Annotated in this window: 52 protein-coding genes and 1 tRNA gene; 33 read left to right on the top strand and 20 right to left on the bottom strand. The window is 58.0% G+C overall.

Features of this window, described 5'->3' with window-relative positions; all coding sequences use genetic code 11:
• Positions 1–488: 488 nt before the first annotated feature.
• From QN399_RS22035 to QN399_RS22015, 5 genes are all read left to right on the top strand, one after another.
• On the top strand, positions 489–1,262 hold the full coding sequence (locus QN399_RS22035) for an ABC transporter ATP-binding protein (RefSeq protein ID WP_219063677.1): 774 nt from the start codon (positions 489–491) through the stop codon (positions 1,260–1,262).
• Between the two features lie 13 nt (positions 1,263–1,275).
• On the top strand, positions 1,276–2,040 hold the full coding sequence (locus tag QN399_RS22030) for an ABC transporter substrate-binding protein (RefSeq protein ID WP_322177319.1): 765 nt from the start codon (positions 1,276–1,278) through the stop codon (positions 2,038–2,040).
• Positions 2,041–2,113: 73 nt separating this feature from the next.
• A complete protein-coding gene (locus QN399_RS22025; RefSeq protein ID WP_330201633.1) occupies positions 2,114–2,809 on the top strand; it encodes an ABC transporter permease in 696 nt (231 codons plus the stop codon).
• Positions 2,806–3,495 (top strand): ABC transporter permease, encoded by a 690-nt coding sequence (locus QN399_RS22020; protein WP_330201632.1) that lies wholly within the window; start codon positions 2,806–2,808, stop codon positions 3,493–3,495. Before QN399_RS22025 ends, QN399_RS22020 begins: the two co-directional genes overlap by 4 nt.
• Positions 3,496–3,974: 479 nt before the next feature.
• Positions 3,975–4,050 (top strand) — tRNA-Thr (locus QN399_RS22015).
• A gap of 95 nt (positions 4,051–4,145) precedes the next feature.
• Here the strand turns inward: QN399_RS22015 and QN399_RS22010 are convergent.
• The 13 genes from QN399_RS22010 to QN399_RS21950 form a co-directional block, all read right to left on the bottom strand.
• Entirely contained in the window at positions 4,146–4,730 is a 585-nt protein-coding gene (locus QN399_RS22010) for an HD domain-containing protein (RefSeq protein WP_330201631.1), read from the bottom strand.
• A 116-nt stretch (positions 4,731–4,846) separates the two neighbouring features.
• On the bottom strand, positions 4,847–5,920 hold the full coding sequence (locus QN399_RS22005; RefSeq protein WP_330201630.1) for a hypothetical protein: 1,074 nt from the start codon (positions 5,918–5,920) through the stop codon (positions 4,847–4,849).
• Positions 5,920–7,335, bottom strand: a complete 1,416-nt coding sequence (locus tag QN399_RS22000) for a DUF2252 domain-containing protein (RefSeq protein WP_330201629.1) — start codon at positions 7,333–7,335, stop codon at positions 5,920–5,922. Before QN399_RS22000 ends, QN399_RS22005 begins: the two co-directional genes overlap by 1 nt.
• A 290-nt stretch (positions 7,336–7,625) precedes the next feature.
• The gene (gene yidD, locus QN399_RS21995) at positions 7,626–7,829 is read right to left on the bottom strand and encodes a membrane protein insertion efficiency factor YidD (RefSeq protein WP_330201628.1); all 204 of its coding nucleotides are present in this window, start codon (positions 7,827–7,829) and stop codon (positions 7,626–7,628) included.
• Complete coding sequence (locus QN399_RS21990) at positions 7,829–8,068, bottom strand: DUF4177 domain-containing protein (protein ID WP_322177314.1); 240 nt, start codon at positions 8,066–8,068, stop codon at positions 7,829–7,831. Before QN399_RS21990 ends, yidD begins: the two co-directional genes overlap by 1 nt.
• A 205-nt stretch (positions 8,069–8,273) precedes the next feature.
• Entirely contained in the window at positions 8,274–8,528 is a 255-nt protein-coding gene (locus QN399_RS21985; protein ID WP_322177313.1) for a DUF2790 domain-containing protein, read from the bottom strand.
• Positions 8,529–8,905: 377 nt separating this feature from the next.
• The gene (locus QN399_RS21980; RefSeq protein WP_322177312.1) at positions 8,906–9,160 is read right to left on the bottom strand and encodes a DUF2790 domain-containing protein; all 255 of its coding nucleotides are present in this window, start codon (positions 9,158–9,160) and stop codon (positions 8,906–8,908) included.
• 259 nt (positions 9,161–9,419) lie between these two features.
• Positions 9,420–10,379 carry a zinc-binding alcohol dehydrogenase family protein gene (locus tag QN399_RS21975; RefSeq protein WP_322177311.1) on the bottom strand — a complete coding sequence of 320 codons (960 nt, stop codon included), beginning with the start codon at positions 10,377–10,379 and terminating at the stop codon, positions 9,420–9,422.
• A 150-nt stretch (positions 10,380–10,529) separates the two neighbouring features.
• A complete protein-coding gene (locus QN399_RS21970; protein WP_330201636.1) occupies positions 10,530–11,312 on the bottom strand; it encodes a helix-turn-helix transcriptional regulator in 783 nt (260 codons plus the stop codon).
• Positions 11,313–11,494: 182 nt separating this feature from the next.
• Positions 11,495–12,766, bottom strand: a complete 1,272-nt coding sequence (locus QN399_RS21965) for an OprD family porin (protein ID WP_330201627.1) — start codon at positions 12,764–12,766, stop codon at positions 11,495–11,497.
• 547 nt (positions 12,767–13,313) lie between these two features.
• A complete protein-coding gene (aguA, locus tag QN399_RS21960) occupies positions 13,314–14,420 on the bottom strand; it encodes an agmatine deiminase (protein WP_330201626.1) in 1,107 nt (368 codons plus the stop codon).
• 5 nt (positions 14,421–14,425) lie between these two features.
• On the bottom strand, positions 14,426–15,304 hold the full coding sequence (gene aguB / locus QN399_RS21955; RefSeq protein ID WP_322177307.1) for an N-carbamoylputrescine amidase: 879 nt from the start codon (positions 15,302–15,304) through the stop codon (positions 14,426–14,428).
• Positions 15,305–15,504: 200 nt separating this feature from the next.
• Positions 15,505–18,417 carry an aminotransferase gene (locus QN399_RS21950; protein WP_322177306.1) on the bottom strand — a complete coding sequence of 971 codons (2,913 nt, stop codon included), beginning with the start codon at positions 18,415–18,417 and terminating at the stop codon, positions 15,505–15,507.
• 419 nt (positions 18,418–18,836) lie between these two features.
• Between QN399_RS21950 and rfbB the strand changes: the two genes are divergently transcribed.
• From rfbB to QN399_RS21915, 7 genes are all read left to right on the top strand, one after another.
• Positions 18,837–19,919 (top strand): dTDP-glucose 4,6-dehydratase, encoded by a 1,083-nt coding sequence (gene rfbB / locus QN399_RS21945; RefSeq protein WP_322177305.1) that lies wholly within the window; start codon positions 18,837–18,839, stop codon positions 19,917–19,919.
• Positions 19,916–20,791: a glucose-1-phosphate thymidylyltransferase RfbA gene (gene rfbA, locus QN399_RS21940; protein WP_219063769.1), complete on the top strand. Its 876-nt coding sequence runs from the start codon at positions 19,916–19,918 to the stop codon at positions 20,789–20,791. Before rfbB ends, rfbA begins: the two co-directional genes overlap by 4 nt.
• Positions 20,791–21,336, top strand: a complete 546-nt coding sequence (gene rfbC / locus QN399_RS21935; RefSeq protein WP_322177304.1) for a dTDP-4-dehydrorhamnose 3,5-epimerase — start codon at positions 20,791–20,793, stop codon at positions 21,334–21,336. The genes rfbA and rfbC overlap by 1 nt, the downstream gene beginning before the upstream one ends.
• A complete protein-coding gene (rfbD, locus tag QN399_RS21930; protein WP_322177303.1) occupies positions 21,333–22,226 on the top strand; it encodes a dTDP-4-dehydrorhamnose reductase in 894 nt (297 codons plus the stop codon). The genes rfbC and rfbD overlap by 4 nt, the downstream gene beginning before the upstream one ends.
• 151 nt (positions 22,227–22,377) lie before the next feature.
• Positions 22,378–24,192, top strand: a complete 1,815-nt coding sequence (locus QN399_RS21925) for an ATP-binding protein (protein WP_330201625.1) — start codon at positions 22,378–22,380, stop codon at positions 24,190–24,192.
• Positions 24,189–25,577, top strand: coding sequence for a sigma-54 dependent transcriptional regulator (locus QN399_RS21920; protein WP_322218908.1), 1,389 nt, complete (start codon positions 24,189–24,191; stop codon positions 25,575–25,577). The genes QN399_RS21925 and QN399_RS21920 overlap by 4 nt, the downstream gene beginning before the upstream one ends.
• A gap of 15 nt (positions 25,578–25,592) precedes the next feature.
• Entirely contained in the window at positions 25,593–26,048 is a 456-nt protein-coding gene (locus QN399_RS21915) for a thioesterase domain-containing protein (RefSeq protein WP_322177300.1), read from the top strand.
• A 3-nt stretch (positions 26,049–26,051) separates the two neighbouring features.
• On the opposite strand, the gene cysQ is transcribed toward QN399_RS21915, so the two are convergent.
• Both cysQ and nudE read right to left on the bottom strand, forming a co-directional pair.
• The gene (gene cysQ, locus QN399_RS21910) at positions 26,052–26,900 is read right to left on the bottom strand and encodes a 3'(2'),5'-bisphosphate nucleotidase CysQ (RefSeq protein WP_322177299.1); all 849 of its coding nucleotides are present in this window, start codon (positions 26,898–26,900) and stop codon (positions 26,052–26,054) included.
• Positions 26,897–27,463 (bottom strand): ADP compounds hydrolase NudE, encoded by a 567-nt coding sequence (gene nudE, locus QN399_RS21905; RefSeq protein WP_322177298.1) that lies wholly within the window; start codon positions 27,461–27,463, stop codon positions 26,897–26,899. The genes cysQ and nudE overlap by 4 nt, the downstream gene beginning before the upstream one ends.
• Positions 27,464–27,562: 99 nt before the next feature.
• On the opposite strand from nudE, the gene yrfG reads away from it, so the two are divergent.
• The 5 genes from yrfG (at position 27,563) to QN399_RS21880 (ending at position 33,172) form a co-directional block, all read left to right on the top strand.
• Positions 27,563–28,225: a GMP/IMP nucleotidase gene (gene yrfG, locus QN399_RS21900; protein ID WP_322218900.1), complete on the top strand. Its 663-nt coding sequence runs from the start codon at positions 27,563–27,565 to the stop codon at positions 28,223–28,225.
• A 122-nt stretch (positions 28,226–28,347) separates the two neighbouring features.
• Positions 28,348–29,235, top strand: coding sequence for a LysR family transcriptional regulator (locus tag QN399_RS21895; RefSeq protein ID WP_322218898.1), 888 nt, complete (start codon positions 28,348–28,350; stop codon positions 29,233–29,235).
• Between the two features lie 93 nt (positions 29,236–29,328).
• The gene (gene fdhD / locus QN399_RS21890) at positions 29,329–30,153 is read left to right on the top strand and encodes a formate dehydrogenase accessory sulfurtransferase FdhD (RefSeq protein ID WP_322177295.1); all 825 of its coding nucleotides are present in this window, start codon (positions 29,329–29,331) and stop codon (positions 30,151–30,153) included.
• Positions 30,150–32,486, top strand: a complete 2,337-nt coding sequence (locus QN399_RS21885; RefSeq protein WP_322177294.1) for an FdhF/YdeP family oxidoreductase — start codon at positions 30,150–30,152, stop codon at positions 32,484–32,486. The genes fdhD and QN399_RS21885 overlap by 4 nt, the downstream gene beginning before the upstream one ends.
• 197 nt (positions 32,487–32,683) lie before the next feature.
• Positions 32,684–33,172 (top strand): glycine zipper domain-containing protein, encoded by a 489-nt coding sequence (locus tag QN399_RS21880; RefSeq protein ID WP_322177293.1) that lies wholly within the window; start codon positions 32,684–32,686, stop codon positions 33,170–33,172.
• Between the two features lie 271 nt (positions 33,173–33,443).
• Here QN399_RS21880 and typA read toward each other — a convergent pair whose 3' ends face one another.
• Positions 33,444–35,264, bottom strand: coding sequence for a translational GTPase TypA (gene typA / locus QN399_RS21875; RefSeq protein WP_322177292.1), 1,821 nt, complete (start codon positions 35,262–35,264; stop codon positions 33,444–33,446).
• A 140-nt stretch (positions 35,265–35,404) separates the two neighbouring features.
• Complete coding sequence (thiI, locus tag QN399_RS21870; protein ID WP_322177291.1) at positions 35,405–36,859, bottom strand: tRNA uracil 4-sulfurtransferase ThiI; 1,455 nt, start codon at positions 36,857–36,859, stop codon at positions 35,405–35,407.
• A 332-nt stretch (positions 36,860–37,191) separates the two neighbouring features.
• On the opposite strand from thiI, the gene glnA reads away from it, so the two are divergent.
• From glnA to QN399_RS21825, 9 genes are all read left to right on the top strand, one after another.
• Complete coding sequence (gene glnA / locus QN399_RS21865) at positions 37,192–38,598, top strand: glutamate--ammonia ligase (RefSeq protein WP_322177290.1); 1,407 nt, start codon at positions 37,192–37,194, stop codon at positions 38,596–38,598.
• A 157-nt stretch (positions 38,599–38,755) separates the two neighbouring features.
• On the top strand, positions 38,756–39,340 hold the full coding sequence (locus QN399_RS21860) for a chorismate mutase (protein WP_322177289.1): 585 nt from the start codon (positions 38,756–38,758) through the stop codon (positions 39,338–39,340).
• A gap of 195 nt (positions 39,341–39,535) precedes the next feature.
• Positions 39,536–39,958 (top strand): cupin domain-containing protein, encoded by a 423-nt coding sequence (locus QN399_RS21855; protein WP_322177288.1) that lies wholly within the window; start codon positions 39,536–39,538, stop codon positions 39,956–39,958.
• Positions 39,959–39,987: 29 nt separating this feature from the next.
• The gene (locus QN399_RS21850) at positions 39,988–40,512 is read left to right on the top strand and encodes a DUF4124 domain-containing protein (protein ID WP_322177287.1); all 525 of its coding nucleotides are present in this window, start codon (positions 39,988–39,990) and stop codon (positions 40,510–40,512) included.
• Positions 40,513–40,534: 22 nt separating this feature from the next.
• Positions 40,535–41,155, top strand: a complete 621-nt coding sequence (locus tag QN399_RS21845; RefSeq protein WP_322278485.1) for a DUF4124 domain-containing protein — start codon at positions 40,535–40,537, stop codon at positions 41,153–41,155.
• 293 nt (positions 41,156–41,448) lie between these two features.
• Entirely contained in the window at positions 41,449–42,534 is a 1,086-nt protein-coding gene (glnL, locus tag QN399_RS21840) for a nitrogen regulation protein NR(II) (RefSeq protein ID WP_322177286.1), read from the top strand.
• Complete coding sequence (ntrC, locus tag QN399_RS21835) at positions 42,531–43,964, top strand: nitrogen regulation protein NR(I) (protein WP_322177285.1); 1,434 nt, start codon at positions 42,531–42,533, stop codon at positions 43,962–43,964. The genes glnL and ntrC overlap by 4 nt, the downstream gene beginning before the upstream one ends.
• Before the next feature lie 195 nt (positions 43,965–44,159).
• Positions 44,160–45,923 carry an amidase gene (locus QN399_RS21830; RefSeq protein WP_330201624.1) on the top strand — a complete coding sequence of 588 codons (1,764 nt, stop codon included), beginning with the start codon at positions 44,160–44,162 and terminating at the stop codon, positions 45,921–45,923.
• On the top strand, positions 45,920–46,099 hold the full coding sequence (locus QN399_RS21825; RefSeq protein WP_323568077.1) for a hypothetical protein: 180 nt from the start codon (positions 45,920–45,922) through the stop codon (positions 46,097–46,099). Before QN399_RS21830 ends, QN399_RS21825 begins: the two co-directional genes overlap by 4 nt.
• Positions 46,100–46,476: 377 nt before the next feature.
• Here the strand turns inward: QN399_RS21825 and mgrA are convergent, their stop codons facing one another.
• Positions 46,477–47,514 (bottom strand): L-glyceraldehyde 3-phosphate reductase, encoded by a 1,038-nt coding sequence (gene mgrA / locus QN399_RS21820; protein ID WP_330201623.1) that lies wholly within the window; start codon positions 47,512–47,514, stop codon positions 46,477–46,479.
• A gap of 270 nt (positions 47,515–47,784) precedes the next feature.
• Between mgrA and QN399_RS21815 the strand changes: the two genes are divergently transcribed.
• On the top strand, positions 47,785–48,552 hold the full coding sequence (locus tag QN399_RS21815) for an SDR family oxidoreductase (RefSeq protein ID WP_322177282.1): 768 nt from the start codon (positions 47,785–47,787) through the stop codon (positions 48,550–48,552).
• A gap of 38 nt (positions 48,553–48,590) precedes the next feature.
• Here QN399_RS21815 and betT read toward each other — a convergent pair whose 3' ends face one another.
• On the bottom strand, positions 48,591–50,591 hold the full coding sequence (gene betT / locus QN399_RS21810) for a choline transporter BetT (RefSeq protein WP_322218883.1): 2,001 nt from the start codon (positions 50,589–50,591) through the stop codon (positions 48,591–48,593).
• Positions 50,592–50,864: 273 nt separating this feature from the next.
• On the bottom strand, positions 50,865–51,818 hold the full coding sequence (gene epsC, locus QN399_RS21805; protein WP_322177281.1) for a serine O-acetyltransferase EpsC: 954 nt from the start codon (positions 51,816–51,818) through the stop codon (positions 50,865–50,867).
• 215 nt (positions 51,819–52,033) lie between these two features.
• Here epsC and QN399_RS21800 point away from each other — a divergent pair, with 215 nt between their 5' ends.
• The 6 genes from QN399_RS21800 to QN399_RS21775 form a co-directional block, all read left to right on the top strand.
• Positions 52,034–53,032, top strand: a complete 999-nt coding sequence (locus tag QN399_RS21800; RefSeq protein WP_322177280.1) for a D-cysteine desulfhydrase — start codon at positions 52,034–52,036, stop codon at positions 53,030–53,032.
• Positions 53,033–53,264: 232 nt separating this feature from the next.
• Positions 53,265–54,062, top strand: coding sequence for a cystine ABC transporter substrate-binding protein (tcyJ, locus tag QN399_RS21795; RefSeq protein ID WP_219063744.1), 798 nt, complete (start codon positions 53,265–53,267; stop codon positions 54,060–54,062).
• Positions 54,062–54,727 carry a cystine ABC transporter permease gene (tcyL, locus tag QN399_RS21790; protein WP_219063783.1) on the top strand — a complete coding sequence of 222 codons (666 nt, stop codon included), beginning with the start codon at positions 54,062–54,064 and terminating at the stop codon, positions 54,725–54,727. The genes tcyJ and tcyL overlap by 1 nt, the downstream gene beginning before the upstream one ends.
• A 3-nt stretch (positions 54,728–54,730) precedes the next feature.
• Positions 54,731–55,474 (top strand): L-cystine ABC transporter ATP-binding protein TcyN, encoded by a 744-nt coding sequence (tcyN, locus tag QN399_RS21785; protein ID WP_322177279.1) that lies wholly within the window; start codon positions 54,731–54,733, stop codon positions 55,472–55,474.
• 286 nt (positions 55,475–55,760) lie between these two features.
• A complete protein-coding gene (locus QN399_RS21780; protein ID WP_322218879.1) occupies positions 55,761–56,480 on the top strand; it encodes a hypothetical protein in 720 nt (239 codons plus the stop codon).
• Between the two features lie 238 nt (positions 56,481–56,718).
• The coding region (locus tag QN399_RS21775; protein ID WP_330201622.1) for an acyl-CoA dehydrogenase family protein at positions 56,719–57,671 on the top strand (953 nt) is incomplete at its 3' end.

Here is a 57,671-nt window from a genome sequence, read left to right as displayed (position 1 = left end):
GCAACGACGCTGTTCCTTATTTTTTACGCAAGATTTACGCCAAAATGTGTCTATAACGACGTCGTCCACGGATATACGCGCTTGCGCCTCGTTCCATAAGCGTTTGATAGGAATGGCCTTTTGCCATTTTCCAGAGTTTGTTACTGAACGCCTCACCCACTTAACGATGGCGTGCATGACAAATACACACAGGGCGCATTTGTCGCCCCGATGTGGTGCGCTCGCAAAATGACCGAGAGGATTGCCTCCGAGGCAATAAACCTTCCAACACCCTCTCGAAACTGGCACCATCGCGGCCCTTTTTTGCCCAGCCGTCGCGTGACCAACGCACCTTCCGAGGTGCGGTTTGTATCCGCGCGACAGTCTGCGTTAGCAATGCGACAACCCTTCGATAGCCGGAAGCTTGCTTCCAAACGCTATGCTAGCTTGGCGCTCGCCAAGGAAGGCAGCCAATAGCAGGAGCACATAGAACACAATGAGGACCGCACATGGCTGAGGCCACGCCCGCGCTGGAAATCCGTAACTTGCACAAACGCTACGGTTCGCTTGAAGTACTCAAAGGTATTTCGCTGACCGCCCGCGATGGCGATGTGATCTCGATCCTTGGCTCTTCCGGTTCCGGTAAATCCACCCTGCTGCGCTGCATCAATCTGCTGGAAAACCCGCATCAAGGGCAGATTCTGGTGGCCGGTGAAGAACTGAAACTCAAGGCCGCCAAGAATGGCGATCTGATCGCCGCCGACAACAAGCAGATCAATCGCATGCGCAGCGAGATCGGCTTCGTGTTCCAGAACTTCAATCTGTGGCCGCACATGACCGTACTCGACAACATCATCGAGGCGCCGCGTCGCGTACTGGGGCAAAGCAAGGCCGAAGCCATTGAAGTCGCTGAAGCCCTGCTGGCCAAAGTCGGCATCGGCGACAAGCGTCATGTGTACCCGGCCCAACTGTCTGGCGGTCAACAACAGCGCGCGGCCATCGCCCGCACCCTGGCGATGCAGCCTAAAGTAATCCTGTTCGATGAACCGACCTCCGCCCTCGATCCGGAAATGGTTCAGGAAGTGCTCAACGTCATTAGAGCCCTCGCCGAAGAAGGCCGGACCATGCTGCTCGTAACCCACGAAATGAGCTTTGCCCGCCAAGTGTCCAGCGAAGTAGTGTTCCTGCATCAGGGCCTCGTCGAAGAACAAGGATCGCCGCAACAGGTGTTTGAAAACCCCTTGTCGGCGCGTTGTAAACAATTCATGTCCAGCAACCGCTAACGGAGCAACACGCATGCAGACCTACAAAAAATTTCTCCTGGCCGCTGCCGTCACCCTGACATTCGCGACCAGCGCCTTTGCCGCAGAAAAACTGAAAATGGGCATCGAAGCCGCCTACCCGCCGTTCAATAACAAAGACGCCAGCGGCCAGGTCGTGGGCTTCGACGTCGACATCGGCAACGCCCTTTGCGCCAAGATGAAAGTCGAATGCGAAATCGTCACGTCCGACTGGGACGGCATCATCCCGGCCTTGAACGCGAATAAATTCAATTTCCTGATCTCGTCGATGTCGATCACCGAGGAACGCAAACAGGCCGTCGACTTCACTGACCCGTACTATTCCAACAAGCTGCAGTTCGTTGCGCCCAAGACCACTGATTTGACCATCGACAAGGCCACCCTCAAGGAAACCTTGAAAGGCAAAATCATTGGTGCCCAGCGTGCGACGCTGGCAGGTAGCTGGCTCGAAGACAACCTGGGTGACACCGTCACCATCAAGCTCTATGACACTCAGGAAAACGCCTACCTCGACCTGACCTCCGGGCGTGTCGATGCACTGCTGGCAGACAAATTCGTCAACTACGAATGGCTCAAAAGCGACGCGGGCAAAAACTTTGAATTCAAAGGCGAGCCAGTGTTCGGCAACGACAAAATCGGCATCGCCGTGCGCAAAGGCGATCCACTGCGTGAGGAGCTGAACAAAGCGCTGAAAGAAATCATCGCCGACGGCACCTACAAAAAAATCAACGACAAGTATTTCCCGTTCAGTATTCTCTGACCTGCCCGACGGGCACCGCCGCTTCTTGTTTCAGTGACAGCGTCGCGGTGCCGGTCCCTAGCAAAGCCTGCCTATGAACATTGATATCTACGGATTCGGCCCGGCCCTTGCGGCTGGCGCGCTGATGACCGTCAAACTTGCCCTGTCGGCGTTATGCCTGGGGCTGGTGCTCGGTCTGCTCGGCGCCTTGGCAAAAACATCACCCTACAAGTCGCTGCAATGGCTTGGCGGTACCTACTCGACGCTGGTGCGCGGCATCCCGGAATTACTCTGGGTCCTGCTGATCTACTTCGGCACGGTCAACCTTATGCGCAGCCTCGGCGAAGCGCTCGGCAAACCCGACCTTGAGCTAAACGCCTTTGCGGCCGGGGTGATCGCGCTCGGTTTGTGCTTTGGCGCGTATGCGACCGAAGTGTTCCGAGGGGCCATCCTCGCCATCCCTAAAGGTCATCGCGAAGCCGGTATGGCGCTGGGCATGTCCACATCGCGGATCTTCATCAAGCTGATCATGCCGCAGATGTGGCGCATCGCCCTGCCCGGCCTGGGTAACCTGTTCATGATTCTGATGAAGGACACAGCACTGGTGTCAGTGATCGGCCTTGAAGAAATCATGCGTCACTCGCAGATCGCCGTGAGCTTCACCAAACAGGCGTTCACCTTCTATATGGTCGCAGCCTTCATGTACCTGGGCCTGACCGTCCTGGCGATGATCGGCATGTACCTGCTGGAAAAACGCGCCGCACGCGGTTTCTTGAGGAGTTCGTCATGAACTGGGACGTCATCATCAAATGGCTGCCAAGGCTGGCTCAGGGCGCAACCCTGACCCTGGAGCTGGTCGCCATCGCAGTGGTCGCCGGGCTGATTCTGGCGATACCACTGGGCATCGCGCGCTCGTCACGGCATTTGTCCGTACGCGCCTTGCCGTACGCGTACATTTTCTTCTTCCGTGGTACACCGCTGCTGGTGCAGCTGTTTCTGGTCTATTACGGACTGGCGCAATTCGACTCGGTGCGGGCGAGCGCGCTATGGCCATATCTACGCGACCCGTTCTGGTGTGCGACCGTCACCATGACCCTGCACACGGCAGCCTACATCGCCGAAATCCTGCGTGGCGCGATCCAGGCCATCCCGCCGGGCGAAATCGAAGCGGCGCGGGCGCTGGGCATGTCCAAGTGGAAAGCCTTGTTCTACATCATCCTGCCGCGCGCTTCGCGCATCGGTCTGCCGGCCTACAGCAACGAAGTGATTCTGATGCTCAAAGCCAGCGCACTGGCCAGCACCGTCACCCTGCTGGAACTGACCGGCATGGCGCGCACCATCATCGCCAGGACCTACCTGCCGGTCGAAATATTCTTCGCCGCCGGGATGTTCTACCTGCTGATGGCCTACGTCCTGGTACGCGGCTTCAAGCTACTGGAACGCGTACTGCGCGTGGACGCCTGCCAAGGGCGCTGAGACAAATGCGCGGGGGAATGGAGCAGCCTGAATACTCCACTCATCCGCGCCCAGCCTGTGGATAAGTCTGTTAATAACAATCCGAAGAAGGCACGAAAACCGCAGCCTGCTGGCCAAGTTCATGACTGATCATTTTTCACTCAAGCCTAAACCGCCCAAAAAACAGTAAGTTGCAGCAGTTGAGAACGGCTCCACAAAATCAGCCTCTGGCGCGCCATCCCTAACTCCGATTGTGCATAAGCATTCCAGCAAAAGTGAATATGGCCCGTAAAGCCATTGTTTTACCGGCAGTACATAGGCGTACAGAACGTGCACAGAACCTGACCAACACAAGGAAAAAACCCCAACTGTCGAGGGTGGATCAGGGAAGCAGCGGGACAGAGGCAGTGAAAAAGCTCATCGCTGAAAGTTTTTGCAATCGAATCAGTCAGCTAGGGGTTTACAACCCAAAAAATCTGGATATACTTTGCGCCCATCACGCCGGTATAGCTCAGTTGGTAGAGCAACTGACTTGTAATCAGTAGGTCCCGAGTTCGACTCTTGGTGCCGGCACCATACAAGGTTCCAGAGAAAGCTTTCAAAATCTCTGAAACCCCCGAAAAATCCGCCTTCTGGCGGGTTTTTTCGTTTTGGCGTTCTGTCAGCCTACGTCAATCCGCCAAACGCTTCATCTCGGCCACCGTGCGGGTCAGTTCGTCGGCGAGTGGGCTCGGCAGGCAAGTCTGGAAGGCGCTTGCCAGTTGATCGTAGTACCACAGGGTGCCGTCCTTCCCAGTATTGAAACGAGAGAACATCTTGGGGCCATGGGTATTGAGATCGCTCACGATTGCGCGAGCGTTGTGCAGTTTGTCGCAGCCGGAGACTAACAAGACCTCTGCTGGCGCATCGGGCAGATGATCCAAATAGCGCTGCTTGCGGGTATGCCAATCACCCTTCTCGCCATTTTCGTCCGGTACACCATCGGTGCAGCCGAGCACGATGCGGGTGACTCGTTCGCCGAACTGCGTTCTGATCTGTGCTTCGGCATGCGCGCCGGCATCTTCCACCGCATCGTGGAGTAAGCCGGCAATGGTCTGGTCTTCATCCCCTCCGTGCTCCATTACCAGGCAGGCGACCCCCATGAGGTGGGACAAATAGGGAATACCGGTGGCCTTGCGGGTTTGATCGGCGTGAAGCGTTGTCGCCAGGGCGACGGCGTCTGCGATTCGGTATGAAGGTTGGAAATTCGGATTCATTGCGACCCTCCAAAATGTAGTTTTTACACATTTAAAGACCACGGTAATCAATTGTCAGGCCTGATCCTCTGGCCTGATTTCGCCAGCCAGTGGCCCGTGTGTACCGCACGCCTGTATCAGTTCGCGGGCACGGTGATCACCGGAGCCTGCGGCGGTACGCCGGTTTCGGCCAGGGAGAACAGCACGAGAATGAACAGGAATTCCGATTTGGACTTCATGTCGCGGTCGTCGATCCAGAACCAGTAGCCACGATAGCGAACGGCGGAATACGCATCGGCGGGCCGCTCCACACTCGAGTGAATACGTACCAGCGGGTCGTCCCACGGGCTTGGGTTATCAGGTGCGGCCGCTGCCGGGTTTGCGCGTCCTTCCTTCAGGTGCTGGGGAGGCACCTCGATGGTCGCGGCAAGCTCCAGGAATATTTCCGACATGGAACGCGTGAGCAGGGCGACCTCCGTATCGCTCCTCGACACCATACCGAAGGTCAATGTCAGTTCACTTGCGTCGGGACGCAGATGAAGGGATTCGCGCACAAAATGGCTGTCCTTCAGGACGCTTTCAGGAACGCCCTGATTGATGATAACCAGAACGGCGTCACTGTCAGCGCCCGGATTAATTCGCATGCCCAGCGATTCCGACCGCTGTATCCGTCTTAGCGTCTCAAGCACCTGATAGAAACGTGGATCCGCAGCCCGGGCACGGGTGGGCGATGTGGATCGGTTGTAGACGCCGTTAATGGCGCGGGTAGTCAATTGCAGCACGCGATCCACGGGATAGCCCGCCTGGACAAGGGAGAACACGGAAGCCGGTGATAGCGGGTGCAGCAGATAGCGTGAGAATTTCTCCCCGGAGAGTGGTGTGTAGCTGATCGTCGGTCGGTCCGTGTAACGGCCGTATGCGCCGATGGCTTGGCTATCTCCATCGTTAGGCCATCCCGAAAACCAGCTCGCGCCCAGGCTGACCTGACTCTCCATCGCGGTGGAGCTGATCATCGACGTGACATCCAGGTACACCGGTACGTCCCCGTAGCGCAACTTGACGACATTGAGCAGCGTCTGCTCTTTCCAGGTCGTAGAAAGAACACCGCCGTAGTCTGTACGATCGCGCTGAATCGAGGTTGGCCCCATTGTTCCGCACCCACCTAAGTAGCAGGCTGCGGTGAGCAATGCTACACAACGGATCGGCGTCATCAATCTTCCTCTATCAGCGCTTTGATCCGTCCGGATTTCTCTGCAGCCACCAGCGCCGCATGGTCTTTTGCATTTTGATCCGCATAGGTCAGGGCAAATTCGCCGATGGCCTGGTCGAACGTATCCGACTTGCCCAGGTAGCCACTGATCAGCGCCGCATCCCCGGATTTGGCGTGAGCACGGGCCAGGGTAAGACCGCACAGCTCGGCATACATTTTCATTTGTGCGAACGATGCGCCTTCTACAGGCGCGGACATTTTCATGTCCCGTAACTGGCGCACAAAGAAATCCCGTCCTCTTTGGCCTTGCGTCCAGCCCAGAAAAATATCGCTGGAGGACTGCATCAGTCGCTGCCCCGTGACAACGCGCTGCCCGTGATTGTCATAAATGCTCTTGCCCGCATAAGGCTCGAGTACGGAGGGACAAGCTTCCTTGAATTGCAGGAGCAGAGGATGGTTTTCTGCGGAAAAAAACAGACCGACAAAACAACGGGTACCCACGCTACCGATGCCGACGGCTTTCAGAGCGATGTCTTCCAGACGGTAACGATCGAAGAGCACGCGGCGCTCGTGCGGCAGGGATAATCGATAATCCTGCAATGCCTTATAAACGCGCTGCTCAAAGTCTTTTTCATAAATGTGAAAAAGTATGGGCGGTTGATCGATCAGGCGCCGCCGCCCCCCGACCTCGCCACTGATTGTGGGATAAAGGTAATCACCTACACGCGTCTTTGCTTTTTCAATCAATTGCTCCCGCGCCTTTTTAACTTTGGCATTGGGGGCCATATCAACAATCGTTTGGGCATCCAGGCGGTCGTACCAAACCTCCAGCGGACTCATCTTCGAGCATTCGCGCAGACGCTCGCGATAAGCACGCACACATTCGACGGCGCTCGCCTCGGCCTCCTTGTCGGTGAGGCCGTTACCGCGCGCTGCCACGGTAAAACTGATCGCCAGACGCTTGATATCCCATTCCCACGGTGCGGGCGTCGTTTCGTCGAAATCGTTAATGTCGAAAATCAGATTGCGCTCGGGGGTCGCAAACAATCCGAAGTTCAATAGATGGCAATCTCCGCAGGCCTGTACCTGAATACCTGCGTTCGGGGTGGTGGCCAAGTCATAAGCCATCAACCCCGAAGAGCCGCGCAGAAAAGTAAACGGGCTGCGCAACATACGCCCGTAGCGGACAGGCACCAGACTGGCTAGCCTATACCGGTTGGACTCTTCCAGGATATCGATAGGATCACGGTGTTTGCGCGGTGGTTTCCATACGGCATGACTCGAATGTGGCATGCCCTCAAGCAAGCTCTCGCCTGCACGCAGGCGTTCTTTGCGCGAGCGAAAGACCGGCTCGAAAATCCCGAATGCCTCTGCTTTCGTTTTACTTTTGATAGTCTTTTTCTTCTCGGCAGACATTTCCACTCCTTTGCTCAACGAAATCCAACTCGCTTGGGCGCCAGAACTAGTCAAACCACGGCCAGCCATTAGGCTTAGTGTTTACTGGGTGAGGTTATCTATTTTTTAGCGCGTCTAAATAACTGGCGGGAACAGTCCTCTCTGCCGTTTTTCCGGCGAAATCATGGCAAAAAAACGAATAGTCGTCACAAAGACAAGCGTAGCACCTGCAATCCAGGGTGCTGGCAGCTGAAAGGGGTCGACGAGCGCGGAAGGAATGGCTCGGCACGGGCACAATTCCTCTGGAGAGCTTACGGGTAATCCTTTCCGCCGTTGGGGATTCGGCATCGGCAGATACGATTGAACGTCATCCGGCTCCCCTTCCAGGGACCGTATCTTTCGATGGCCAATTTGCCATAGCAGGAACACGACGGCTCAAACCGGCAGGCCCCTCTCAACCTTTGAGGGGCCATGGCTTGATACAGGCGTATGAGCGCCAGTAACAGCCGAATCATCACCGAGGCTTGCGGAAGGTAATGACGTAGTAGGTGCTGAAATCGGCTTTTTTTCCAAAAAGTGCTTCAAAGCAACCGGGCTTGATCTGAACGCCGACGCTGTCTACGCGGTAGAACTCCCAACCCTGCTCTGCGTATTGATTGGCGATCGACTCCAAATACACGGCGGCTTCAGTGCCTGAGTTCTTGACCTTTACTTCGATGTTGGGTGGAACCTGAACCATCTTGTATTGATACATCTGCCGTCCTTAGTCGCTGAGTGGCCTCATGCCACGCTCCGAGTCTACGGTAAGGCATGACCTTAATCGCAGCGCTGAAGCACTTTGCGATCCGTCCTACTTAAATTTCAGATCTCTGCACCCTTGATGCCTTTCCGCCACACACAACAAAAAGCCCCCTCATCAGGAGGGGGCTTGGGTCACGTCTCTGCTTGAAGCGTGAGGCTTAGCCGTTTGAGCAGCCGTTACCCATCACGCTGTATTGGAGGGTGTGACGCTGACCTTGATGGTCTTCGTAAGTCATTTGCACCGGAACAACACCACATGTGTCAGGGACTGAGTCCATGCTAATCACTTTAGCGACATCAAGTTCTGTGGCGTATGTGTACTGTTCAACGGCTGGGTTGTTGACGGCTTGCACTTCGCCAGCTGCTGCGATTGAGGAGAAGCCGACCAACGCAAGTACGATTAAACTTTTCATTTTATTTACAGGCCTTTAAATCAATCACAACTGACTGACTTCATTTGCCAACGTGGCGGAAGAAGTTGTTAAACCGTTTAGAGTTAGGTCTAACACGAAGTACCATGCCCTGTTTGTTTCGGTTACCAGGGAATGGGGTTAGTTTACAAGGGTGGGTATTTAGTTAAACCCAAAAGAACCATAATATTCTTTACCGAAACGGTAACAATCCCTGAGGCGGTGTTTTCCCAGGCATTGCGCCGATCAGTCCGTGCCTTGGCCTGCGGGCTGCGGATGACCAGCAGCCGTTACCGAGGACGTACGCCTTATCGAGCACACAACAAAAAGCCCCCTCATAAGAGGGGGCTTGGGTCACATGTCGATCTGAAGCGTGAGGCTTAGCCGTTTGAGCAGCCGTTACCCATCACGCTGTATTCGAGGGTGTGACGCTGACCTTTGTGGTCTTCGTAAGTCATGTGCATCGGAACGACACCGCAGGTGTCCGGCACTGAATCCATGTGAATAACTTTAGCAATATCGAGATTCATAGAGTACGTGTACTGTTCAACAGCTGCGCTATTAACAGCTTGCACTTCGTCAGCCGCGGCGATTGTAGAGAAGCCGACCAACGCAAGTACGATTAAACTTTTCATGTTATTTACAGGCCTTTAAATCAATCACAACCGACTGACTTCACTTGCCGAGGAGGCGGAAGAAGTTGCTAGACCCTTTTAAAGTTAGGTCTAACACGAAGTACCATGCTCTGCTGAGTTCGTTTGCTAGGGCATGTGTGTAGTTTACAAGGATGGTTATATAGTTATACCCAAAAGAAGCATAATGTTCTTTACCGAAACGGTAACAATCCCTGGCGCGACGTCTTGGAGGCCGGCAAACCGGCCTCTGACCCCTGTCTTAAGGCAGCAAAACCACCTTATCCCCACTCCCCTTGTTAACCTCCTCGTACCGCGCCAGCCCCTCACTCAATGGCGACTCAAACAACCCGGTCGGCAAAGGCAATAATCCTTCATCAAAAAACCGCCCAAATTGATCCAGCATCCCGGCACACGCCTCTGTCCCGTAGAGCAATGAGTTGATGCCCACAACAGACCCACCTTTGCGATACAGCGCCAACGCGGGCAGATGCACGTGCCCATCCGCAGGCGCGGCGATGATGGCGATGCGGCCGAAGGGGGCCAGGGCAGTGACGGCGGCAGGAAGCCAGAAGCCAGTGGTGTCGAAGATGACGTCGGCGCCGCCGGTGAAAACTGCGTTGACGCTGGCGGCGAGGTCTTCGGGTGTGTCGAGCTGGATGGCGTTGAAGCCTCGGTCGTTGAGCGCTTTAACGTGCTCGGGGCGACGCACTGCGCCGAGCACGTGGGCACCACGGATTTTTGCCAGAGCCAGGGCGGCACTGCCGACTGCACCGTTGGCGCCGATCACCAACAGGCGCGTGTCAGCAGTCACCAGGCTCCGCTCCAGTGCATCCCACGCAGTGGTGAACGGGACGCCAAGGCTGGCAGCCTGGGCAAAGCTCAAGGCTTTGGGCTTGAGGGCGACGCCTTTGGCGGGCAGGGTCAAATACTCGGCATGCGAACCGTCGCGGATGAAGCCCGGTTCTTTACCCGTGCCCCAGACTTCCTGTCCGATCAGTGCCTGCGGACCTTCCACGACGATACCGGAGAAGTCCCGACCGGGGATGCGCGGCAGGGTGGTGTAGGGAAAGCGCCCGAGTACATTTTTCACGTCGCTGGGGTTGAGGCCGGCGGCTTTCACCTGGATCAGTACTTCGTCTTGAGCGGGGGTGGGTTTGGGCACGTCAATGTAGTGCAGGGCCGCGAGGTCGCCGGTTTTGGCAAATTGCAGGGCATTCATGAGGAACTCCATCTCTGGGCGTCGCGTTGCGCTGTGCGGCTGAGCGACCGTGTTTTAGGTGTCCCGAGTGTAGGAGGAGGCGCAGGAAGCTGTCGGTCAACTGCTTCTGCTTTACTGCCAAACAACGTCAGACAATCACGCGGGCCGTCGTCAGGCCGCACCGTCGCCGACCGGGTACTGCGAAGGGCTCATGCCCAGTTCACGACGGAACATATCGCTGAAGCTGCTGGGCGAATAACCGAGATCGCGCGCGATGGTGCTGATCGGTACCCCCTGAATCAGCTCGGCGACCGCCGTTGCCAATTGCACCTGTCGCCGCCACTCAGCGAAGCCCATGCCCAGTGCAGCTTGAAACAGACGCGCCAGGGTACGCACGCTGGCGCCAGCATTTTCCGCGTGTTGCTCGAAGGACACATCCAGCGAGGGCGACGCCATCACCGCCTGGCACAGGTTGATCAGGCGCCGGTCGGAGCTATCGGGCAAGGGGATTTTCAGCACGGTGTGCTTGGCTCGCCTCAACTCCAGCAACGCAAGGTCTACGACCGCGTCGTAATAGTCCTGCCACTGTTGATCCTGAGCCTGCTCCACCAGATTGAGGATCAGCTCACGCAGCAGCCGTCCGACTTCGATGACCTGCACTGTGCTTTCCAGCGTCACGGCAATCGCCGGGCGCAGGTAGATGTTGCGCATTTCCAGGTCCGACACCACCCGAATCCCATGCACCACGCCCGGCGGTAACCACACCGCACGTTGCGGCGGCACGACCAGCGCTTCGTGCGGGGTTTCAAGCCACATGACGCCGGACATGGCGTACAGCACCTGCCCCCAGACATGCTCGTGCGGCTCGATATACAGGCCACGCGGATACGTCCGCGCCAGGGGCTGCACGGGGACGGCGGTGTCACTGAGGTCGGGCGGAGCAGCGAGGGCCATTACGGTGACCGGGAGCGAGAAGATAGGCGCATGGTAACGAGCGTCATGGGTTGTCGCCATCAGTCCATGAGCCTGCCTCTATAGACGAAGGCGGTTGCGGCCTTGTATTTAATGTACCCCGCACACAAAAACGCCCCGATCGACCCGAGGCGTTTTTTATCAGCGCGTCACACGTTCAAGCATCAGAAAATGTTGATCGGGTAGTCGACGAAGATACGGGTTTCGTTACCTTCATCATTGTAGAAACTGGCGTTGTCCGAGACGCGCAAGAAGGAGTTGCGCAGGCGCACGGAGAGGTTTTTCGCCGGGCCAGTCTGTACGACGTATTGCAACTGGCTGAAGATTTCGCGTTCTTCGCCATTGCCGCGGCCGGAGCCGTCGTCGATGTGGTCGCCACGTACGTAGGCGACTTTATAGGTCAGGCCTGGCATCACGAGCGTGCCCAGGTTGACCCCGTAACCCAGTTGCCAGGAACGTTCGTCTTTGGCGTTGAAGTCAGACCAGTAGGAGTTGGCGAGGTAGATGGTGTTACCGCCATCACCCGTACCGCCCGCGTTGCGATAACCGCCGTATTTGTAGCCGGTATCGCCGGTGCTGCGCTGGTGAGCGAGGGTGAAGGAGTGGATACCGAGGGCGTAGGTCGCCGCCAGGCTCCAGATTTTGTTGTCGCGTGCATCGTTGACAGCGAAATCTTTGTCCAGCGTGGTCTTGTACCCGTTGAAGTCGAATGTCAGCGACTCGTCCTTCTGGAGTGCAAACACGTAGTTAAGGTTGAGGTATTGCTTCTTCAGTACATCTTCGTCGTTGGAGGCATAGAACGCTGCGCTGAAACTGTCTGTGAATTTGTAGCTACCTCCGTAGACGTCGATTTTCTTCAGATCGCCGCTGTCACGGCCTTCAGCGCTTTTACGCGACTCGGCGGTGAACCGGCCCAGATTCAGCTCAAGGCCTTCGATTTCCTTGGACGTGATCAGGGTGCCGGTGAAACTTTCGGGCAGCAGACGCACGTTGTCGTAGCTCAACACTGGCAGCGACGACATTTGCTCGCCGTACTTGATCACGGTATTGGAGAAACGTACTTTGACGGCACCGCCGCCTTTGGCCAGGTCGTCAGCCGCTTCGCCGCTGCTGTCCTGCTTGAAAAAGTCGATACCCGCACGGCCGCTTTTGCCTTTACCGCCGTCCAGACGCACCGCGTACATCGCAAATGCATCGACGCCAAAGCCAACGGTGCCCTGGGTGAAGCCCGATGCGAAATCAGCGGTGACGGACTGACCCCATTCGGCCCTGTCCTGAACGCCGTTCTTGTAATCACGGCTGATGTAAGCGTTGCGCAAGAGCAGGTTGAGGCTGCTGTCCTCGACAAAACCTTTGGAATCCGCTTGTCCATCGGCCATTGCCTGAGTGGCGCACATGACGATCACGGCGATCACGCCAATACGTACATTCAACATCTTGTTTTCCTTAATGCGAGTTGATCACGCGCTGTGGCCTTGGCCGGACAGGGGTTGCGGCCTTTGAGTCTGGTCAATCGGACCGACTCAGAAGGCCCGCACGAAATCATCGCAGTGGACTACTGATGCTACGTACATGGCGGGTAGCCACAGGCGGGCGCGAATCCTAGCCGTGGGTTACCGGGGTGTCAATTTTGAAAACTCAGCGGTCCAGAATCAGCATCAATGCGTCTAGCTCTGCGTCGCTGATCAATCCAACCGGGTAGCGAGCCTGCAACAACTGTCGTGAGTCTGGCTCCGGCGCCTGGGATCTTCTGGTTGTCCTTAACCAGTCCGCCATCAACTGGCGTGATTCGCTACTTGCAGACAAACTACGAGCAAAGGGCTGCTCAATACCTGCGTTCATGGGGGACAACCTCTTGAGTCTTGAGCGGCTAAATGTACCTGTGCTTTATGACAGCCCCGAGAAGGACAGTATGGGTCAGCGATTTGACGCCAATAAAAAGCCCATCAATTGATGGGCTTTAATAGCAAGAACAAGACCAACTCAGCCTTTGTGCGGGGCCGGTTGCTGCTGGGTCAGGCAGTGGATATTCCCGCCACCAAGCAACAGTTCGCGGCCTGGCACCATGACAACCTCATGTTCCGGGAACAGACGCTGCAAAATCTCACGCGCCGTTTCGTCGAGAGGGTCGTCAAAGCCAGGCGCAATAAGGCCTCCATTGACTATCAGGAAGTTAACGTAAGAGCCAGCCAGCCGCACCGTCGGGTTGCGCTCCTGACTGCCGTGCACCTGATCGACGCCTGCACACTCTTCTTCGGTGGCAAACAGCGGACCGGGAATGGGCATTTTATGCACAATAAACGGGCGACCCTTGGCGTCGTGCGCGTGCTCCAGGACGCGCATCGCCGCCTGGCAACGTGGATAGTTGGGGTCTTTTGGATCATCGGTCCACGCCAGTAACACTTCACCGGGGCGCACGTAGCAACAAAAGTTATCCACATGGCCGTCGGTTTCGTCGTTGTACAGGCCGTCCGGCAGCCAAATGATCTTCTCTACCGCCAGATGATCACGCAGCACCGCTTCGATCTCTTCGCGAGACAGATGCGCATTACGGTTGCGATTGAGCAGGCATTCTTCGGTGGTAATCAGTGTGCCTTCGCCGTCGACGTGAATCGAGCCGCCCTCAAGCACAAAGCCTTCGGTCACATAGCGTGGGCAACGTTCAATCTCCAGCACCTTGCTGGCCACCTGCTCGTCGAAGTTCCACGGCGCGTACAGACCGCCGTCGAAACCACCCCACGCGTTGAAGCCCCAGTCGACGCCGCGCACTTGGCCCTTGTCATTAATGACGAAGGTTGGCCCGGTATCGCGTATCCAGGCATCGTTGTTGCTGATCTCCACGACGCGAATGTTCGGCACATCGAGGCGCGCACGAGCGTTGTCGTATTGCGCGGCAGAAACACCCACGGTCACCGGTTCGAAACGCGCGATGGCTTTGGCCAGCGCGACATGGGCGCTCTGTACCGGCTTGCCGCCCAGGCGCCAGTTGTCCGGGCGCTCGGGCCAGATCATCCAAGTCTGGGTCTGCTGCGCCCATTCGGCAGGCATGTAGAAGCCATCGGCGCGTGGTGTGCTTTTCAGCGTGGTCATGGCGATCAGGACTCCAGGGAACCGTCGAGCGTTTTGATCGCGCCGTACAGGTTAGGACGACGATCACGGAAAGTGCCCCACGCGCTACGCGTGTGCTCAAGCTCGTCGAGGTCGAAGCTGTGAACCAGTACGCCTTCTTCGGTTTCGTTGAGCTCTGCGACTTTTTCGCCGAACTGGTTAGCAATAAACGACGAGCCGTAGAACGTGATGTCGTAGCCGTCCTGCTCTTCGTTACCGATACGGTTGCTGGCGATCAGCGGCATCAGGTTGGCGCCGGCATGGCCTTGTTGCACGCGCTGCCAGTGGTCGCGGGAGCTGATGGTCTTGTCATGCGGCTCGCTGCCGATGGCCGTTGGGTAGAACAGGATTTCCGCACCCAGCAACGCCATGCTGCGGGCGCACTCCGGGAACCACTGATCCCAACAGATACCCACGCCGATTTTCGCGTAACGGGTTTGCCAGACTTTGAAGCCGGTGTCGCCCGGGTTGAAGTAGTACTTCTCGTGATAGCCAGGGCCATCCGGGATGTGGCTTTTACGATAAATCCCGAGGTTGGTGCCGTCAGCGTCGATGATCACGATGCTGTTGAAGCGTGCACGTCCCGCCAGTTCGAAAAAGCTGATCGGCAGCACGACTTTCAGTTCTTTAGCGACTTTCTGGAAGTGCTTGATGGCGACGTTTTCTTCCATGGGCGTGGCCAACTGCAGATAGTCCGGGTTCGGCTTCTGGCAGAAATACGGGGTCTCGAACAATTCCTGAATCAGGATGATCTGCGCGCCTTTGGCAGCGGCTTCGCGCACCAGCTTTTCAGCGGTTTCGATGTTCGCTTCAAGATCCCAGGAACAGGCCATCTGGGTGGCGGCGACAGTAACGATACGGCTCATGGAAATCTCCTCCTGGGCAAATGCGGTGGGGCCCTCACCTTAGCAGAGGACCCGTGACAATCTTGGCAACTTTATAGCCGATAAAAATCGGCTTTGGAAGGATGATTAGACGGAAAGCAAAAATAATCAGGCCTTTAGGTCGATAACAATCGATTATCAGGCCTGCTTTCCTTGCCTCACACTTCGCGAATGAATTCGAGTCAGCCGAGTTCGCCCAGCACCTTCGACACCGTATCCACAAAGAAATCCACACTCTGCCGGGTGGTGCACATCGGCGGCTTGATCTTGAGGATGTTCAAGTAGTCACCGGTGGGCTGCATGAAGATCCCTAACTCACGCAGTCGATCACACAGGTAGGCGGTTTCCTCAGTGGCAGGCTCCAGAGTTTCACGGTCGCGGATCAACTCCACGCCCAGATAGAAGCCGGAGCCATGCACCGCACCGACCAATGGATGTTTATCGATCAAGGCTTCCAGGCGTGCCTTGAAATGACCGCCTACCACTCGGGCGTTTTCCCACAGCTGTTCCTTGTCCATCACATCCAGTACGGCCAGGCCGACGCGGCAACTGACCGGACTACCGCCCGCAGATGAGAAGAAATAACCCTCGGCCTCCAGCGCTTCGGCAATTTCCCGACGGGTGATGACCGCACCCAATGGCTGGCCGTTGCCCATGCCCTTGGCCATGGTGATGATGTCCGGCACCACGCCCTGCTCTTCGAAGCCCCAGAAGTAATGGCCCAAACGGCCGTAACCCACTTGAACTTCGTCAGCGATGCACACCCCGCCCTGGGCGCGGACCTTGGCATATACCTGCTGCAGATAGCCTGGTGGCAACGAGATTCCGCCCGCGTTGCCGTACACCGGCTCACAGATGAAACCGGCGACCTGACGTTCCTGGCTGGCCAGCTCCGCCAGCGTGTGTTCGACGCTGCGTACGTAATCCGGCGCGCTGTCGCTGCCACGGAACTCACCGCGATAGGTATTCGGCGCTGTCACCGGGTGCACCCAATCAGGCCGGGTGCTCAAGGCTTGCGGATTGTCGGCAATCGAGGTGGAGATGGCATCGGTCGCCACTGACCAGCCGTGATACGCCTCCAGCACGCTGAGCATGTCGCGCCCGCCGCTGTAAGCCCAGGCAAGACGAATCGCCAGGTCATTGGCTTCGGTGCCGCTGTTGACCAGAAACACCCGGTCCATGGAGTCCGGCGCCAGCTCCAGCAATCGTTCGGAGAATTCGGCGATGGCCGCGTAATGAAAGCGCGAGTTGGTGTTGAGCAACGACCACTGGCGTGCGGATTCTTCGGCCATGCGCGGGTGCCCATGCCCCAATACCGCGACGTTGTTGAGCATGTCCAGATAAGACCGACCCTGCATATCAATCAGGTGATTGCGCCAGCCCCGCTCGATCTGCGGCGGGTCCTGATAATAGTGCTTCTGCGACCGGGCGAAGCTGGCATCGCGACGCGCCAGCAGCTTCGCTGAGTCTTCAATCGGCGGCGCATCGCAATCGAATCCCAGTAGCGCGGCGGGCGAAGGGCATACCACTTGCCAGGCTGGCGCCCACGAAGGAGTACTGAACAACGGCGGACTGATATCGGTCACGCGACACAGCTGGACGATCAAAGAGCCGCTGCTCTGACCAATCTCCTGACCTGCACGCACGGCACACCCTGAGTCCAGCGAAGAGGTCACGCCCCACACGCGCAGATTCATCTGCTCGCCGATCAGCCACAGCGCAGCATCAGCGGTCAGACGCAACGTGCCGCCGAATGGCGCATGCAGCTCAGTGCCTGAAGGCACATGCAGTTCGACATGCAAAGCGCAGGTGTCAGGCTCTTTAGCGCTGTCGGGGACCGTGCGCGACAAGCGGTATTCACCATATCGGGTCGAGGCCAGTCCGCTTTTGATGCCCGCTTCGAACAACAGCTGTTCATCGATACCGCGCTTCTCCCAATTGCCGGCGGCGAAGTGCGTACTGAGCACACCCAGGTCGACAGGGGTGAATTCGCGACCACTCAGGCTGGGCAGCAGGGGCAAGAACGATTCAGCGCGGGTCTCTGGCTGAGCCAGCCCGACGCTGGCCAGAATTGCCGCCTCCATCAATTCGAGAGGCACCGAAGTGGCCACATCGAAGATCCCCCACTCGCTCTGCAAATTGGCCTGGATGTAAGTGTTGTGCGGTTCGATGCTGGCCTGCTGCTCGCTGCTGAGCACCAGAATCGCGGCCCGCGCGACGATCAATGGCCACAGCGCCTGCAACTCTTCGGGTTGCAACGGGTTGATGGCCTGATACGCCTGAATCGCCGGCAGGATGTACAGCGGATTGCCATCGGCATGGTGCAACAGCGCCGCGCACGTCACTGACAGGTCGGCAACTCGCCAGGTAGTGACCAAGTCCCCGAAATCAATCAAGCCCTGCAACTGCCATTGGCGCTGCTGATCGCGTACCCAGACCACGTTATATTCGGTGATATCCAGGTGAATCGCCTGCACCGGCAGCTTCGCCACCAGCGGTCGTAAGCGGTGCGCCGCCTGCTCGGCGGCGTGTGCGAGCAAGGCGCGCTCTTCAGCGTTATTGATGACCGGTAATAGATGCCTGATCAACGCATCGGCATGCCGCGGGTCCCACTGCAGCGTTCGCTCCAGCCCCGCGTGCTGAAAACTCGCCAGCGCCAGGTCGACCTGAGCGCACAGTTCACCCAATCCCACCACCACGTCGCGGCTCAGGTGGGGCAAATGGGCTAACGACTGACCGTCGATGAACTCAAGCAACCGCGCCTGCACCGTCCGACCGCCGATCTCCAGCGAAAGCAATTCCTCACCGTTGCTGGCCGCCATCACCCGAGGCACACGCAACCCCGGCTCCGCCCCTAAATGCCCCAACGCCGCGTGCTGTGCCTGAAGCTCGCGCAACGAATAATCACCGTGGCAAATCTTCAAGACATAGCGCCCCTGAGCGCTGTCGAGCAAATAGTTACGATCCTGCTGGCTACCCAACTCCTTGAGCGTGCCGCTCAACCCGTAATGCTGCTCAAGCAATAGCAACGCCTGCTCGGCGCTGACTTCCGGGCACGGCAGACTGGAACGATGAATCAACGTGGCGAGCGACATGACGACCTCAACGGTTCTTGTTAGCGGCCTATATCGCCAGTTGGCTGGGCGATGCGCAAGGGGTGTGTTCAGGAAAAACCACAATAAGGAAGAAATGAACGGCTTCTATGAACGGCAGAGAGGACGCAGTGGGCGCATGCTCATTGGGGATCAATACGGTATCTACAGGATCGCGGGCGCGCGGACGACCTTCTGCGTTTTTTTTCGCCGCACTTAACGCACGGGAAAACTCAAAAAATTTAGGTGTTTATGGTCACCAACTTCAGTCGCGACAGTTTTATGGCGCGCAACCTGCTCCTCATGTGTTTTTTTCATGGCTTTGTAGCGTTTTCTCGATCAATCGCTCTTGCACCTGCCCTCTCCTGCCGACAAGCTATGTCTCATCCGCTTAACGTCCATCCAAGGAAGAAGGCAAACTCATGCGAATCCTCGTTACAGGCGGTGCCGGCTTTATCGGTTCGGCGCTGATCCGTCACCTGATCCAGAACACCGATCACGAAGTCCTCAATTACGACAAACTGACCTACGCCGGCAATCTGGAGTCGCTGCAAAGCATTGCGACCAACACCCGCTATGAGTTTGTGCAGGCCGATATCGTTGATCAGGCCGCTGTCAGCGCTGTGCTGGCACGCTTCGAGCCCCACGCGATTATGCATTTGGCTGCTGAGTCCCACGTTGACCGTTCTATTGATGGTCCGGCGGAATTCATTCAGACCAACATCGTCGGCACCTACAGCCTGCTTGAGGCCACACGCGCCTACTGGAGCAAGCTGCCTGAAGCCGAACGTGCGGCGTTCCGCTTCCACCATATTTCTACAGACGAGGTGTACGGCGACCTGCACGGCGTCGATGACCTGTTCACCGAAACCACGCCTTACGCGCCAAGCTCGCCGTATTCGGCCAGCAAAGCGGCGTCCGATCACCTGGTTCGGGCCTGGCACCGCACCTATGGCCTGCCGGTTGTCGTCACTAACTGCTCCAATAACTACGGGCCGTTCCACTTCCCGGAGAAGCTCATCCCGCTGGTGATCCTCAACGCCTTGGCGGGTAAACCGCTACCGGTGTATGGCAATGGCCTGCAAGTACGCGACTGGCTGTATGTCGAAGATCACGCCCGGGCGCTGCTTAAAGTGGTAACCGAGGGTGTTGTCGGCGAGACGTACAACATCGGCGGGCACAATGAGCAAAAGAATATCGATGTGGTGCGCGGCATCTGCGCGCTACTTGAAGAACTGGCGCCTGAGCATCCGCCGGGTGTAGCGAATTTCGCTGATCTGATCACCTACGTAACCGATCGCCCAGGCCACGATATGCGCTATGCCATCGACGCCAGCAAGATCGAGCGCGAGCTGGGCTGGACCCCTGAAGAAACATTCGAATCGGGTCTGCGCAAAACCGTGCAGTGGTATTTGGATAACCTAGACTGGTGCCGTAGGGTCCAGGACGGCAGCTACCAAGGCGAACGACTGGGATTCACTGACCTTAAGGATTTGATCGCATGATGAAAGGCATCGTTCTGGCTGGCGGTTCGGGCACGCGTCTGCACCCCATCACCCTTGGTGTTTCCAAACAATTGCTGCCGGTCTATGACAAACCGATGATCTATTACCCGATCTCGGTCCTGATGCTGGCCGGCATCCGTGAAATCCTGGTTATTTCCACCCCGCAGGACTTGCCGCAATATCGCAACCTGCTGGGTGATGGCAGCCAGTTTGGCGTGCATTTTCACTACAAGGAACAGCCCACTCCGGACGGTCTGGCCCAGGCGTTTCTGATCGGCGAAGAATTCATCGGCGATGACCCGGTGTGCCTGATTCTGGGCGACAACATTTTCCACGGACAGCATTTCAGCGAGCAGTTGCAAAGTGCCGCCGAGCACCCCAAAGGCGCGACGGTCTTCGGTTATTGGGTCAAGGATCCAGAACGTTTTGGCGTGATTGATTTCGATGAGAGTGGCCGTGCGCTGTCCATCGAAGAAAAGCCGAAAAAGCCGAAATCCAGCTACGCCGTGACCGGTCTGTATTTCTACGACAATGACGTTATCGAGATCGCCAAAGCGGTGAAGCCTTCGCCCCGTGGCGAGCTGGAGATTACCGACGTCAACAACGCCTATCTGGAACGCGGCGACCTGCGGGTCGAGCGCTTCGGTCGGGGTTTTGCTTGGCTTGATACCGGCACCCACGACAGTCTGCTGGAAGCGTCGCAGTACGTTCAGACCATTGAGCATCGTCAGGGCCTGAAAGTGGCTTGCCTGGAAGAGATCGCGTTCCAAAACGGCTGGATCGACCGCGAGCACCTGCTCAACCGCGCAGATGCATTTGGCAAGACCGGCTATGGCCAATACCTGTTCAAGCTTGCCGGGGAATATCAATAATGAAGGTGGTGCCGACTGAACTGCCTGGGGTCCTGATCCTGGAACCCAAAGTATTTGGCGACGAGCGCGGGTTTTTCTATGAAAGCTTCAATGCGCGCGACTTTAAACAAGACACTGGCATAGAAGCGGACTTCGTTCAGGACAACCACTCACGCTCGCAAAAGGGCGTGTTGCGGGGCCTGCATTACCAACTGGAACACACCCAAGGCAAATTGGTTCGGGTCACGGCGGGAGAAGTGCTGGATGTCGCGGTGGATATTCGCCGCAGCTCACCGACCTTCGGTCGCTGGGCCAGCATCCGGCTTTCTGCCGAAAACAATCGTCAGTTGTGGATTCCGCAAGGCTTTGCTCACGGGTTCCTGGTGCTCAGCGACTACGCCGAATTCCTCTACAAGACCACCGACTACTATCAGCCTCGTGCCGAGCGCTGCATTCGCTGGAATGACCCGGACCTGGCAATTGACTGGCAGCTCACCGACATCCCGAAACTGTCGGAGAAGGATCAAAACGGCAGAAGCCTGAATGAGGCTGAGCTGTTCTCATGACCCAGTCCTCCACTCCACCACTGAAGATATTGATCAGTGGACAGCATGGTCAGGTGTCACGCGAGTTGCAGAAAAGCCTGGCTGATCTCGGCGAACTGCACGTGCTGGGGCGCGATCAACTGGACCTTGGCCAGCCCGAGGCCATTCGTGACCACGTGCGCGCACTACGTCCAGACCTGATCATTAATGCGGCAGCGCACACCGCAGTCGATCAGGCTGAAAACGAACCCGAGCTGGCCTTCGCGATCAATGCCACGGCACCGGGTATTTTCGCTGAAGAAGCTGATCGGCTGGGCATCCCCCTGATTCACTACTCCACCGATTACGTGTTCGACGGCAAAAAAGACTCGGCCTATACCGAGCAGGATCTGCCGAACCCGCTGGGTGTGTATGGTCGTAGCAAACTGGCGGGCGAACAGGCGATTGCGGCGGTGGGGGGCAAACACCTGATCCTGCGCACCAGCTGGGTTTACTCCCTGCACGGGCGTAACTTCCTGCTGACCATGCAACGCCTGCTGCAAGAGCGGGCAGAATTGCGCATCGTCTCGGACCAGATCGGCGCACCCACCTGGGCCGGCACCATCGCCCACAGCACGCGCTTGCTGATCGAACACTGGCGCGACGGACAGGCTGGCGCCTGGGGTACGTATCACCTGACCGCCAGCGGCGAGACGTCGTGGTTCGGTTTTGCTCAGGCCATTGGTGAGCAACTGATCAAACAAGGCAAGCCCTGCGCGACGCTGGAAGCGATTCCGTCCAGCGCCTACCCGACTCCCGCCGAACGCCCGCTGAACTCACGCCTCGATTGCAGTCTTCTGCAGCGTGAATGGCAGGTGCAGCAGCCTGATTGGCATCACGCGTTGCTGGAGTGCTTAGCCGGTCAGCAGTAGGCATAATGGGTCGATCAGCTTCTGCCCGGAGGGCGTAGGCACTGACGTGTCTGAGAGCGGCGTCATGCGGAGTACCTGGGACACCGCTTTCGCAGACACGTCAGTGCCTACAAATAATCCGTGTCAGGCGAACATCATCTGGCGCATTTCTATGATCACGACGTCCACAGTTGCCCGACGCCCCCGCTGGCGCAGCCTTGCGTTGCTGGCGCTTTGTCTTGCGCCGCTGTTGTGGCCACTGCAGCATCTGGCCGAGCGTTATTACGGCAACGAGCTGGTCAGCCAGAACCGCCAGACGCTTGATCTCTACGTCGCCAACCTGCTCGGCACCCTGCATCGCTATGAAGTATTGCCACAAATTCTCGGCGATCTTCCAGCCCTGCGCGCGGTGTTGGCGAATCCCGAGCAAAAGGTCACTCTGGAAGACGCCAACCGGTTACTCAAGGATATTTGCGAACAGACCGGGGCAGAGGTGATGTACCTGATGGACCCCAGCGGCAATACGCTGGCAGCGTCCAACTGGGACCAGCGCGACAGTTTCGTGGGGCGCAACTTCGCCTTTCGCCCTTACTTCAGTGAAGCCATGGCCGGCGGCCTGGGGCGCTTTTTCGGCTTGGGCACGACTTCGGCCAAACGCGGCTACTTCTTTGCCGGTGCCGTGCACGATGGCGACAAGGTGATTGGGGTGCTGGTGGTCAAGGTCGATCTGGACCGCACCGAGACCTTGTGGGGCAAAACCCCAGAGCAATTGCTGCTGACCGATCACAATGGCGTGGTGATCCTGACCTCAAACCCGGAATGGCGCTTTCGCGCAACCCGTCCGCTGAGCCAAGAAGAACAGCAAGCGATCAACGCCATCCAGCCCTATCCGACCCGGAACCCAAAACCGTTGCACCTCGACGAAAAGGCCTGGTTGACGCAAACCCAGCAGATCGACGAGACCGGCTGGGCCGTGAGTATCCTTGCCCCACGTGGGCTGATCGACCGACCGGTGCGTACCGCCGTCGCTGTCGGCGGCGCGACCCTGTTGGTGCTGATGCTGCTGCTGGGCCTGATGATGCAACGCCGGCGCCATTATCTGGACCGCATTGCCTTCGAAGCCAAGGCCCGTCGCGAGCTGGAAATGCGCGTAATCGAACGTACCGCCGACCTGGAAGGCCTGAACAGTCGACTCAAGCAAGAAGTACTGGAGCGCGAGCAGGCGCAGCAGGAACTCGTCCGCGCACAAGACGAACTGGTGCAGGCCGGTAAACTCTCGGCACTGGGGACCATGTCTGCCAGCATTAGCCATGAACTCAATCAACCGCTGGCGGCGATCCGCAGCTATGCGGAAAACGCCGAAGTGCTGCTCGATCACGAACGCACCGAGGACGCTCGCGGTAATCTCAAGCTGATCAGCGAACTCACCGGACGCATGGCCTCGATCATTGCCCATCTGCGCGCGTTTGCCCGACGCGATCGGCATGCGCCGGAAAGTGTCGCCCTGCAACCGGCGCTCGACGATGCCTTGGCGCTGCTGTCAAAACGTCGTCGGGCAATGGAAGTTGAACTGATCCGCGACATGCCGGACGCGACACTCTGGGTCCAGGCCGGTGAAACCCGCTTGCGTCAGGTACTCGGTAACTTGTTGGCCAATGCCCTTGATGCGCTCACCGAAAAAGGTCCGCCACGCAAACTCTGGCTGAGTGCCGAACAGACTCCCGAAGGCGTCAATCTGTATATCCGCGATAACGGCCCGGGTTTTTCCAAAGAAGCTCTGGCCCGTGCCCGCGAGCCGTTCTTCACCACCAAGACCCGCACCCAGGGTTTGGGCCTCGGCCTGGCGATTTGCGATACGCTGATGCGCGCGCTGGGCGGAGAGTTACTGCTCGCCAATCATCCCGACGGCGGCGCCCTGCTGACCCTGCACCTGCAGGCCGGGGCGGCCGGGGTCAATCTTCAACCGCCAGAGGATCTATCTGCATGAGTACGGACCACGCCATCGACAGCCGGATTCAGGTGGTGCTGATCGACGACGACCCGCATCTGCGAGGCGCCCTCAGCCAGACCCTGGACCTTGCCGGCTTGCACGTTCTGGCGTTGGCCGACGCCAAGGGCCTGGCGAGTCGCATTGAGCGCGACTGGCCTGGCGTGGTGGTGAGTGATATCCGCATGCCTGGCATCGACGGGCTCGAACTGCTCGCACAACTGCATACTCAGGACCCGGAACTGCCCGTGCTGCTGATGACCGGTCATGGCGACGTGCCGTTGGCGGTGCAAGCCATGCGCGCCGGCGCCTATGATTTCCTGGAGAAGCCGTTCTCCAGCGACGCCATGCTCGACAGCGTGCGCCGCGCGCTTGATCTGCGCAGCCTGGTGCTGGACAACCGCAGCCTGCGCCTGGCCTTGAGTGATCGGACCCAATTGAGTACGCGCCTGGTCGGTCAGTCCGCGCCAATGTTGCGTCTACGTGAACAGATCGGTGCCTTGGCCGCGACCAAGGCCGACGTCCTGATACTCGGTGAAACCGGCACTGGCAAAGAAGTGGTTGCCCGCGCCTTGCACGACCTGTCCAACCGCCGTGCCGGGCCTTTTGTCGCGATCAACGCAGGGGCACTGGCCGAGTCCGTCGTCGAAAGCGAGCTGTTCGGGCATGAGCCGGGCGCGTTCACTGGCGCGCAAAAACGCCGGATCGGCAAGTTCGAATTCGCCAACGGCGGTACGCTGTTTCTCGACGAAATCGAGAGCATGAGCCTGGAGGTGCAGGTCAAATTGCTGCGCTTGCTGCAAGAGCGCGTGGTCGAGCGCTTGGGTGGCAATCAGCAGATTCCACTGGATATCAGGGTGATCGCCGCGACCAAGGAAGACCTGCGTCAGTCTGCCGATCAAGGACGCTTCCGCGCTGACTTGTATTACCGGTTGAACGTCGCACCGCTGAAAATTCCACCGCTGCGCGAGCGTGGCGAAGACGCGTTGATGCTGTTCCAGCACTTTGCCGACTCCGCCAGCACCCGCCACGGATTGCCCAAACACGAACTGCAACCGGGCCAACGCGCCTTGCTGTTACGGCACACCTGGCCGGGCAATGTGCGCGAACTGCAGAACGTCGCAGAGCGCTTTGCCCTTGGCCTGGAACTGGCCCTCGAAGGCAATGAAGTCCCCAGCATGCCAACCACCGGAGGCGGGCTCAGCGAGCAGGTTGAAAGCTTCGAACGATCCTTGATCGCCGCAGAGCTGACCCGGCCTCACAGTTCCGTGCGCAGCCTCGCCGAAGCCTTGGGGCTGCCACGCAAAACCCTGCACGACAAGTTGCGCAAACACGGCCTGAGCTTTGGTGACAGCAGCGGCAGCGCTGCCGATGAACTCGATTGATAAATAGGAGCCCGCATGAATAACGACAGCCACCATTTGCAGAAGGTGCTGCATCACGACATTCCTCTGACCCGCGAGATGGGCCTCAAGGTGCTCAGCTGGCAAGGGCAACAGCTGCGTCTGCATTTGCCCCTGGCCCCCAACACCAATCACAAAAACACCATGTTCGGCGGTAGCCTGTACAGCGCGGCCGTGCTGGCGGGTTGGGGCTGGCTGCATTTGCGCCTGCGCGAAGAGGGAATCGAAGACGGGCATATTGTGATTCAGGAAGGGCAGATCAGCTATCCGCTACCGGTCACCGCCGACGCCATCGCCACGTGCGAGGCGCCAGAGGATGCCGCCTGGGAAAAATTTCTAAGCACGTACCGCCGTTATGGACGCGCCCGCTTGACCTTGCCGACGCACATTTTCAATCAGGGCAGTGACGACGCGGCAGTACGTTTCAGCGGGCAGTTTGTGTTGCATCGTTAAGCCCTATAGCTCGGATTTGGCCAGCGCCAACAGCTTGCTGCGCCACGGCGCGTTCGCCGGCAACGCGAGAAACGAGGTGTTGAGCAGCGACTCGCGCGACGGGTAGCTGAACGTCTCGCCTGCCAGATCGAGCACTTCGCCGCCTGCGCCTTCGAGTACCCCTTGAGCCGCAGCAGTGTCCCACTGCGAGGTCGGCGCCAGACGCGGATAACAATCGGCGGCCCCTTCGGCCAGCAGGCAGAACTTCAGTGAGCTGCCGACGCTGGTCAGTTGCAAATCACCCAGACTCTCGGACAATCCCGCCAACAAGCGTTCCTGTGCCGGGCTGGTGTGACGACGGCTGGCGACCACGGTAAACGCTTGGCCGGGTGCTGGCGCCGTTCGCACGCGGATCGGCGCAGCATGCGCCTCATCATCACTGCGCCACGCGCCCAACCCCGCACCGCCGAAGTAGCAGCGATTATTGGTGGGCATCGAGACCACGCCAAACACCACGCGCCCCTGTTCGATCAGGGCGATGTTGACGGTAAATTCTTCGCTGCCGGAAATGAATTCCTTGGTGCCGTCCAGCGGATCGACCAGCCACCAGCGCTCCCAAGTGGAGCGCTCACTGAGGGGAATGTCGGCATCTTCTTCAGACAGCACATGAATATCAGGCGCCAGCGCCTGCAAACCCGCGACCAATAGATGATGCGCCGCTATATCCGCGGCGGTGACGGGCGACGCATCGGTCTTGGTGACGACGGACACATTTGCGCGCCAATACGGCAGGATCACTTCGCCTGCACGTCTGGCCAGCTCAATCACGGGCGCCAACAACGGATGCGGCAGATGAGCGAACGCTTGGGTCATGGCTCGAATACTCCACGCTGGGTCAATAAGTCGCGGACCAGATACAGCGCCGCCAAGGCACGGCCCTCGCTGAACTGTGGGTGTTGAATCAGGCTGGACAGTTCACGCAGATTGACCTTGTCGACGCGCATCGGCTCTGGCTCGTCGCCCGGCAGGCTCTCTTCATACAAATCAGTGGCCAACACCACCTGAATCTTCTGGCTCATGTAACCGGGCGACAGGGACAGCTCGGTCAAATGCTCAAGCTGATGAGCGCCAAACCCGGCTTCCTCCTTAAGCTCACGATTGGCAGCGGCCAGGATGTCTTCGCCCGGTTCGATCAGGCCCTTGGGCAAAGACAACTCGTACTCGTCGGTCCCCCCGCAGTACTCCTCGATCAATACCGCGTGGTCGGCATCGAGCATCGCGACGATCATCACTGCGCCATAACCAACGCCTCTACTCACCAGACGCTCGTACGTGCGCTCGACGCCGTTGGCAAAACGTAACTGCAACGCTTCGACACGGAACAGATGGCTACTGGCGACGATTTCGCGGGCGAGGATGGTGGGTTTCTGTCGCATGGCAAGCTCCTTGGCGTGGACGGAGTACTATACCGTGGCTTTCCCGATTGTCTGTGTCGGATATGCTGACGTGGCTCATTCACCGCCCGAGAGACCTGAATGCCTTCTTTACCCTGGCGCGACATTGATACCGTTCTGCTCGATATGGACGGCACCCTGCTCGACTTGCATTACGACAACCATTTCTGGATGGAGCACCTGCCACAGCGCTACGCCGAACTGCACGGGGTCAGCCGGGCCATGGCCGAACTGGAAATGGCCCCGCTGTTCGAAAAGAATGCCGGCACGCTCAACTGGTACTGCCTGGACTTCTGGAGCGCCGAGCTGAAGCTACCGCTGCGCGAGCTGAAACTGGAAACTGCGCACCTGATCTCCCTGCGTCCGGATGCCGAAACGTTTTTGATGGCAATCAAGCAGGCCGGCAAACGCGTGATCATGATCACCAACGCCCACCGCGACTCGCTGTCATTAAAGATGGAGCGGGTGCAACTGGCGCCCTACTTCGAACGCATGATCAGCTCCCACGACTACGGGTTCGCCAAAGAGAACGCGCAGTTCTGGGATGCGTTGCACGCCGACATCGCCTTCGAGCCAGGTCGCAGCCTGTTCATCGATGACACCCTGCCGATCCTGCGCAGCGCCCGAACATTCGGAATCGCCCATCTGCTGGCCGTCAGCGAACCCGACAGCCGCAAGGGCCCGAAGAACACCGAAGAGTTTGCCGCGGTAGCGGATTATCGGACGTTGATTGCGGGGCTTTAGCTGCGCGGACACTGTAGGAGCGGGCTTGCCCACGATGGCGTTTTACCTGACACACCGCATCAACCTGATCGCAGGCAAGCCAGCTACAGGACGAACTGCCTGCATAACGCCCCGGAGCGAAGATGGACATCAAACAGCTTAAATTCCTCATCGCCCTCGACGAGACCCGGCACTTCGGCCAAGCGGCGGCGCGCTGCCACATTACCCAGCCGACCCTGTCGATGCGCCTGCGCAGCCTGGAAGAAGAGCTGGAGTTGCCGCTGGTCAATCGTGGTCAGCGCTTCGAAAGTTTTACCGCGCCGGGTGAACGGGTATTGGCCTGGGCGCGGACGGTACTCGCCGCCTATGACGGCTTGTACGCCGAAGCGGCAGCGTGCCGGGGGCATCTGGTCGGTACGTTGCGCCTGGGCGTGGTGCCGCTGTCGAGTTTCGATCCACTGCCACTGATGCAACGCCTGCATCAGTTGCACCCCAACCTGCGCTTCGAACTGTCGGCGCTCAGCTCCGAGCAGATTCTGGAGCAGTTGGCGAGCAATCAGCTGGATCTGGGCGTGTCGTATCTGGACCGGCTCGACGGTGAGCGCTTTGATTCTCTGGCACTGGCAAAAACACGCATGGGCCTGCTTTACGATCACCGTCACTTCAGCTTCGGTGAAGATCCACTCAGCTGGGAAAGCCTGATCGAGCTGCCCCTCGGCCTACTGACCAGCGGCATGCACTTTCGTCAATCCATCGACCACAATTTCCACAGTCGGGGCCTGAACCCCCTGCCCTTGTTGCAAACCGACGCGGTCCATCAGTTGCTGCAAGCGGTGCATGGCGGTTTCTGTTGCGCGATCATGCCACTTGATGGCGGTCTGGAGACCCTGACCGAGCACCTGCGCCTGCACCCTATCGCGGAGGCCAAGACCCTGGCCCGGCTGGGTTTGATCATGCGTCGTAGCGCGCCGCGCTCTGCCCTGGCCGAAGCATGCTTCGCGGCCTACCAGAAAATCATCGAGGCATCTTGATCGACGTCATCTATCAAGGCATCAGCACTAGCGATTAGACGTTATCCGACGACAGGCCTAGGCTAAAGGCAAATAACCTGCCGGTACGATCCCATGCCCGCCAAGCGCACGGTCAGCACGGCGCCCGCGTCCGCCGCAAGCCACGCCTACAGCTACTCAAACCTTGAACGCGAAGCCTCGGGGAGCACTGCGCTGGCCGAAGAGGTGGCGCTGGCCATTGCCTACAATGGCATCAGCCAAGCGGTGATGCTGGTCAGCCCGACCGATCTCGAAGACTTCATCGTCGGCTTCAGCCTGGGCAGCGGCATCATTGCCTCTCCCGACGAAATCTACGACCTGAAGCTCAGCGGCTCGGGTTCTGCGCAGCACGCGCAGGTGGAGATCGCCAGCCGCGCCTTCTGGAACCTCAAACAGCAGCGTCGCCAACTGGCCGGGACCAGTGGCTGTGGCCTGTGCGGTGTGGAAGCGGTCGAGCAAGCGTTACCCGAACTCGATGTATTGCCGGGCGCGCCATTGCCGCCTGCGATCTGGCTGGAAGGGCTGCGCCAACGCATCAGCGCATTCCAGCCACTGGGCCAGCATTGCGGCGCGGTACATGCCGCGCTGTTCATGGACAGCACGGGAGAGCTGCTGCTGGGCCGCGAAGACATCGGCCGGCATAACGCCCTCGACAAACTGATCGGTGCGTTGATCCGCCAGAACATTCCATTGACTGGCGGGATTGCCATCGTCACCAGCCGTTGCAGCCTGGAACTGATCCAGAAAGTACTGCGCGCCCGCATTCAGACGCTGGTCAGCCTGTCCTCGCCCACCGGCCTGGCCCTGCAATGGGCACGCCGACACAACCTCAATTTAATCCACCTGCCGCAACACAGTGCGCCGCGGGTCTATAGCCCTGCGATGGAGAATCAAGCGTGAGCATTCGTCACCAAGCCGACAAAACCCCGACGCCCCGCTACAAACCGTACAGAGGCGCGGCGGGCGGCTGGGGCGCACTGGTCAGTGTGACGCAGGCTTGGCTGAGCAGTGATAACGCACTGAAGAACCTGCGCATGATGCTCAAGACTAACCAGAACGGCGGCTTCGACTGCCCAGGCTGCGCGTGGGGCGATTCGCCGGAAAGCGGCATCGTGAAGTTCTGCGAGAACGGCGCCAAGGCGGTCAACTGGGAAGCCACCAAGCGCCGTGTCGATGCCTCGTTCTTCGCCCGCTACAGCGTCAGCGCCCTGCGTGAGCAAAGCGACTACTGGCTCGAGTACCAGGGTCGCCTGACCGAGCCGATGAGCTACAACGCTGAAACCGATCGTTACACGCCAATCAGTTGGGACGACGCGTTCGCCCTGATTGGCAAGCATCTGCGTAACCTGCCAAGCCCAAACATGGCCGAGTTCTATACCTCGGGCCGGGCCAGCAATGAAGCCGCCTACCTGTATCAGCTGTTCGTACGCGCCTACGGCACCAACAATTTCCCCGACTGCTCGAACATGTGCCACGAGGCCAGCGGTGTCGCCCTGGCGCAAAGCGTTGGCGTCGGTAAAGGCACGGTAACCTTCGATGACTTCGAACACGCCGATGCGATTTTCGTTCTCGGCCAAAACCCCGGCACCAACCACCCGCGCATGCTCGAACCGCTGCGTGAAGCCGTCAAACGCGGCGCGCAAGTGGTGTGCGTCAACCCGCTCAAAGAACGCGGCCTGGAACGCTTCCAGCATCCGCAGCACCCGCTGGAAATGCTCACCAACGGCTCGGAGCCAACCAACACTGCGTACTTCCGCCCGGCATTGGGTGGCGACATGGCGCTGTTGCGCGGCATGGCCAAGTACCTGTTGCAATGGGAACGCGAGGCTCAGGCCAACAACGCACCGTCGGTCTTCGATCACGCCTTCCTAAACGAACACACCGACGGCGTGCTTGATTACCTGGCGACCGTCGATGACACCTCGTGGGAAGAGATCATTGAGCAGTCCGGCTTGCCCCTTGCCGATATCGAGCACGCGGCGAAGATGTACTGCAAAGGTCAGAAAGTCATCATGTGCTGGGCGATGGGCATCACTCAGCATCGCCATTCGGTGCCGACCATTCAGGAAATTGCCAACCTGATGCTCCTGCGCGGCAACATCGGCAAGCCCGGCGCAGGCCTGTGCCCAGTGCGTGGTCACAGTAACGTGCAGGGCGACCGGACCATGGGCATCAATGAGCGCCCACCTGCGTTATTCCTTGATGCGCTGGAAAAACGCTTCCAGTTCAAAGCCCCACGCGCATCGGGTCATAACGTGGTGGAAGCTATCCACTCAATGCTCGCGGGCAAATCAAGGGTCTTTATCGGCCTGGGTGGCAACTTCGCCCAAGCCACACCAGACAGCACACGCACCGTTGAAGCCTTGAACAACTGCGACCTGACGGTGCAGATCAGCACCAAGCTCAACCGCAGCCACCTGACTCACGGCGCACACGCACTGATCCTGCCATGCTTCGGCCGGACCGATATTGATATCCAGTCCGAAGGCCCACAAGCGGTGACGGTGGAAGACTCGTTCAGCATGGTTCATGCGTCCAATGGCCAACTGCAGCCCCTGTCCAGACAGATGCGTTCGGAGCCGGCAATCATCGCCGGTATCGCTGCCGCGACCCTGGGCACGCAACCCGTGGACTGGTTGTGGCTGACTGCGGATTACAGCCGTATTCGCGACCTGATTGCTGACACCATCCCCGGTTTCAAGGACTTCAATGAGCGCCTGAAAAATCCGGGGGGCTTCTATCTCGGCAATGCAGCCAGTAAACGCCGCTGGAACACACCCACCGCCCGAGCCAACTTCAAGGCCAACGTCCTGCCGCTGGACCTGGTGCATGAGAACGTACGCTCTACCGGCCAGACTCCCGACCTGATCATGCAGTCCATGCGCTCGCACGATCAGTACAACACCACTATTTATGGGCTGGACGACCGTTATCGCGGGGTCAAAGGTCAGCGGGATGTGTTGTTCGTCAACGAAGCAGACATTATCCGCCTGGGCTTCAAGCCGGGGCAGAAGGCGGACCTGGTGTCGATCTGGGACGATGGTCGCGAGCGCCGCGTAAAAGGCTTCACCCTGCTGGCATTCGATATTCCCGCCGGACAAGCAGCAGCTTATTACCCGGAAGTGAACCCGTTAGTGCCACTCGAAAGCGTGGGTGACGGCAGCCATACACCAACGTCAAAGTTCATCGCTATCCGCCTGGAAACAGCAAGTGACGACGGACGGATTATGTAAACTGACAAGGAACAATGGCATACAGCGACTAACGGCATGTATGCCAAGTAAGCTCAGAGTGCTATTTACAACTAAAGTTCCCGTTAAAAAACAGCACGTTAGTGTTTTCTTATAATACGTGTTACTCGTCGGATTTAGATTGTAGCAATACTGACATGGCCTCAGGATCGCGCCGTCATCCCTATGAGGTTCCATACATGAAGTATTCCTCGATTCTGTTGTTGTCTCTCTCCCTGGCCAGTGGTTTTGCCTCAGCTGGCGGCACCGCTGAAGCCGGCGTGGGCGGTGCATTGGGTGGGGTACTCGGTTCCGTTGTCGGCCAACAATTGGGCGGCAGCACAGGTTCAGCGATTGGCGCTGGTCTAGGCGGTGCGGCAGGTGGCGCAGTGGGCGCAGACCGTCGCAACCGTGGTGAAGCCGCTATTGGTGGCGGCTTGGGCGCAGCGGGCGGCAACGTGCTTGGCCGCAGCGTCGGCGGCACTACCGGCAGCCTGATCGGCGCAGCAGCCGGTGGCGGTGCAGGTGGCGCCCTGGGTAACTACATGGGCAACGAAAGCCGCGACGATGGTCGTGGAGACCGCCGCTACCGTGGTCGCGATGATCGTCGTGATTACCGCGGCGACCATCGCGGTCGTGGTCATGCCTATGGTCATCGCAAACATTGGGATGATCATGATCGCCGCTGAGTGATCGCACGTGTCGCTATATCTGCCGCTGGCTGCACTCCCCACGCAGCCAGCGCTGCTTTAAAGTCCGCTAAACCAACCTTCTGATCAACACCGGTCGCCTGCCCGCTGGGGAGCCGTGTCTGTCATATACCGTCTAATTAGCGCTCGAGTGGACCAACCCAGTCAAACTTGACGCACCACTCTTACAGCGTTTCTGACATTTTCCAGACAAACAAAAACGCCCCCGACCTTGCGGTCGGGGGCGTTTTTTTAACAGCTAACTAATGAATCAGTTGCCGTTTTTCTTGGCAGAGCGGGTGCGCTCGCTTTCACCAAGGATTTTCTTACGCAGGCGGATCGACTTCGGCGTTACTTCGCAGAGTTCGTCTTCTTGAACGAATTCCAGCGCTTGTTCCAAAGTGAAACGGATAGGCGGAACCAAAGCGATGGTTTCGTCTTTACCGGAAGCACGCATGTTGTCGAGCTTCTTGCCTTTGGTTGGGTTAACGCCCAGGTCGTTGTCACGGCTGTTGATGCCGACGATTTGACCTTCGTACACGTCTTCACCGTGACCCAGGAACAGCTTGCCACGCGCCTGCAGAGTTTCCAGCGAGTAGGTCAGAGCCTTACCGGTAGCAACCGAAACCAGTACGCCGTTCTGACGACCGGACATGTCGCCGGACTTCATTACGTCGTAACGGTCGAAGATGCTGGTCAGGATGCCGGCACCGGATGTCAGGGTCAGGAATTCGTTACGGAAACCGATCAAGCCACGTGCCGGGATGTTGTACTCAAGGCGAACGCGCCCTTTGCCATCCGGAACCATGTTGGTCAGGTCGCCTTTACGGATACCGATTTGCTCCATGATCGCGCCTTGCGCAATTTCCGGCAGGTCGATGGTGACGTTTTCGTACGGTTCGTGCTTAACGCCGTCAACCATACGGATGATCACTTCTGGACGACCAACGCCCATTTCGAAGCCTTCGCGACGCATGGTTTCGATCAGTACCGAGAGGTGCAGCTCACCACGGCCGGACACTTTGAACTTGTCAGCCGAGTCGCCTTCTTCAACGCGCAGTGCAACGTTGAACAGCAATTCTTTGTCCAGACGTTCCTTGATGTTACGGCTGGTGACGAACTTGCCTTCTTTACCGCAGAAAGGCGAGTCGTTTACCTGGAAAGTCATGGAAACGGTTGGTTCGTCAACGGTCAGCGGCTTCATCGCTTCGACGTTCAGTGGGTCGCACAGAGTGTCGGAGATGAACAGCTGGTCGAAGCCGCTGATGCAAACGATATCGCCGGCAGCTGCTTCGTCAACGTCGATACGGTGCAGACCGTGGTGACCCATCAGCTTGAGGATACGACCGTTACGGCGCTTGCCGTCGATGTCGATAGCTACAACCTGAGTGTTCGGCTTGACGCGACCACGAGCGATACGGCCAACACCGATGACGCCCAGGAAGCTGTTGTAGTCCAGAGCGGAGATTTGCATCTGGAACGGACCGTCACGGTCGACTTTTGGAGCCGGCACGTGGTCGACGATGGCCTGGTACAGCGGGGTCATGTCTTCGGCCATATCGGTGTGCGACAGACCGGCAATACCGTTCAGTGCAGACGCGTAAACAACGTGGAAGTCCAGCTGTTCTTCAGTAGCACCCAGGTTGTCGAACAGGTCGAAGATCTGATCCAGAACCCAGTCTGGACGAGCGCCCGGACGGTCGACCTTGTTGATCACAACGATCGGACGCAGGCCGGCTTCGAAAGCCTTCTTGGTCACGAAACGGGTTTGCGGCATAGGGCCGTCTTGAGCGTCAACCAGCAGCAGAACGGAGTCAACCATCGACATTACGCGTTCAACTTCGCCGCCGAAGTCGGCGTGGCCCGGGGTATCCACGATGTTGATGTGGAAGCCGTTCCAGTTGATAGCGGTGTTCTTGGCAAGAATGGTAATACCGCGTTCTTTCTCCTGGTCGTTGGAGTCCATCACGCGCTCGTCGTTGAGCTCGTTGCGCTCCAGGGTGCCGGATTGACGCAAGAGTTTGTCTACCAGGGTGGTTTTACCATGGTCAACGTGAGCAATGATGGCGATGTTACGTAGATTTTCGATCACTTGTGTATCTCGATCAGAGGATTCGGTCAGCTGCCTATTGTAGGCAGCTATTAACAGTAGAGTCGGCGAAAGCCATGACGGCTTGACGACTGGCGTCGGGGGGCCGGTGACGCAAGCCACAGGCAAACAGCCCCGGGCACTTAGCTCGGTCGATAAACGCGCACATTGGCATGCCCCTCACTGAGCAAATGGTGGGCATGCAGGCGACTCATCACGCCTTTGTCGCAATACAACAGGTACTGGCGAGTCTCATCCAGTTCCTTGAAGCGGCTGTTCAATGCATAGAACGGCAGCGTCTGTATTTCAATGCCAGGCAACTCCAGCGGTTCGTCATGCTGAGCATCCGGATGACGGATGTCGACGATGACCTGACCGGCCAGTGCTTCACTGACTTCCTCGATTTCAATGTCCTGGCCCAATTCGTCGATAACGCGATCGATCGGCACCAACCTGGCTTGCTCAAGCGCACGCTCGAGCACCGCCATATCAAACTGCTGTTCTTCATACTCCACGCGGTTGCGCTTGGCGTGGGTCTTGGGGTTGACCGAAATCACCCCACAATACTCGGGCATGTGCTTGGCGAAATCGGCAGTGCCTATATCGTAAGCCTGATCGATGATGTCTTGCTTGTGGCTGGCGATCAGTGGACGCAAAACCAGCTTTTCCGTGACCGAATCGATCAGCGACAGATTGGGCAGGGTCTGGCTGGAGACCTGAGAGATCGCCTCGCCTGTTACCAGCACATCAATCTCGAGCCGATCAGCGATACGGGTCGCTGCGCGCAACATCATACGCTTCAACACCACGCCCATATGACTGTTATCGACTTTACCGAGAATTTCTCCCAGTACTTCTTCAAACGGGACGCTGACAAATAGCACGCGTTGCGAGCTACCGTACTTCTTCCACAAGAAATGGGCGACTTCCATCACCCCTAATTCGTGGGCGCGACCACCGAGATTGAAGAAGCAGAAGTGGCTCATCAGCCCACGGCGCATGATCTGGTAGGCCGCGACCGTGGAATCGAAACCGCCGGACATCAGCACCAGTGTCTGCTCGAGCGCACCCAGCGGATAACCGCCGATGCTGTTGTGCTGACCGTGAATCACAAACAACCGTTGGTCGCGAATTTCCATGCGCACTTCGATTTCGGGTGCTTTCAGGGAAATTCCGGCAGCGCCGCACTGCTGGCGAAGCTGGCTACCGACGTATTTCTCGACATCCATGGAGCTGAAACTGTGTTTGCCGGCACGCTTGCAGCGCACTGAAAACATTTTGCCGGCCAACGATGCGCCGACGTGTTCTTTACACTTGGCGACGATGTCGTCCATATCGCCTAGCGGGTATTCATTGACCTGCAAAAAATGTGCGATGCCCGGCATGCAACTCAGGCGCTCAATCATCTCCTGCAAGGCTTTCGGCTCGCTAACCCTGGTTTCGACCTCAAGATTGTCCCACACGCCTCCCACCACCAATGCCGGGTCCAGATCACGGAGCACGGTACGGATGTTTTTGGCCAACTGGCGGATGAAACGCTTACGCACCGGCCGGCTTTTGATAGTGATTTCGGGGAAGACTTTTACGATTAGTTTCATGTAAAAAACGCGCGAGGTGCCAGCCGAAAAATAGGGGGCAGGATTATAGCGGAAATTGCTCAAGGTTTAACCAGTTATCGTACAGCCAATATTGCACGCACCAAAAAAGACCGCTCTCTCATCAATCCGCATCATATCAGTGCATCAAATTTTCGATTTATCAGCTTTAATGCCCGCAATGCCTGCGTTTGGCGCGAAAAACCCAAGTCGGGGCACTGGCATGCAATTTGCTCCCTTGTGAGGCAGGTTGCCTTGGCAGAGTATTCGCGCCGGCATCACCCAATTCTAAGGGCCAAACCACTAAAGTGGCCCGAAGCCACCCGGAGGACACCATGTCGAAGTCGGTTCAACTCATCAAAGATCATGACGTTAAATGGATTGATCTGCGCTTCACTGATACCAAAGGCACTCAGCACCACGTGACCATGCCGGCTCGCGATGCGCTGGATGAAGATTTCTTTGAAATCGGCAAAATGTTCGACGGTTCCTCCATTGCGGGCTGGAAAGGCATCGAAGCGTCCGACATGATCCTTATGCCTGACGACAGCACTGCCGTGCTCGACCCGTTCACCGAAGAGCCAACCATCATCCTGGTTTGCGACATCATCGAACCTTCGACCATGCAAGGCTATGACCGCGACCCACGCGCCATTGCCCGTCGCGCTGAGGAATACCTGAAGTCCACGGGTATCGGCGACACTGTTTTCGTTGGCCCGGAACCAGAATTCTTCATCTTCGACGAAGTGAAGTTCAAGTCCGACATCTCCGGTTCCATGTTCAAGATCTTCTCCGAACAAGGCTCCTGGATGTCCGACCAGGACGTGGAAGGCGGCAACCGTGGCCACCGTCCAGGTATCAAAGGCGGCTACTTCCCGGTTCCACCGTTCGACCACGACCACGAAATCCGTACCTCCATGTGTAATGCCATGGAAGAAATGGGCCTGGTCATCGAAGTTCACCACCACGAAGTGGCGACTGCCGGTCAGAACGAAATCGGCGTGAAATTCAACACCCTGGTTGCCAAGGCTGATGAAGTTCAGACCCTGAAATACTGCGTACACAACGTAGCCGATGCCTACGGCCGTACCGCTACCTTCATGCCTAAGCCTCTGTATGGCGACAACGGTTCAGGTATGCACGTACACATGTCCATCTCCAAAGATGGCAAGAACACCTTCGCAGGCGAAGGCTATGCCGGCCTGTCCGATACCGCCCTGTTCTTCATCGGCGGCATCATCAAGCACGGTAAAGCACTGAACGGCTTCACCAACCCGTCGACCAACTCCTACAAGCGTCTGGTCCCAGGTTTCGAAGCACCGGTAATGCTCGCCTACTCGGCTCGCAACCGTTCCGCGTCGATCCGTATTCCTTACGTGTCCAGCCCTAAAGCTCGCCGTATCGAAGCTCGCTTCCCGGATCCAGCAGCTAACCCGTACCTGGGCTTCGCTGCACTGTTGATGGCTGGCCTGGACGGCATCCAGAACAAAATCCACCCAGGCGACGCTGCTGACAAAAACCTGTACGACCTGCCGCCTGAAGAGGCGAAAGAGATCCCACAAGTTTGCGGCAGCTTGAAAGAAGCCCTGGAAGAGCTGGACAAAGGTCGTGCGTTCCTGACCAAAGGCGGCGTATTCAGCGATGACTTCATCGACGCTTACATCGCTCTGAAAAGCGAAGAAGAAATCAAAGTACGCACCTTCGTACACCCACTGGAATACGAGCTGTACTACAGCTGCTAATCCAGTTACGTCAGCCGCATCGACGTAATAGAGGCCTCCTTCGGGGGGCCTTTTTTATGCCTGATATTTTTTAACAATTGGTTTCTGGCTTTGAGCACAACCTGTGGCGTTAACTCTCTGGCTTTATCAGGTCGCCGAATCAGCCAGAGGTCTACCCATGTCGAATTCACATCGACTGCCGCATTTGTCTCTTCTATGTGCGGCCATAGTCAGCATAAGCGCCTGCGCCAATACTCCCACACCCTCTCAACCACCCGACTCGCTGGCGCCCTTGATCCAGACCGTCAGTGAACGCTTGAGCATCGCCGATCAGGTCGCACTCACCAAATGGGACAGCGGAAAACCGATCCAGGACAGCCTGCGCGAACAACAGGTCATCGCCAACGCGGCAAAGCTGGCCCCGGCCTACAAGCTCAATCCCGAAGAAGTCAGTCAATTCCTGGCGGCGCAAATCGAGGCGAACAAGCTGGTGCAGTACACGCTACTGGCCAATTGGCACGCGGCAGGCAAGGCGCCGAATACAGCGAGACCGGACCTGGTCAATCAAGTCCGCCCACAGCTCGACCGACTGCAAATTCGATTGCTGCAAAACTTCGCAGCCTTCACGCCCTACCGGCACGATCCACAATGCCCGACCTGGCTGAACCAGCAACGACAGCTTCAGGCAAACGACGCCATCCATGACATCGCACTGGGACGTGCAGTCGGGGAGCTTTGTATCATCACCCAGCAGCCCCGCTGACAAGATTGCTAACAGCTAGCCCCTCAGGTCTGGAGAACCCGCTTTAGCATGAAAATACGACGCTGAGCCTCCATTACATGACTTCGTATTTCCGACATTTTCTGCAATTCTTGAAGGCTGGTTTGTGCCCCTGATCATGACGTTTACTCGGCTGCGCTCAGGGCGTTTCGCCCTGGCAGACCGAGGAAGTTGAATATGATCAAACAAGCCCTGCTCTCCCTAAGCCTCTTGACTCTCATCGGTACGGCCAACGCCCAGATGAAGCCAGCCATTGATTCAAAGATCCTTTTGCAGAGCTCATCGTCCTGGGACGGCACGCCCTATGTTGCATACCCACAAGGACAGCCAGAACTGACTGTTCGAAAAGTAACCATGGCACCCGGCAGCAGCTTCGATTGGCATTCCCACCCAATGCCGGCGGCCGGTTATGTAGTCTCGGGCGAGTTGATCGTTCAGGCACGGGATAGCGATAAAACCGTAACATTGACAGCCGGACAGGTTTTACCTGAAATGAATAACATTGTTCACCGCGGCCTCAGTGGCAATAGCCCCACCGAACTCATTGTGTTCTATGCTGGCACCCCCGGTATGCCGATATCGGTAGAGCCTACCAACTAAAACCCGTGCTATTGCCATTGGACGATTCCATGCATCGAAGCCTTATATTTCTGCTGCTGTCGATCGCCTTGCCCGCTGCGGCGCAGATTTATAAATACACCGACGCCAATGGCAATCCCGCCTACAGCAATCAACCACCCAACGGCACACCAAGCGAAACCGTGCAGTTGCCGCCACTGAACAGTGTCGATACCAAGAAGCCTGCCGCTCAGCAAAACAACGCGCCCTCCAGCGCCAATCAGGGTCAGTCATCCGACGCCTATGGCGTGCTGACGCTGAGTGACCTGCCGACCGATGAAGCGCTGCGCGCCAACAACGGAACATTCACGATTGGCGTCCAGCTGCAACCACGCCTGCAACCCGGGCATCTCTTGCAACTGGTGCTCGACGGTAACGCTTACGGACAACCCAGCAACGTCCCGAGGCTCCAGGTAGTGAACCTTGACCGGGGGGAGCACAGCCTCGCGGTCCGCGTGATAAACGACCAACAGATCATCCAGCAAAGCCCGACCGTCACGATCAGCGTGCAGCGCGTCCATCTCGGTAAACCTTAAGATGCCTTCCCGATCAAACCCCGTGCGCAGCCTGTTGCTGCTATGCCTGATTTTGTTCGCATTACCAGCGGTTGCCGACGTCTATACCTACGTCGATCCGCAAGGCAACCGGGTGTTCACTGACCAGGCGCACCCTGGCAACGCGCATCGCGTCGAGATCCCGCCCAGCAATATGAGCTCCCAGCCACGCAAGCACGTCGTGCAGAAGGCCCACGCCCCCACAAAACCCGCGCCCATATTCCGCTACCAACTCCTGCGGATCCTGGTGCCCGAACCGGATGCAACGGTGCGCAGCATGACGGGGGAACTGATCGTCAGCGTCAGCAATGACCCGGCCCTGCAGAACGGTCACACGTATCGCTTGCTGGTCGACGGCCAACCCTACGGGCAAGCAGGTCGCAGTCCGGTGTTCCCACTGATCAACATTGATCGCGGGACACACCAGCTGGCCGTCGAGATTATGGATGAAACGGATCGCATCGTAGAGCGAACACCCAACCAGCCCTTCCATATGTTGCGCATCACCCTGGCGCAAAAACGTCTGGCGCAGCCGTGCAAGGAAGCGGATTACGGTGTACGCCCCGAATGCGCCCTTGCCGATAAGCCTGCGGAGAAAAAAAGCAGCCTCCTGCCTTTCTTCTGACCACTCAACAGCGTCAGGCACTATATTGGTGCGATAGCTTGCAGCGTGATCGACGAAGCCACCCATTTTGGTTCGAAAATCCTGGCGGAGAGCAGCCTCTAACGACCCAATGTCCGAAAAAAGCCCGATTTTGCGGGTTTGGCGCTTCTTTTCGGAGCCTTGGTTTGGTTTTTGCAGATTCGTACTATCAGTACCGTATCAGCGGCTAAACCCATGCTGGCGAAGACCAACCAGCGCCTGCGATCCGGGCCCGCCTGGGGTTGCAATGTGCCAAAAGAGGTCAACGACAAGTAATGACTATCAGTGACGCGCTGCACCGGCTTTTACTCGACAACCTGACCACTGCCACCATTTTACTCAACTCGAACCTGCGTCTTGAGTACATGAATCCAGCAGCGGAAATGCTGCTGGCCATCAGCGGCCAACGCAGCCATGGACAATTCATCAGCGAGCTGTTCACCGAATCGGCTGAAGCACTGAGCTCGCTGCGTCAGGCTGTCGAACAGGCTCACCCGTTCACTAAGCGCGAAGCGATGCTCACCGCGTTGACCGGGCAGACCTTGACCGTCGACTACGCCGTCACCCCGATCCTCAGCGGAGGCGAAACCCTGCTCCTGCTGGAGGTCCACCCACGTGATCGCTTGCTGCGGATTACCAAGGAAGAGGCTCAGCTGTCCAAGCAGGAAACCACCAAAATGCTGGTGCGCGGCCTGGCCCACGAAATCAAGAACCCGCTCGGCGGGATTCGTGGTGCCGCCCAACTGCTGGCCCGGGAGCTGCCTGAAGAGAGCCTCAAGGATTACACCAACGTCATCATCGAAGAGGCCGACCGCCTGCGTAATCTGGTCGACCGCATGCTGGGTTCCAACAAGCTGCCTTCGCTGGCAATGACCAACGTGCATGAGGTCCTGGAACGCGTGTGCAGCCTGGTCGACGCCGAAAGCCAAGGCTGCATCACCTTGGTGCGCGATTACGACCCGAGCATTCCAGACGTGTTGATCGACCGCGAGCAAATGATCCAGGCCGTCCTCAATATCGTGCGCAACGCCATGCAGGCCATCAGCAGTCAGAACGAGTTGCGCCTGGGCCGGATCAGCATGCGCACCCGCGCCTTGCGCCAGTTCACCATCGGCCACGTCCGCCACCGTCTGGTGTGCAAGATTGAAATCATCGACAACGGTCCGGGCGTTCCGGCCGAGCTTCAGGAAACCATTTTTTACCCCATGGTCAGCGGCCGCCCGGATGGCACCGGGCTCGGCCTCGCGATTACCCAGAACATCATCAGTCAGCATCAGGGACTGATCGAGTGTGACAGCCATCCTGGCCACACCACCTTCTCGATCTTCCTGCCGCTAGAACAAGGAGCCGCGTCGACATGAGCCGTAGTGAAACTGTATGGATCGTCGATGACGACCGTTCTATCCGCTGGGTGTTGGAAAAAGCCCTGCAACAAGAAGGCATGACCACCCAAAGCTTCGACAGCGCCGACGGGGTGATGAGTCGCCTGGCCCGCCAGCAGCCTGATGTGATCATTTCCGACATTCGCATGCCGGGCGCCAGTGGCCTGGAGTTGTTGGCCCGGATCCGCGAACTGCATCCGCGCTTGCCGGTCATCATCATGACCGCGCATTCAGATCTCGACAGCGCAGTGGCGTCATATCAAGGCGGTGCGTTCGAATACCTGCCCAAGCCGTTTGACGTCGATGAGGCCGTGTCTCTGGTCAAACGCGCCAATCAGCATGCCCAGGAACAACACGGCATGCAGGTCGTGCCGGCCCTGACCCGCACCCCGGAAATCATCGGCGAAGCCCCGGCGATGCAGGAAGTGTTTCGCGCCATCGGGCGCCTGAGCCATTCCAACATCACCGTGCTGATCAACGGCGAGTCCGGCACCGGTAAAGAACTGGTCGCCCATGCGTTGCACCGCCACAGCCCGCGCGCCGCGTCGCCGTTCATTGCGTTGAACATGGCAGCGATTCCTAAGGACTTGATGGAGTCCGAGCTGTTCGGCCACGAAAAAGGCGCCTTTACCGGCGCGGCCAACCTGCGTCGCGGCCGTTTCGAACAAGCGGACGGCGGCACGCTGTTCCTTGATGAAATCGGCGATATGCCGGCAGATACCCAGACGCGCTTGCTGCGGGTACTGGCTGATGGCGAGTTCTACCGTGTCGGTGGGCATACCCCGGTCAAGGTCGACGTACGCATCATCGCCGCGACTCACCAGAATCTGGAAACCCTGGTGCAAGCGGGTAAATTCCGTGAGGACTTGTTCCACCGCCTCAACGTGATCCGCATCCACATTCCACGGATGTCCGACCGTCGCGAAGACATTCCGACCCTAGCCAAGCACTTCCTCGCCCGTGCCGCGCAAGAGTTGTCGGTCGAACCGAAACTGCTCAAAGCCGAAACCGAGGAATACCTCAAGCACCTGCCATGGCCGGGCAACGTCCGTCAGCTGGAAAACACCTGCCGCTGGATCACCGTCATGGCCTCAGGTCGCGAGGTGCACATCAGCGACCTGCCACCAGAACTGCTTAGCCTGCCGCATGACGCCGCACCGGTTACCAACTGGGAACATGCGCTGCGCCAATGGGCCGATCAGGCGCTGGCACGCGGGCAGTCCAGTCTGCTCGACAGTGCGGTTCCGACGTTCGAGCGGATCATGATCGAAACCGCCCTCAAGCACACCGCTGGCCGCCGCCGCGATGCCGCCGTGTTGCTGGGCTGGGGCCGCAATACCTTGACGCGCAAGATCAAGGAATTGGGGATGAAAATCGACGGCGACGAAGACGAAGGCGACGACGCCTAAGATCTTTTTGCGCCTTGGTTGATTCCAGATCGCTCACGGGAAGACCTGTCTGCACAGGGAAATGCGATTGTTTGCCCCTACGCAGACTATTCGGCTGCCATGACCTGTCATTTCTGACAGGGTTTACAGATCTGTCTTTCACTGGTTAGCTCCAAAAATGACCTCGATCCTGAGGTCATCAAGGAGATAGCCGTCATGGAAAAACCGACTTTTGCATTTACCCCCGAAGAGCAGGCACTCAATGCCCGCCTTCTCGCAGCGCTCCCCCGTGGTTCCTCAATCAAAAAACGCGACCGAATCGTCGACTATGAAGTCGTCGAAATGGCTGCGTTGTTCCGCGAGGGCAATCCGAATAAGTTGACCGCAGAACAAGTGCTCCTCGCCTACCTGAATAGAATCAGCCAATTCAACGGCACCTTCGAAACCTATGATGAAAACGGCGGCTACAACGCCTTCGTGCGCATCGATCTGATAGAGGCCCAGGAACAAGCCAGACTGGCCGATGAATGGCTAAGCAATCCCAACGACGAACGCGGCCCGGCACCACCACTGTGTGGTATTGCGATGGGAGTGAAAGATTCAATCGGCATACAAGACCGAAAGAGTACAAACGGCACTGCGGCATTCAGCAGCAATATTGCGCTTCAGGATGCTACCTGTGTGACCAAGCTTCGGGCACAAGGTGCGGTGTTGGTCGGGTACAATACGTGTTCGGCTTACTCGGGCGATACAACGGGGACTTTTGCTGGAAATGCCTGGGACCCGGCGCGAGCACCCGGCGGATCCAGCCAAGGCTCAGGGGTCGCGCCAGTGGCCCGCCTTTGCGCGGCGTCGCTGGGCGAGGAAACCGGCGGCTCGATGATCATCCCCGCAGCGTGCAACGGAGCCAGCGCGATCAAACCATCTCTTGGGCTGGTATCCGTAGCCGGTCTGATGCCCGCAAGTAACGGCCTTGATGTGATAGGTCCGATGTGCCGGTCGGTTCGCGATGCCTCACTGATTTTGTCACTCATCTCGGGGATCGATCAGCTCAACGATCCCCATACCCTGTCGGCACCGATCCCGCCAAACCTGCTGCCAACGACCGCCAGAGAGGGCCTTTTGCCTCTGCGCGGGCTGACCATTGGGGTGCCTCAAACGGACTGGATGAACTCCATCTCCGTTCCTCCCGCCGACACCTACGACCCCGACTACAAGCTAGCGTTCGATCGCTTTAAGGGGCAACTACGGGACCTGGGTGCCACTGTCGTTGAATTCCCGGGCCTGGATCTACAGATTCCCGACAATGCACCTTTCACCCACTCTCACGAGTTAGGGTTACTGCCGGACCTAGAACCCATCACGCCATTCAAAGCAGTTTTCTGGAGTAACGGACTCGACTGTCGACACTGGCAGTCGGTTGCGGAATTTGCGCAGGACCTGCCAGCCGAGTACCGGACCGAGTTACTTGGGCATTACCACCCCGCGACCAATACCTCTGCGAGCTACATCACCTCTGCCATGAGAACGGAAGCTGAGGAACGGCGCCGACGAGAGCAAGCGCTTCTCCAACAGGCGCTTGATGATTACGCCGTGGACTTTATGCTGGTCATGCCATTGGGTGCTCACATCGGCAGGCGCTTTGATGGCAGCGAAAGGCTGCCGAACCAACGTTCACACTACGACGTGCCTAACTTACAAGGTTGGCCCATGCTGACATTTCCCATAGGATATGGGCGGACCGGTCTACCCGCGCAATTGCCGATCACTGCAGCATTCTGGGGAACACGCTTCAACGAAGCGATGATCATTCAAGCTGCCATAGATTTTCAGGATCGATTTCCGGAATACCATAATGCGGTGCCGCCAGACCCCACATTCGGCCCTGACACGAAACGGCCGCCGCACATTCCGCGCGTGCAGCCTGTGACACCAGAAACCTCGACCGATCCGATTATCATGCAGAGGGGGCGCTCATGAGCCTGATCAGCAGCACGCCATTCTTTACCGTTAAATGGACGCCACCGATCAATCCAGGGCAATTACCCGCAAATCCGAGAAGTGAGGTGCCAAGGTTCATGGCCGTGGCGTGGCGAGCGAAACTCGGGCCGGTGTATTACCCGTTTGAGCGTGAGAGACCAGAGATTGCGTTATAGCGGCCTGTCTGACAAAGCGCATCAAACCCTTCGCAGGCAAGCCAGCTCCCACAGATTTGGTGTACTAAAGGACCCATGTGGGAGCGAATTCATTCGCTTGTATGGTAGGACTTGAAGGGGTGGTGGGACGAACAGTTCGCTTCTGACTGATGAGACAGTACAGACCGTGGGAGACCTCGCCCCACCCCTTCCACCAAAGCGCCGATAAAGAATGCATCGTGTAAGAGCGAAGATAGAAACAAGCCAACACCTCTTGGTGAAACCCCAACAAGTCCTGAAACCTTATCGTGGAGCGCCGTCCTTGGCAAACCTGGTCGTAAAGTCTCCCACAGTTAAAAATATGCGTCAGGCACAGACTCCTATAGTAGCGCTGTCAATTACTGATCAGTCGACGGTTTTTCCCAAAGATTGATCCCGCCTTCAACTGCGAAGCGGTCGATTTCGGCCAGCTCTTCGCTGCTGAACGACAGGTTTTTCAAGGCCCCGACGTTTTCGATGATTTGCTCTGGGTGACTGGCGCCGATCAACGCCGAGGTCACGCGTGGATCACGCAGGGTCCAGGCCAGCGCCATTTGCGCCAGGCTCTGGCCACGACGCTGGGCGATTTCATTGAGGGCACGCACGTGAGCGATGTTGCTCTCGGACAGGTGCGACGCCTGCAATGACCCACCGCCCGGGCGATTGACCCGCGAATCCTTCGGCACGCCATTCAGGTATTTGTCGGTCAACAAACCTTGCGCCAGTGCCGTAAAGGCGATCACTCCTGCGCCGAGTTCTTCGGTGGCGTCCAATAGGTCTTTTTCGACCCAGCGGTTGAGCAGGTTGTAAGCCGGTTGATGAATCAGCAGCGGCACTTTCCATTCGTTGAGCAACGCCGCCATTTCGCGGGTTTTCGCCCCGGAATAAGACGAGATGCCGATGTACAGGGCCTTGCCTTGCTGCACGGCGGTGGCCAGGGCGCTGGCGGTTTCTTCCAGCGGGGTCAGCGGGTCGAAACGGTGCGAATAAAAGATATCGACGTAATCGAGGCCCATGCGCTGCAAGCTCTGATCGAGGCTGGCCAGCACGTATTTGCGCGAGCCGCCGCCCTGACCATAAGGCCCCGGCCACATGTCCCAACCGGCTTTGCTGGAGATGATCAGCTCATCTCGGTAATGCTTGAAGTCTTCGCGCAGCAGACGACCGAAGTTGATCTCGGCGCTGCCATAGGGCGGGCCATAGTTGTTGGCCAAATCGAAGTGGTTGATGCCCAGATCGAAGGCGGTACGCAGCAGTGAACGCTGAGTGTCCATCGGCGTGCTGTCGCCGAAGTTGTGCCACAGCCCAAGGGACAAGGCCGGTAAAACCAGGCCGCTACGGCCGACGCGGCGGTACGGAATGGATTCATAACGGTTTTCGGCAGCGATATAAGTCATCGAATCCTCTCTCGTTAAAGGTGCATGGGTGCGACCCCTGAACGTAGCTCGCAGTTCCTGCTTTTTTTAATACACCGATTGCTGCAACGGGGTCAGGCGAGCTGGCCGAGCATACCCGTAAGCGCCCCACCCCAATAGTCCGACTAATCAAGACGCCCCCGTACTGCACTGTATTGTTGAGATTTATTGAACAGTAAAGGCAATTTACGGCCATTTATCGCCCTGAATAAACATGTGAATCTACAAACACATTCAGTCAGGAGGTGCAGCATGATCCCTACTACCCAGAATCAGGCCACTCACACCCGCGCGCGCAAAGTTGCTATCGTTACCGGCGCATCACGCGGCATTGGCGCTGAAATCGCCAAGCGTCTGGCTGCCGACGGTTTCGCCATCGCCGTCAACTACGCCAACAGTGCTGCCGAAGCCGACACCTTGGTCGCCCGGATCGTCGCCAACGGCGGCCAGGCTGTTGCCATCAAGGCTGACGTATCGAACGCGGCCGACGTGCGCACTCTGTTCGACGTGACCGAACAGCAACTGGGCCGTGTCGACGTGCTGATCAATAACGCAGGCGTGATGAATCCCTCCCCCTTGGCCGACACCAGCGACGAGTTGTTCGAACAGACCTTCGGGATCAACACGCGTGGCACCTTCAACACCCTGCGGGAAGCCGCTACGCGGATGAATGACGACGGTCGTATCGTCAATTTCTCCAGCACCGCCCTGGCACTGAACCTGCCGGGTTACGCGATCTACAACGCCACCAAGGCGGCCGTCGAATCCTTCACCCATGTGTTTGCCAAAGAACTGCGCGGCCGCAACATCACCGTCAACGCCGTCGCGCCTGGGCCCGTTGCGACTGAGTTGTTCCTGCACGGTAAAAGCGAAGAGCAGATCCAGCAGTTCGCCAAGATGCCACCGTTGCAACGCCTGGGTCAGCCAGAAGACATCGCCAACGTCGTCTCCTTCCTCGTCGGCCCGGATGCCGGCTGGGTCAACGGGCAGATTTTGCGCGCCAACGGCGGGCTGGCCTGAAGCCCGATCATCGGGGCATTCAGGCGCTTTTTTTTGCCTCAGCGCACCAAATGCAGGAACTGCAAGTGCCGCTCGTATTGGTCAAGGATGTCGTTGATCACCTGCTCCCTGGTGTAGCCGACCAGATCGTAATCCTGACTGCCTTCACTCAAGTGAACTTCGGCGCGGTAGTAACGCCGATTGTTCATGCCTTTCGAACCCATGCCGGCGCGAGCAAAGGTCGGCGTGAAATAACCGCGCATCATCACGTGATAGATGAACGGACGCTCGTCGCCGTGGCCGACTTCCAGGCTGACGCTGTCGTTGCTCGGATCGGGCTGGGTCACCACCTTCAGGCCCTTCTCGACGAACACCGCCGTGACCTCTTCGATGGCCGGACGCACCGTCTGCTCAAGGAAACGATAGACCTCGTCGCGTGACGGGAAGTGCACAGCCTGGGTCAAGCGCTGTCGCCACCCGCCACGCCCAAGGCGCGAGCCGGACACCGGCGCCAGCGAATGCAGCTGGGCGATTTGCCGCTGCGACTCCAGATAGAAAGCCTTGTGCAGCCCCCACATCATCAGCAACAGAATCAGCGAGAACGGCAACGACGTCAGCACCACCGCCGATTTCAGCGAATCGATACTGCCAGCAAACAACAACCCGCTGGTGATCAGGGCAGTCGCTACGCCCCAGAACACCCGCAGCCATTTCGGTCCATCCTCGTCTGCACTCCCGCCACGCGCGGACAGGGTCGACAGCACCACGGTGCCAGAATCCGCCGAGGTGACAAAGAACACAAAGCTGATGAACACCGTCACGGCAATGACAGTTTTGCTCCACGGGTAGTTTTCCAGCAGCAGGTAGAGGGTCATCGAAGGGTCGTCGATGGCTGACTGCCCGAGCGCGACCATGCCGTGATTGAGTACCTGGTCAATGGCGCTGTTACCAAAAATCGACATCCAGGCCAAGGTGAAACCCAGCGGAATCAAGAGCACGCCGCAGACGAACTCACGGATGGTGCGGCCACGGGAAATACGCGCAATAAACAGCCCGACAAAGGGCGACCACGCGATCCACCATGCCCAATAAAACACGGTCCAGCTGCCCAGCCAGTCGCCGGTTTTATCGTAGGCGTAAACATCGAAACTCTTGGTGGGCAGCGCGCCCAGGTAATCACCGATGTTCTGCACCAGCGTGTTCAGTAGATGCTGGGTGGGACCGGCGAACAACACGAACAGCAGCAGCGCGCAGGCCAACAACATGTTGATGTCGGACATGACGCGCACGCCCTTGTCCACGCCCGCGATGGCCACCAGAATCGCCGCCCCCATCATCAGGGTGATCAACCCCACCTGAATCCATTGGGTATGTGGCATACCGAACAGATAGTCGAGGCCTGAATTAAGGTGCAGTACGCCAAAGCCCATGTCGGCGCCCAGCCCGAACACCGTGGCGATGATGCCGAAACCATCCACCGCATAGCCAATAGGACCGTTGATGCGCTTGCCGATCAGCGGGTACAACGCCGAGCGCAAGGCCAGCGGCAGGTTATGCCGATAGGCGAAATACGCCAACGCCATGCCGACAAACGCGAACACACCCCAACCATGCAAACCCCAATGCAGAAACAGCAGCTGCATGGCCTGTCGCGCCGACTCGGTGGTACCGCCCTCGCCCTGTGGCGGTTGCAGCATGTGGGTGAGCGGCTCGGAAACGCAGAAAAAGAACAGGGTGATGCTGATCCCGGCAGCGAACAACATGCCGGCCCAGGACAAATAACTGAACTCGGGTTCGTCGTGGTCGGCACCGAGCTTGATCTTGCCGTAGCCAGACAAGGCGGTGACCACCACGAAGACCAGATACAGGGTCATCGCCAGCATGTAATACCAGCCGACCGTGTTGGCCGCCCAGTTTTGCGCCGCCAGTAACCACTCGCCGGAGCGTTGCGGAAAGACAATCACCAGCAGCCCGAACAGCAAAATGAAACCCGCCGCAAAATAAAAAACCGGCGGATTCATCCGAACTTGGCTGCTGACCTGCGGGGTAGGCGCACTCATAGGGACTGCGCCTCATGGAAGAGGGAAGTAACCGGGAAAAACGAACTCAAGGGGTAAGCCTCCTGTTGTGAGCGGGCAGCGAACCACCGAATTTAACTTGAACGAACGGTCAAGTTAAACATAAATGGCCCCGCGAGGACTAATCGCAGGCGGGTTGTCGCTCGCTTGGTATGGAGGTGTGACGCATGGAGAGCACTAATCGTTCCCACAGAAAAGCAATCTCTGTGGGAACGAATTCATTCATGAGAATGAGGTGTCAGGCGACTCAGCGCCCTACTTCTGACACCCATCATCCTGCTGCAACAGGTTAGCCTGGGTCAGGTTGCAGCCAGCCGGTACGCTGCGGGTCAGCCAGACGTTGCCGCCAATGGTCGAACCTTCGCCGATGGTGATGCGCCCAAGAATGGTCGCACCGGCATAGATCACCACGTCGTCTTCGACTATCGGATGACGGGCGTGGCCTTTTTGCAATTGACCGTCTTCGTCCGCCGGGAAGCGTTTCGCGCCCAGAGTCACAGCCTGATAGATGCGCACACGTTCGCCGATGATCGCGGTTTCACCGATGACCACACCTGTCCCGTGATCGATAAAGAAGCTCTGGCCAATCTGCGCGCCGGGGTGGATGTCGATGCCGGTGGCCGAGTGTGCAATCTCCGAACTGATCCGTGCCAGCAACGGCAGGCCGGCGCGGTACAGGTGGTGCGCCAAGCGGTGATGAATGACCGCCAGAATGCCCGGATAGCACAGCAACACTTCGTCGACGCTGCGCGCAGCCGGGTCGCCGTGGTAGGCCGCCAGCACGTCGGTGTCCAGCAAACGGCGAATCACCGGCAAGGCGCTGGCGAAATCCTGAATCAGCTGCACCGCGTGCGTGTCGGCAGCGGCGACGTTCTTGCCATGTTGACGCGCCACATAGCGCAGTTCCAGGCGAGCCTGCGCCAACAACGCATTGAGGGACACGTCGAGGGTATGGCCGACGTAGAAGTCCTCGCTCTCTTCGCGCAAGTCCACCGGCCCCAGGCGCATCGGGAACAACGCCCCACACAGTGCTTCGAGAATGTCGCGCATGGCCGCTCGTGAAGGCAGCTCACGACCGCCATGCTCACCACTCACACGCCCATTACGCGTGCGCCAGTCATCACGCGCCGCACGCAATTGGTTGACGATTTGCTGCAACTGCCAGTTATCGGTACGGCTGTCGGCCGATGCCTCTGGAATATCGCTCACGCTCACCACTCCTTCTGCATTCAAGGTAAAAGAGCCACGTTCACGGTCGCACGATAACGGCCGCTGATGCTCCCACTCTACGGCAAACTTTTGCGACGAAAAATTAACAATTTCCGTAGGGCCTTTGCCGAACACCGTCCATTCCTGCAAATGTTGCACAGGGCTCAGTCGGTTGCCTATAGTCCATCGACTCACTTCCCGGCCAATTGACCACCATGATCAAACAACAGCTCGCTCGTTTTAACCGCCTGAAATTGCTCGGCGCCCCCACTCCACTGGAAAAACTGGAGCGTCTGTCTGCCTGGACCGGCCGGGATATTTATGTCAAACGCGATGACACCACCACACTGGCACTGGGCGGCAACAAGGTGCGCAAGCTCGAATACCTGGCTGCCGACGCGTTGGCCCAAGGTGCCGACACGTTGATTACCGCCGGAGGAATCCAGTCCAACCACGTGCGCCAGACGGCCGCGCTGGCTGCACGTCTGGGCCTGGGTTGCGTCGCGCTGCTGGAAAACCCCATCGCCAGCACCGACACCAGCTACTTGAGCAATGGCAACCGCCTGTTACTGGACCTGTTCGACGCCAAGGTCGAGCTGGTCGAGAACCTGGATAACGCCGATGAGCAACTGCATGCCCTCGCCGCCCGTCTGCGGGCTGGCGGCAAAAAGCCTTATTCGGTGCCGATTGGTGGCTCCAACGCGTTGGGCGCGCTGGGGTATGTGCGCGCAGGGCTGGAGTTGGCCGAACAAATCGAGCAGACCGGGCTGACATTTGCCGCCGTGGTCCTCGCGTCTGGCAGTGCTGGCACGCAAAGCGGCCTGGCCTTGGGACTCAGCGAAGCGTTGCCCCGGTTGCCTGTGGTGGGCGTTACCGTGTCACGTAGCGAAGAAGCCCAGCGGCCGAAAGTCGAAGGACTGGCACAGAGAACTGCAGAGTTACTGGGCATCAATCTGCCGAGCAGCTTCAAGATCGACCTGTGGGATGAATATTTCGCACCCGGTTACGGCGCACCCAACGCGGGCACCCTGGCCACAATCAAGCTGGTCGCCAGCCAGGAAGGCCTGTTGCTCGATCCTGTGTACACCGGCAAAGCCATGTCTGGGCTGCTCGACGGCATCGGTCGCCAGCGCTTCAATGAGGGTCCGATCATCTTCCTGCACACGGGCGGCGCGCCGGCCTTGTTCGCTTATCCCGGCGCCTTTTCGGGCTGATTTTCCAGCCAGCCTCCATATTCCAATTAGAAATATATAAATTATTTTTAATTATTTTAATTCATATGCAGCAGCCCCTATAGTCACACGGCGTGCAGGATTAGCCACGCCCTGTGAAGGCTCACTAAGGGAATAAAGTCGCCTGAAATAACTGGATTAAGTTTCAAGGCCGCAGTAGCGTTCATTGGGTCTGATTCTTGCCTGTCGCTCAAAACACCATAAGGGGCTCGTCATGAACATTGCTGCCATCCGCCGGACATTTCTTCTTTCCACATTGAGCCTTGTGCTCGGCTCCAGCCTGATCGGGCAAGCCGTCGCCGGGGACCAGCTGCAAAAAATCAAGGACAGCGGCACGATCAATGTCGGCCTTGAAGGCACGTATCCGCCGTTCAGCTTCGTGGACGAGAAAGGCGACCTCAACGGCTTTGAAGTCGAGTTCTCCCAAGCCCTCGCCAAAGAGCTGGGGGTGAAAGCCAAACTGCAACCGACCAAATGGGATGGCATCCTCGCGGCGCTGGAATCCAAACGCCTTGATGTGGTGATCAATCAGGTGACCATCTCCGAAGAGCGCAAGAAGAAGTACGACTTTTCCGAGCCCTACACAATCTCCGGGATTCAAGCGCTGACCCAGAAGAAGGACGCAGGCAAGTTCCCGACACCTGACTCCCTTGCAGACAAAAAAGTCGGCGTCGGCCTGGGCACCAACTATGAACAATGGCTCAAGGAAAACGTGCCTAAAGCCATCGTCAAAACCTATGACGATGACCCTACCAAATTCCAGGACCTGATCGCCGGCCGCACTGACGCGATCCTCGTTGACCGTCTGGCCGCATTCGAAATGGTCAAAAAAACCAATGACAAGCTAGCCGTGTCCGGCGCGCCGTTTTCCCGCCAGGAATCCGGTATCGCGATACGCAAAGGCGAGCCCGAGTTGGTCGCCGCCATCAACAAAGCCATCGACAAACTGCGTGCCGACGGGACCCTCGCCAAGTTGTCGCAGAAGTACTTTGGCTCTGACGTGACCCAATGATTGAAGAGAGTCTGAAGCTAGCGCTGGACTCCGCGCCCTTTCTGCTCAAGGGCGCATATTTCACGGTCATCCTCAGTCTGGGCGGGATGTTCTTCGGCTTGCTGCTGGGCTTCGGCCTGGCATTGATGCGTTTATCGCACCTCAAGCTGCTGAGCGGAATTGCACGGGTGTATGTGTCGTTCTTTCGCGGCACACCCTTGCTCGTCCAGTTGTTCATGATCTATTACGGCCTGCCACAACTGGGGATAGAACTGGACCCGCTGCCCGCAGCGCTGATCGGTTTTTCCCTGAACATGGGCGCTTATGCCTGCGAAATTCTGCGTTCAGCCATTGGCGCAGTGGATCGCGGACAATGGGAAGCTGCGGCCAGCATCGGCATGACCCGTGCGCAAACCATGCGCCGGGCGATTCTTCCGCAAGCCGCGAGAACCGCTTTGCCGCCGCTGGGCAACAGCTTCATTTCACTGGTCAAGGACACCGCGTTGGCGGCAACCATTCAGGTGCCCGAGCTGTTCCGTCAGGCACAGTTGATCACTGCGCGGACCTTCGAAATTTTCACCATGTACCTTGCCGCCGCACTGATCTACTGGATCCTTGCCAGCCTGCTCGCGCACCTGCAGCACCGCCTGGAAGCGAGGGTCAACCGACATGATCAGGAGTCTTGAAGCATGATCGTGGTTGAAAAACTGACCAAGAAATTCAAAGGGCAGACGGTACTCAACGGCATCGATTTGACCGTCGAAGCTGGCGAGGTTGTGGCCATCATCGGACCCAGCGGTTCCGGTAAAACCACCCTGTTGCGTTGCCTCAATTTTCTCGAAGAACCCACCAGCGGCAAGATCATCGTCGGTGACATCGAGATCGATGGCAGTCGCCCGCTGAGTCAGCAGCAAGGCTTGATTCGACAACTGCGCCAGCACGTGGGTTTCGTCTTTCAGAACTTCAACCTGTTCCCCCATCGCACCGCGCTGGAAAACGTGATGGAAGGCCCGCTGGTGGTAAAAAAAATGCCCCGCCCGCAAGCCGAGGCGCTGGCGCGTAAGCTGCTGGCCAAGGTCGGCCTGGCCGGCAAGGAAGACGCGTACCCACGGCGACTGTCCGGCGGCCAGCAACAGCGGGTAGCGATTGCCCGCGCCTTGGCCATGGAGCCCGAGGTCATTCTGTTCGATGAGCCCACCTCAGCGCTGGACCCGGAGTTGGTGGGTGAAGTATTGACGACCATCCGCGCCCTGGCGGAAGAGAAACGCACCATGGTCATCGTGACTCACGAGATGAGTTTTGCCCGGGATGTCGCCAACCGGGTGATCTTTATCGACAAGGGCGTGATCGTTGAACAAGGCGACGCCAAGGCGCTGTTTGCCAACCCTAAGGAAGAGCGGACTCGCCAGTTTCTGGAACGAAGCAGGCACTGATCAACCCTGCAGATAACAAAAAACAGCGCTCACCCGGCGCTGTTTTTTTTCGCGCCTGACATTTCTTGGGGTTGCTGAGTAGGACGCAGTACTGAGACCCAAGTAACCCACAAGCCGTACAAATGTAGGAACTGTCTGATTCCATCCGAAGCTCGCGTTTCACGCTCGCACTGCCTTGACACTCGTTCCCATCCTCTCTTAGCTGGCTATCACGATTCATTGATATCCATTCATAGAGGTATCCGCGGCGCCGCGTGTTAGCCGCTGATCACGAGGAGTATTCAACATGGCTTGTGCGACCCAAACGTCCCATCAGATCAAACTGCATGCCCCTTATTTGCCCCAAGCAAACAAGCACGGTATTGGCGTGAGTGCCGCCGCGCATCTGCGGGTCACTATCAAGCCTTATGCGGCCATGGACGAGGGCGACCTGATCGAACTGTTCTGGGGTGGCCGTTACGTTGCATCAAAGCTGCTGACGACCGCAGATATCGGCGAGACCCTGGCACTGCGTGTCCCGGAAAGTTTTTTACAGAGCGGCAAGGTCAAAATCTGGTACCAGATCCAAAAAATCGGCAGTACGCCGTCGCTCTCCGCGAGCATAGATGTATGGGTAAAACTCGATTGTCCTGGTGGTCACCCCAACCCGTTGAGCCCAGAAGAAAACCAGAGCCTCGCGCCCTTGGCTGTACCCGACGCCCTGCTGCGCCACGGGCTCACCGCAAAACAGCGGAGAAGGGGTGTTGAGCTGACCATTGAGGCGTACCAAAACATGGCCGCCAAAGATGAAATCACCCTGCGCTGGGGGGATGTGCGCATGGATCTGCCAGCCATCGATGCCAGCGATGTGGGCAAGCCCATTACATTGAATATTCCGCCGGCATTGATTCTGGAAGGAGGCGAAGACCATCAGCTGGAAGTGACTTACTGCATTATCGACCGAGTGGGCAACACGTCACGCTGGGCACCACCACGCGCACTTAACGTCAGTGGCGTCGCTGATTAATACACCACGGAGCTTTAAATCACGATCTGCAGCTCTCCCGTCTATGCTTATTCCAAAAAGTAAGTTTATTTAATTTTTATACACGCTTAGGGTATATATACCGGACCACCGGACCACCGTCAGTTTGTTTTCGCCGCAGAGACGCGGCTTATGTCGATGTGAGGTTTGGAATGGTCACTTTCACAATTACCCCCGTGCAGATCGCCAGGGCATTGCGTACCGCCACGGAGCGGCGCTGATGTCGGATCTCGTGGCTACACCTCTCCAGAGCGATCTGGACATCGCCCCGCTGCTATTGCCAGCGAAGGTCCTGAGTAACGACGCCCAAGCCATCGCCGCTGCCCATGAATTGGCGCAGCTCGCGCGCTTGCAGGCGGCACAGCGTGATCGTCAGCGCAAACTGCCGTGGGCCCAAATAGAACACTTCACCCGTAGCGGGCTGGGGAGCATTTCCATCCCCCGGGAATACGGCGGCCCGCAGGTTTCATTCGTGACCCTGGCGGAGGTGTTCAAGATCATTTCCGCCGCCGACCCTGCGTTGGGGCAGATCCCGCAGAATCAGGTGGGCATCCTCAATTCGTTGTTGGGCAGCGCCAACGAAACACAAAAAAAACAGGTGTTTCAAAGCGTGCTGAACGGCTGGCGCATCGGCAATGCCGGGCCTGAACGCGGCACCAAAAACACCCTGGATATCAAAGCTAGAATCACCGCCAAGGGCGACGGGTTTGTCCTCAACGGCCAGAAGTTCTATTCCACCGGGGCGCTGTTCGCGCATTGGGTGGCAGTCAAAGCACTGAACGATGACGGTCGACAAGTGCTGGTATTCGTCCCGCGTGGCACACCGGGTTTGCGCATTGTCGATGACTGGTCCGGCTTTGGCCAACGCACCACCGCCAGCGGTACGGTGCTGCTCAATAACGTGCCGGTGGAAGCCGAGCACATCATCGAGAACTGGCGCCTGGCGCATACGCCGAACATTCAGGGCGCCGTGTCGCAATTGATCCAGGCGGCCATCGATGTCGGGATCGCTCGCGAAGCCATCGACGACAGCATTCGTTTTGTCCGCGAGCGCTCGCGCCCATGGATCGATGCCAACGTCGAACGGGCCAGCGACGATCTGTACGTGATCGCCGACATCGGCAAACTGAAACTCGAACTGCACGCCGCCGAAGCATTACTGCGCAAAGCGGG

Source organism: Pseudomonas sp. 10C3 (genome assembly GCF_036346185.1).
Lineage (GTDB): Bacteria > Pseudomonadota > Gammaproteobacteria > Pseudomonadales > Pseudomonadaceae > Aquipseudomonas.
Note: the sequence above shows the minus strand (reverse complement) of the source record. Positions and strands in the feature narration are given on the sequence as shown.

What these genes read in the sequence shown, in the direction of transcription:
- QN399_RS21800 (WP_322177280.1), top strand. Translation starts at nt 52,034, where the DNA reads ATGATCAAACAACAGCTCGCTCGTTTTAACCGCCTGAAATTGCTCGGC.
- rfbD (WP_322177303.1), top strand. Translation starts at nt 21,333, where the DNA reads ATGACCCAGTCCTCCACTCCACCACTGAAGATATTGATCAGTGGACAG.
- nudE (WP_322177298.1), bottom strand. Translation starts at nt 27,463, where the DNA reads ATGCGACAGAAACCCACCATCCTCGCCCGCGAAATCGTCGCCAGTAGC.
- QN399_RS22025 (WP_330201633.1), top strand. Translation starts at nt 2,114, where the DNA reads ATGAACATTGATATCTACGGATTCGGCCCGGCCCTTGCGGCTGGCGCG.
- QN399_RS21830 (WP_330201624.1), top strand. Translation starts at nt 44,160, where the DNA reads ATGGAAAAACCGACTTTTGCATTTACCCCCGAAGAGCAGGCACTCAAT.
- QN399_RS21920 (WP_322218908.1), top strand. Translation starts at nt 24,189, where the DNA reads ATGAGTACGGACCACGCCATCGACAGCCGGATTCAGGTGGTGCTGATC.
- tcyJ (WP_219063744.1), top strand. Translation starts at nt 53,265, where the DNA reads ATGAACATTGCTGCCATCCGCCGGACATTTCTTCTTTCCACATTGAGC.
- cysQ (WP_322177299.1), bottom strand. Translation starts at nt 26,900, where the DNA reads ATGACCCAAGCGTTCGCTCATCTGCCGCATCCGTTGTTGGCGCCCGTG.
- QN399_RS21985 (WP_322177313.1), bottom strand. Translation starts at nt 8,528, where the DNA reads ATGAAAAGTTTAATCGTACTTGCGTTGGTCGGCTTCTCCTCAATCGCA.
- aguB (WP_322177307.1), bottom strand. Translation starts at nt 15,304, where the DNA reads ATGAGCCGTATCGTTACTGTCGCCGCCACCCAGATGGCCTGTTCCTGG.
- glnL (WP_322177286.1), top strand. Translation starts at nt 41,449, where the DNA reads ATGACTATCAGTGACGCGCTGCACCGGCTTTTACTCGACAACCTGACC.
- aguA (WP_330201626.1), bottom strand. Translation starts at nt 14,420, where the DNA reads ATGACCACGCTGAAAAGCACACCACGCGCCGATGGCTTCTACATGCCT.
- glnA (WP_322177290.1), top strand. Translation starts at nt 37,192, where the DNA reads ATGTCGAAGTCGGTTCAACTCATCAAAGATCATGACGTTAAATGGATT.
- QN399_RS21860 (WP_322177289.1), top strand. Translation starts at nt 38,756, where the DNA reads ATGTCGAATTCACATCGACTGCCGCATTTGTCTCTTCTATGTGCGGCC.
- QN399_RS21965 (WP_330201627.1), bottom strand. Translation starts at nt 12,766, where the DNA reads ATGTTGAATGTACGTATTGGCGTGATCGCCGTGATCGTCATGTGCGCC.
- QN399_RS21975 (WP_322177311.1), bottom strand. Translation starts at nt 10,379, where the DNA reads ATGAATGCCCTGCAATTTGCCAAAACCGGCGACCTCGCGGCCCTGCAC.
- ntrC (WP_322177285.1), top strand. Translation starts at nt 42,531, where the DNA reads ATGAGCCGTAGTGAAACTGTATGGATCGTCGATGACGACCGTTCTATC.
- QN399_RS21780 (WP_322218879.1), top strand. Translation starts at nt 55,761, where the DNA reads ATGGCTTGTGCGACCCAAACGTCCCATCAGATCAAACTGCATGCCCCT.
- QN399_RS22020 (WP_330201632.1), top strand. Translation starts at nt 2,806, where the DNA reads ATGAACTGGGACGTCATCATCAAATGGCTGCCAAGGCTGGCTCAGGGC.
- QN399_RS22035 (WP_219063677.1), top strand. Translation starts at nt 489, where the DNA reads ATGGCTGAGGCCACGCCCGCGCTGGAAATCCGTAACTTGCACAAACGC.
- QN399_RS22005 (WP_330201630.1), bottom strand. Translation starts at nt 5,920, where the DNA reads ATGACGCCGATCCGTTGTGTAGCATTGCTCACCGCAGCCTGCTACTTA.
- QN399_RS22010 (WP_330201631.1), bottom strand. Translation starts at nt 4,730, where the DNA reads ATGAATCCGAATTTCCAACCTTCATACCGAATCGCAGACGCCGTCGCC.
- QN399_RS21950 (WP_322177306.1), bottom strand. Translation starts at nt 18,417, where the DNA reads ATGTCGCTCGCCACGTTGATTCATCGTTCCAGTCTGCCGTGCCCGGAA.
- QN399_RS21925 (WP_330201625.1), top strand. Translation starts at nt 22,378, where the DNA reads ATGATCACGACGTCCACAGTTGCCCGACGCCCCCGCTGGCGCAGCCTT.
- rfbB (WP_322177305.1), top strand. Translation starts at nt 18,837, where the DNA reads ATGCGAATCCTCGTTACAGGCGGTGCCGGCTTTATCGGTTCGGCGCTG.
- rfbC (WP_322177304.1), top strand. Translation starts at nt 20,791, where the DNA reads ATGAAGGTGGTGCCGACTGAACTGCCTGGGGTCCTGATCCTGGAACCC.
- QN399_RS21880 (WP_322177293.1), top strand. Translation starts at nt 32,684, where the DNA reads ATGAAGTATTCCTCGATTCTGTTGTTGTCTCTCTCCCTGGCCAGTGGT.
- QN399_RS21895 (WP_322218898.1), top strand. Translation starts at nt 28,348, where the DNA reads ATGGACATCAAACAGCTTAAATTCCTCATCGCCCTCGACGAGACCCGG.
- QN399_RS21815 (WP_322177282.1), top strand. Translation starts at nt 47,785, where the DNA reads ATGATCCCTACTACCCAGAATCAGGCCACTCACACCCGCGCGCGCAAA.
- QN399_RS22030 (WP_322177319.1), top strand. Translation starts at nt 1,276, where the DNA reads ATGCAGACCTACAAAAAATTTCTCCTGGCCGCTGCCGTCACCCTGACA.
- QN399_RS21850 (WP_322177287.1), top strand. Translation starts at nt 39,988, where the DNA reads ATGCATCGAAGCCTTATATTTCTGCTGCTGTCGATCGCCTTGCCCGCT.
- betT (WP_322218883.1), bottom strand. Translation starts at nt 50,591, where the DNA reads ATGAGTGCGCCTACCCCGCAGGTCAGCAGCCAAGTTCGGATGAATCCG.
- QN399_RS21825 (WP_323568077.1), top strand. Translation starts at nt 45,920, where the DNA reads ATGAGCCTGATCAGCAGCACGCCATTCTTTACCGTTAAATGGACGCCA.
- QN399_RS22000 (WP_330201629.1), bottom strand. Translation starts at nt 7,335, where the DNA reads ATGTCTGCCGAGAAGAAAAAGACTATCAAAAGTAAAACGAAAGCAGAG.
- fdhD (WP_322177295.1), top strand. Translation starts at nt 29,329, where the DNA reads ATGCCCGCCAAGCGCACGGTCAGCACGGCGCCCGCGTCCGCCGCAAGC.
- mgrA (WP_330201623.1), bottom strand. Translation starts at nt 47,514, where the DNA reads ATGACTTATATCGCTGCCGAAAACCGTTATGAATCCATTCCGTACCGC.
- tcyN (WP_322177279.1), top strand. Translation starts at nt 54,731, where the DNA reads ATGATCGTGGTTGAAAAACTGACCAAGAAATTCAAAGGGCAGACGGTA.
- rfbA (WP_219063769.1), top strand. Translation starts at nt 19,916, where the DNA reads ATGATGAAAGGCATCGTTCTGGCTGGCGGTTCGGGCACGCGTCTGCAC.
- QN399_RS21915 (WP_322177300.1), top strand. Translation starts at nt 25,593, where the DNA reads ATGAATAACGACAGCCACCATTTGCAGAAGGTGCTGCATCACGACATT.
- yrfG (WP_322218900.1), top strand. Translation starts at nt 27,563, where the DNA reads ATGCCTTCTTTACCCTGGCGCGACATTGATACCGTTCTGCTCGATATG.
- QN399_RS21970 (WP_330201636.1), bottom strand. Translation starts at nt 11,312, where the DNA reads ATGGCCCTCGCTGCTCCGCCCGACCTCAGTGACACCGCCGTCCCCGTG.
- yidD (WP_330201628.1), bottom strand. Translation starts at nt 7,829, where the DNA reads ATGATTCGGCTGTTACTGGCGCTCATACGCCTGTATCAAGCCATGGCC.
- QN399_RS21990 (WP_322177314.1), bottom strand. Translation starts at nt 8,068, where the DNA reads ATGTATCAATACAAGATGGTTCAGGTTCCACCCAACATCGAAGTAAAG.
- QN399_RS21855 (WP_322177288.1), top strand. Translation starts at nt 39,536, where the DNA reads ATGATCAAACAAGCCCTGCTCTCCCTAAGCCTCTTGACTCTCATCGGT.
- thiI (WP_322177291.1), bottom strand. Translation starts at nt 36,859, where the DNA reads ATGAAACTAATCGTAAAAGTCTTCCCCGAAATCACTATCAAAAGCCGG.
- QN399_RS21980 (WP_322177312.1), bottom strand. Translation starts at nt 9,160, where the DNA reads ATGAAAAGTTTAATCGTACTTGCGTTGGTCGGCTTCTCTACAATCGCC.